The organism is Sphingomonas sp. BK580, assembly GCF_014194975.1.
In the GTDB taxonomy this organism is placed as follows: Bacteria; Pseudomonadota; Alphaproteobacteria; order Sphingomonadales; family Sphingomonadaceae; genus Sphingomonas.
This window is the reverse complement of the sequence record NZ_JACIAY010000005.1, coordinates 170605-226152: the sequence shown is the minus strand read 5'-3', so window position 1 is coordinate 226152 and position 55548 is coordinate 170605. Positions and strand designations below refer to the sequence as shown.

Below are 55548 nucleotides of genomic sequence, written 5' to 3'. Positions count from 1 at the left end.
GCTGCGCCGGATGGAGCTGTAGCGGAAGGGCCCATCCTCCAGGCTCCCGCGCCGACCGAGCCGACGCGCGTCGTCGCTCTCACCGCCTGGCTGGCGTGAACAGCGGCGTTCGCTACGTCGTCCCGGCCTTGCGCCGGGACCCATGCCGCCGCAGGAGCACCCCGCTCGGTGTGCGCGGCGCATTGGATGCCGGATCACGTCCGGCATGACGGTGGGAGAGAGGTCGCGCTCGCGACGCGCCCAGGACGAGCCAGCGGGAGCGCTCGGCCAGCCCTCGCCCCTCGCGCTGCTCCTACTTCTCGTCGCGTCGCGAGTTGGCGAACAGCACCGCCGCCGCCACCGCGGCCGAGCCGATCCCGGCCGCGAGCCACGTCTTGCCGCCCTGCCAACGGCGGTCGCGGCGCTGCTGCGCCGCCTTGCCCGCGCCGGCTTCCTCGTGCGCCTTGGCGGCGGCCACTTCGGCGAGGATCTCGTTGGGTTGGTCGCTCATCGGGTCTCTCCTTTGCCCGCGCCATAACGCGCGCGAAACGCGTTGGCGAACGTCGCCAGCACGCCCTGCGCGATCGCCGCGCGCAGGTCCGCCATCAACGCCTCATAGAAGGCGATGTTGTGCTCGGTCATCAGCATCGCGCCGAGGATCTCGCCGCTGCGCACCAGATGGTGGAGGTAGGCGCGGGTCCAGGTGGCGCACACCGCGCAGCCGCAGTCCGGGTCGAGCGGCGCCTGGTCCTCGTTGAAGCGCGCGTTGCGGATGTTGATCGGCCCGTCGCGCGTGAACGCCTGGCCGGTGCGCCCCGACCGGGTCGGCATCACGCAGTCGAACATGTCGACCCCGCGCTCCACCGCGCCGACGATATCGTCGGGCTTGCCCACCCCCATGAGGTAGCGCGGCTTGTCCGCGGGGAGCTGCGCCGGCGCATAGTCGAGGCAGCCGAACATCGCCGCCTGTCCCTCGCCGACCGCGAGCCCGCCGATCGCGTAGCCGTCGAAGCCGATGTCGACCAGCGCGTCGGCCGAGGCGCGGCGCAGCCCCTGGTCGAGCGCGCCCTGCTGGATGCCGAAGATCGCATTGTGCTCGGCGTGCGCACCGCCGCCGTCGAAGGCGTCGCGGCTGCGCCTCGCCCAGCGCATCGACCGCTCCATCGCCGCGGCCTGCACCTCGCGCGTCGAGGTGGTGGGGACGAGCTCGTCGAACGCCATCACGATGTTCGAGCCGAGTAGCCGCTGGATCTCGATCGAGCGCTCGGGCGTGATCAGGTGGCGCGTGCCGTCGAGGTGCGAGGCGAAGGCGACGCCCTCCTCCGAGCGCTTGGTCAGCTCGCTCAGGCTCATCACCTGGTAGCCGCCCGAGTCGGTCAGGATCGGCCGCTCCCAGCCCATGAAGGCGTGGAGCCCGCCGAGCCGCGCCACCCGCTCGGCGCCGGGGCGGAGCATCAGGTGGTAGGTGTTGCCGAGGATGATGTCGGCGCCGGCGCGCTCGACGTCGGCGGGCTTCATCGCCTTGACCGTCGCGGCGGTGCCGACCGGCATGAAGGCGGGAGTCCGGATGTCGCCGCGCTCCATCCGGATCGTGCCGGTGCGCGCGGCGCCGTCGGTGGCGTGGACCTGGAAGGCGAAGCGGGGGGCGGCGCTCATCGCGGCCGCCCGGTCAGGTCGTCGCGATCGGCCGGCGGCGGACCGCGGCGGCCGCCGTCCTTCGGCTTGCCATCCCTGTCCTTGCCATCCCTGTCCTTGCCGTCCTTCTTACCGGGCGGCCGCCGGCCCGCGGTCGGGCCCTGCGCGTCGACGGGCATGGTGCGATAGGTCAACAGCTCGGCGCGGCTGACGAGATGGTCGCCGTCGCGGTCGTAGCGCGCGAACAGGCGGGAGAAATGGTTCTCCAGCTCGTCGAGCGTGATCGCGTCGTCGTCGTCGCGGTCGACCTCGTACGGGCTCGGTAGCGCGTGCTGGTCGCCGAGGAAGCGCAGCGCCCAGTCGGAGAAGGCGATGTAGCGCAGCTTGCCGGTCTTGGCGGTGTCGATCGCCTCGAACGAGCGGCGCACACCCTCCTCCAGCTCGGCGCGGTCGACCATCGCGTCGCCGTTCGAGTCGAAGGTGGCGATCATCATCGCCACCGGCTCGGCGACGAGCGTGGCGGGGGTCTGCGGCGCGGCGGGCAGCGGCGCGCGCACCGTCACGGTCTCGCCCTCCTGCTGCGGGAGCGGCGCGGGCGCGGCGGCGAGGAGCAGGGCGAACGCGAACATGCTCCCGTCCGTGACAGAAGCGGGGGCGCGGGCCAAGGGGCGCCGTGTGGCGCGTGCCGGTCGATGACGAGCGTGGACCATCCGGCCAAGTGGCGGCGGTGGCGGGCTTTCGCCCTCTCAGGTCGGCGTGGCGGCGGGCGCGAATGTTGCGAATGTTGAGTCGCCGGCGCGGTTCGCGCGAACCTTGAGTCTGGCGCCGGCGGCGGGGTGGTGCTGGTTGACGGACGTCGGCGGACGGGGGGCGGCCGGCGACGATGAGACAGAGCTGGGGGTGGGTGTGGCACGTGGGCGCGGTGTAGGACAGCGGGGGCGTTGAGGTATGACCTTCGCCGCCCGCGAGATCCTCCCTGGCACCGGGGGGGGGCCGCGCGTTAGCGCGTCGGCGGAGGGGGCTGTCCCCGCAGCGCAGCGCCTGCGGCCCCCCCTTTCCACCGCCGGCTTCGCCGGCGGGTCCCCCCTCCCCTCGAGCGGGGGGATCTGAGGAGTCGCGCCGGTGACCGTCAGTCGCTCACCTGCGCATTCACCGGTCCCGCCGTAAACCGCGCGCTTGCCCCGGCGAAGGCCGAGCCCAGCTGGGGCCGATCGTGAGTCTGATCGCGCCCGTCCCACCCGGGCCCCTTCACCGGGACATGGCGCGGCTATCCACCGCCCCCTTGTTCGCCCCGCGCGCGCTCGGCTAAGCGCCGCGCGCCACGGGGGCGCGGAGGTGACATGGGGGTCAGATCGACGCGCATCGCGCTGCCGCTCGCGTGCCTGACGCTGATCGCGGCCCCCGCGCGCGCGCAGGACGAGCGCCCGACCGGCTACCCCCGCTCCGCCAACGAGCGCCGTGATGGCGCGGTGACGCTCTCCGCGGTCTACACCGCCGAGCTGGCCGCCGATGTCGCCGGGGGACGCGCGCGCGGCGCGCGCTACCTCGACAATCTCGACCTGCAGGCGGCGCTCGACCTGGAGCGGCTGGTCGGCTGGCGGGGCGCGCGCGCCTTCGGCTATGTCATTCGCGACACCGGGGCGAGTCTCTCCGCGCTGAGCGGCGACGCGCAGGGCGTGTCGAACATCGAGACCGCGGTGCCCGCCACCCGTCTGTTCGAGGCCTGGATCGAGCAGGACATCGGGCGCCGCGCCTCGATCAAGGCGGGGCTGTACAACCTCAACGCCGAGTTCGACACGACCGTGAGCGGCGGGCTCTTCCGCCTGTCGTCGCACGGCATCGGCCCCGAGCTGGCGCAGTCGGGCCGGCGCGGGCCGTCGATCTTCCCGGTGACGTCGCTCGCGCTGCGCGGCGAGGTCGGCTTCGGCACCCACTGGCTGCTCCACGCGGCGGCGCTCGACGGTGTGCCGGGCGACCCCGACCACCCGGCGCGGACCGCGATCCGACTGCGTCGCGCCGACGGCGCGCTGCTGGTCGCCGAGCTCGGCTGGCTCGACCGCGCCACCAAGGTGGCGATCGGCGGCTGGCGCTACACCGCCCCGTTCGCGCCGATCGGTGACCCCGCGGCACGCGGTCGCGGCAACGCCGGCGGCTATGTGCTGGCCGAGCGCCAGCTCGTCGGCGACGCCCGCGGCGGCGCGGGGGTGAGCGGCTGGCTGCGCTTCGGCGTCGCCGATGCGCGCTACAATGCGATCACGCGCTACCTCGGCGGCGGGCTGGTGCGCTCGGGCACGTGGCGCGGGCGCGACGACGACCAGTTCGGCGTGTCGTTCGCCTGCGCCTGGTTCGGCGAGCGCCACCGCGCGCTGGCCGACACCGGCGCGCGCGAGCTGGTCGTCGAGGGCGCGTATCGCTGGGTCGCGGCACGCTGGCTCAGCCTCGAGCCCGACGCGCAGTGGGTGATCGACCCGAGCGGTCGGCGCGGCACGCCCGACGCGCTGGTGCTCGCGCTCCGCGTCAAGGTCGGACGCTGACGCAAAGTCGTTGCGTTCGGGCGAGTGCGCCCATAATGTCTGAGTAATCGTGATTTGGGTGAGCCGCGTCGGGGAACGCGCCGCCGACCAACGGGAGGATGGGATGAAGGCACGTCTGTTCGCGCTCACCGGCGCGCTGATGCTGGCGGCGCTCGCGCCGGTGCAAGGCATCGCGCAGGGGCCCGCCGCGCCGACCGCGACCGCGACGGTCCACGGCGACCGCCAGGGGCCGACCTACGACAGGCGCATCTTCACCCAGTTCGCCGAGCATCTCGGCGACGGCATCTACGGCGGCCTCTTCGTCGGCAACGACCGCAAGATCCCCAACACGCGCGGCTTCCGCAACGACGTGGTGGGCGCGCTGAAGGAGCTGGGCGTCCCGGTGATCCGCTGGCCGGGCGGCTGCTTCGCCGACGAATATCACTGGCGCGAGGGCGTCGGGCCGAAGAACAAGCGCCCGGTCAAGATCAACACCCACTGGGGCGGCGTGACCGAGCCCAACAGCGTCGGCACGCACGAGTTCATGGAGCTGGTCGAGCAGGTCGGCGCCGAGCCCTATATCTCGGGCAACGTCGGCAACGGCACGCCGCAGGAGATGGCGGAGTGGGTCGAGTATATCACCTCGCCCGCCGGCACGCTCGCCGACGAGCGCGCCGAGAACGGCCACAAGGCGCCGTGGAAGCTGCCCTATTTCGGCATCGGCAACGAGCTGTGGGGCTGCGGCGGCAACATGCGCCCGGAATATGCCGCCGACGTGACGCGCCGCTACGCCACCTTCGTCAAGGCGCCCGCCAACACCAAGATCCTCAAGATCGCCTCGGGCGCGAACAACGACGATTACAACTGGACCGAGGTGATGATGCGCGAGGCGCGCGGCCAGGTCGACGGCCTGTCGCTGCATTACTACACCGTGCCGGGCGGCTGGCCGCCGCGCGCCTCGGCGAGCCAGTTCGACGAGGCGGGCTGGGCCGAGACGCTCGCCGGCGCGTGGAAGATGGACACGCTGATCACCGGCCATTCCGCGGCGATGGACAAGTACGACCCCGAGAAGAAGATCTTCCTCGCGGTCGACGAGTGGGGCACCTGGTACGCGCAGGATCCCGGCACGCACCCGGGCTTCCTGCGCCAGCAGAACAGCCTGCGCGACGCTCTGGTCGCGGCGATCCACCTCAACATTTTCGCCAAGCACGCCGATCGCGTGAAGATGAGCGCGATCGCGCAGATGGTGAACGTGCTGCAGGCGATGATCCTCACCGACGGCAGCAAGATGGTGCTGACGCCGACCTACCACGTCTTCCACATGTACAAGCCGTACATGGACGGCACGGTGCTGCCGATCGAGCTCAAGTCGCCGTGGTACAACAAGGACCAGTGGGTGATGCCCGCGGTCAGCGCCTCGGCGGTGCGCGACAAGGCCGGCGTAGTGCACGTCGCGCTCGCCAACGCCGACCCGAACCGCGCGATCACGGTGCAGGCCGCGCTCGCCGGGCTCAACGCCAGCGGCGCGACCGGCCAGATCCTGACCGCGCCGGCGATCAACGCGATCAACACCTTCGACCAGCCCAACGCGGTCGTCCCCGCCGCCTTCACCGGCGCGCAGGTGGCGGGCGGGCAGCTCAACGTGACGCTGCCGGCCAAGTCGGTCGTCATGCTGACGCTGCAGTCAGCGCGGACGGCATGACGCTGCTGTCGCGCCGTCTCGTCCTCGCAGGCGGCGCCAGCCTGGCGGCGCTGCCTGCGCTGGCGCAGCGCCGGCGCGGCGCGGTGGGGGCGGCGGGCACGATCGTCAACCCGCTGGTGCGCCAGCGCGCCGACGCGCAGGTGTTCCGCCACACCGACGGCTGGTATTACATGACCGGCTCGGTGCCGGAATACGACCGGCTGGTGCTGCGCCGCGCGCGCACGCTCGCGGGGCTCTCGACCGCCGCCGAGCGCGTGCTGTGGCGGCACGAGAAAAGCGGGCCGATGTCGGGCTTCCTGTGGGCGCCCGAGCTCCACCTGATCGACGGCAAGTGGATCATGTATTTCGCCGCCGGTCCGAGCGGCGGCGGCGAGGACGTGTTCCGCATCCGCACCTATGCCGTGGTGTGCGACGGCGCCGACCCGATGACGGGCGGGTGGTCAGTGCTGGGCCAGCTCGAGACGCCGTGGGACAGCTTCAACCTCGACTCGACCAGCTTCGTCCATCGCGGCACGCGCTATCTCGCCTGGGCGCAGCGCGAGCCGGGGATCGAGACCAACTCGAACCTGTACCTGGCACCGCTCAAGACGCCGCTGACGCTCGCGGCCAGGCCGGCGCGGCTGTCGGTGCCCGAGCTCGACTGGGAGATCCGCGGCTTCAAGGTCAACGAGGCGCCAGCGCTGCTGGCGCGCAACGGCCGGCTGTTCCTGACCTATTCGGCGAGCGCGACCGACGCGCGCTACTGCATGGGGATGCTCACCGCGCGCGACGACGCCGATATCATGGACCCGCACAGCTGGGCCAAGTCGCCCGCGCCGGTGCTCAAGACCTCGCGCGCGCACCGCATCTTCGGCCCTGGCCACAACAGCTTCACCGTGGACGAGCGCGGGCGCGACATGCTGGTGTTCCACGCGCGCGACTATGAGACGATCAAGGGCGATCCGCTGTTCGACCCCAATCGCCACACGCGCGTCCAGCCGATCCGCTATGCCGCGGACGGCACCCCGTTGTTCGACCCGCCGGTCGCGAACGGGCCGCTGCCGCGCGGCTGACATCGGCGGCGGCGCGGGAGCGCGCCGCCGCCTGCTGTTTCGTCGCGGCGACCCGGGCGTCAGCTCCCCGCGCGCGGGCTACGTGACCCTCCAGCTATCCGGCCGGCGGTCTCTACCTCCCATCGCCGCGCTCGCCCAAGGCGGTGGCGCGGCTTCCATCCCGGGCGGATCCACCGCCTCGACGGACCTGCCTCGCGGCAGACGCGTGGCCGCGGCGCGTCCGACCGAGCACGCCCGACGTGAATCGCCCCCCGACCGCTCCCCCCCTGTGTAGCGCGCCCGGACGACGCATCACCGCCGACCTGTCCGACTAATGCACGTCAGTCGTCCGCGCGGATGCTCGCCGTTACGGGCGGCGGCGTCGCCGGCAGAAGTAGCTTGGTCGACTGGCATTTCTACTGACGTCATCCACAATCACCCTTGCCACCTTCTACGAACAGGCATATGTCGGAGTATTAGAAGGTGCGGTACGTGCCCGGTGTCAGCGTGAGGGAGGGGATGATGGCGATGAAGGCCGCTTTCTTGGTTTCGGTCTCGGCGGGGTCGCTGCTGCTCGCGGGTGCCGCAGCGGCGCAGGACGCGCCGCTCGCGCCTGGCACCGTCGCGCAGCAGTCCCAGCCCGCGCCCGGCGGTTCCCCGTCGGAAGACGCGGCCGGCGGCGACGACATCGTCGTCACCGGCGTACGCGCCTCGATCATCGGCGCGCTCAACGTCAAGCGCGACTCGGTCCAGATCGTCGACTCGATCGTGGCCGAGGATGTCGGGAAATTGCCCGACAATAACGTCGTCGAGGCGCTCCAGCGCGTCACCGGCGTCCAGGTCACTGACCGCGGCAACGCCGAGGCGGGCGCACTGTCGATCCGCGGTCTCACCGATCCGCTCACCACGCTCAACGGCCGGATCATCTTCACCACGACGGGCCAGTCGTTCGCGCTGCAGGACATCCCCGCCAACCTTGTCAAGCGGGTCGACGTCTACAAGACCCGCGCCGCCGACCAGATCGAGACCGGTCTCGCCGGCCAGATCGACGTGTTCACGCGGCGCCCGTTCGACTTCGACGGGTTCGCCATCTCGGCGGTGGCGCGCGGGATCTACAACGAGCAGGCCGACACGTTCAATCCGAACGTCTCGGCGCTGATCAGCGACCGCTGGGAGACCGGCATCGGCGACGTCGGCGTGCTCGTCAACGCGAGCTACGCGCGCACCAAGTTCCGCACCATGTCGGTCGCCGCCGGCGCGCAGGTGCCCTTCGCCACCGAGAACCCGCCCGCCGGGTCGGGGCTGACCCCGCTCCAGCGCATCTTCCCGCTCGCCCCCGACGCGAACAGCGCGACCGGCTTCGCTCCCGCCGCGCCCGCGCTCGGCGCCTGGTCACCTGGCACGCGCGAGGGCCTACCCTATGCGCCGGGCTCGACCATGCTCGTCAACGGCGTCGACACGCCTTACTATCTCTCGCGCGACGCGGTGTTCAGCGGCGACCTCTACGGCAAGCGGGAGCGCCCGGCGGTCAACGCCGCGCTGCAATGGTCTCCCAACGCCAGCTCGACCTACACCGCCGAGTTCTTCTGGAGCGGCTTCCGGCAGACCACGTACAACAGCCTGATGTTTTCGTTCGTCGACTGGTGGGGCAGCCTGGGCGCCAACCCCGGCTCGACGATCTCGCTCTATCCCGAGACCAACATCATCAAGACGCGCAGCGTCGGCGACGTGTTCGGCTTCAACAGCGGCGACCTGACGCGCGCGACCACCGACAGCTTCGTCTACGCGCTCAACGGCAAGTGGGACGTCGGCAACGGCAAGATCGTCGCCGACGCGGCCTATCAGACCAGCCGCAACGACACGACCTTCACCGCGATGCGGATCAACCGCGTCGCCAGCCGGATCGACGTCGACTTCAACGCGCGCGACGGCGTCCCCTCGTACAATTTCAGCGACAACGCGCTGCTGCTCGACCCCGGCCAGTGGACCGCGGGCGAGTTCTACGACAACGCCAACCGCGACACCGGCTCGGCCTTCACCGCCACGGTCGACGCCGACCAGTCGTGGGACTCGGGCTTCTTCCGCAAGATCAAGGCCGGGCTGCGCTACGACGCGCGCAAGGCGGCGAGCGAGGTACGCACCCAGGCCGCCGACGCGAACGGCGGCCTCGGCGTCAACTTCGCCACGCTCTCGGACAGCCTGCGCTACGTCAACAAGGGCTTCTTCGACGGCGAGGCCGACGTGCCGACCTCCTGGGTCAACGCCAACGGCTATTATCTCGCGAACAACACCGACGAGATCCGCCGGCTGTACCAGACCAAGTTCCCCAACATCCTCACCGCGGACCAGCTCTCGCTGACGCGCGTGTTCGACATCAGCGAGAAGACGATGTCGGCCTACATCCAGGCCGACGCCGAGCTCTCGATCTTCGGCCGGCCGCTGAGCATCGAGGCGGGCGCCCGCTACGTCGACGTCGATACCAACTTCACCTTCGTCGACCGCTACAGCGCGGGGGCGCAGCTGCGCGGCTCGCAGACCACCAGCAAGCTGCTGCCCTCGGCGACGCTGCGCTACGACATCACCGACAAGCTCCGCGCCCGCTTCAACTACGGCAAGACGCTGCGCCGCCCGGCCTTCGGCGACCTCAACCCCAATTACAATCTGACCGGCGACCTCACCAGCGTCGGCTATGGCACGGGCAGCAGCGGCAACATCAGCCTGCGCCCGACCCAGTCGACCAACTACGACCTCGGACTGGAGTGGTATTTCGACCGCGACAGCGCGCTGTACGGCACGCTGTTCCGGCGCGAGATCGACGGGCTGGTGGTCGGCGCGCGCTCGCGCGTCACGGTGCTCAACACCGGGCTCAACACCAGCAGCTTCGTCGTCAACCGGCCCGAGAACGCGTCGGACGGCGTGCTCAAGGGCGCCGAGCTCGGCTTCGTGTACTTCCCGCACTATCTGCCGAGCTTCCTCGACGGCCTGGGCGCGCAGGGCAGCGTGACGATCCTCGATTCGTCGCAGAACGTTCCCGAGTTCGACGAGGCCGGCGCGGTGGTGGGGCAGCTGCGCTCGTCCTTCTTCGGCGTCTCCGACCTCTCGTACAACGCGACGTTGGCCTATGATCACGGCCCGATCGGCGCGCGCCTCTCCTACGTGTGGCGCAAGGAGTTCCTGCAGCGCAACGAGGCGGCGCTGTTCGCCAATCCGATCGGCGTGTGGCGCCGGCCCGACAAGAGCCTCGACTTCCAGCTCACCGCCAAGCTCACCGACGACCTTGGCCTGACCTTCGATGCCACCAACCTGACCAAGGCGAAGCAGCAGGAATATTACCGCTTCGACTCGGCCGGCAACCAGGACCAGTTCAACCTGGGCACGCTGCTGATCCCGCGCACCTTCGCGATCGGCGTGCGCTACACCTTCGACTGAGCGCGCCGTCCGGCGGGCAGGGGCGACACGCCCCGCCCGCGCCACTCCAAGCGGGAGAGAGACGATGGCGAGCAGAACGAGGCGTGCCGCCACGGCACTCGCCGCCGTGACCGCGCTGCTGGCCGGTTGCGGCGGCACCAGCGGCAGCGGCGCGGCGGCGAGCGCGCCGGTGGCCGCGGCGTCGACACCGGCGGCGAGCCCGCTTCCGACACCCACGCCGATTCCGGCCCCCGCGACCGGTTCGATCGCGCTGAGCGGCGCGACCAGTCCGGTGCACGATCCCGCGATCCTCGCCGACGGTGCCCGCTATTATCTCTTCACGACCGGCAACGCCGGCGACGCCGCCGGACTGCTCGGCCTGCGCACCTCGGACGACCTGAAGGATTGGACGCTGCGCGGCGCTTCCTACACCGCGCTGCCCGGTTGGGTCGCCGCCGCCGTCCCAGGCGCATCCGGTATGTGGGCGCCCGACATCTCCAAGGCGGGCAGCGAGTACCGGCTCTATTATTCGGTCAGTACTTTCGGCAGCAATCGCTCGGCGATCGGCCTCGCCACCGCCACGGTGATCGACCCGGCCGCCCCGGCCGCGCACTGGGTGGACCAGGGGCCGGTGATCCGCTCGGACGCGACCGACGATTACAACGCGATCGACCCGAACGCCTTCACCGACGCGGACGGGCGATCGTGGCTGGTGTTCGGCAGCTTCTGGAGCGGGATCAAGCTGATCGAGCTCGATCCCGCCACCGGCAGGCGGCGCGACGGCGACACGCTGCGCAGCCTCGCCGCGCGGCCGTCTCCCGGCGCGATCGAGGCGCCGTTCGTGATCCGGCACGGCGGCTTCTACTACCTCTTCGCCTCGTTCGACTTCTGCTGCCGCGGCGCCTCGAGCACCTACAACACCGTGGTAGGGCGATCCGCGGCGCCGACCGGTCCCTATGTCGACCGCGCCGGGACCGCGATGCTCCTGGGCGGGGGCACGCCGGTGCTCGCCTCCGGGCAGGGGACGGGCGACCGCTATGTCGGCCGCGGCCATGCCGCGATCCTGCAGCGTCCCGACGGCGACTATATCGTCTACCATGCCTATGACACGCAGCGGAACGGCACGCCGACGCTGCAGATCCAGCCGCTCGCCTGGGATGTGGAGGGCTGGCCGGTGGCGCGCTAGCGTCTGATCCGCGTCATCCAAGTCGTCAGCGTGCTCCGGCGAACGCCGGAGCCCAGGGCTGCAGAAGTGACGCTCGTGGCTCTGGGCTCCTGCGTGCGCAGGAGCACCCCGCTGGCGCCCACCAGATCGATCACGCGCCGGTCGTCGCGCCGCCGCTCAGCGCAGCAGCGTGACCTTCGCGGTGACCGGGAAATGATCGGACGGGTAGACTCCGCCGGGCCGGTCGGTCACCACCTTGGTGCCGCTCGCGCGCGCGCCGTCGAGGAAAATATAGTCGATCCGCCGGTCCGCCACGCCGGTGAAGTCGTGGAAGCTCAGGCCGCCGGCGCGCTTGCCCCAGGCGTCGGTCATCTTCGCGGCGAGGCGGCGATAGGCGGCGCTGTCGGGCGTGGCGTTGAAATCGCCGGTCAGCACCACCGGCAGCCCGGGTGCGATCGTCGGGACGCGCTCGAGCAGCAGCGCGGCGGCGCGGTCGCGCGCGTCGTCGTCCCGGTCGCGGTGCGCGAGATGCGTGTCGACCAGCAGGAAGCGGCGCCTGGGATCGTCCTTCAGTGCGAACTCGCCCCAATTGGCCATGCGCGGCAGGTCGGTGCCCCAGCTCTGGCTACCCACCACCTCGGGCGTGTCGGAGAGCCAGAAGTCGCCCTGACGCAGCAGCGTCAGCCGGTCGGTGCGGTAGAGGATACCCATATGCTCGTCGGCGTGGCCGCCGCGGCGGTCGCGCCCGAACCAGCGATATTCGGGGAGCGCGGCGACCATGTCGTCGCCCTGGCGCTGGAGCAGCTCCTGCGTGCCGATCACGTCGGGATGAACGCGGCGCAGCATCGCCACCGCGGCGGCGCGGCGCGACGGCCACGGCTGTGGCCCGTCGTCCGAGGCGTAGCGGACATTGTAGGTCATCACCTTGAGCGACGGTGCGCAGCCGCCCACGAGCGCGACCAGCGCGAGCGCTGCAGCCCGGGGGGCGAGATGGTGGCGTTTGGTCATGGTAGGGCTCCCTCGCCGCCGCGATGCGCGAGCGAGCTGCCGAGGGCAAGCGCCGCGAGCGACCCGCCGCACGAACGAGAACGGCCCGCCCGGCGAGGCCGGGCGGGCCGCTTCTGTCAGCCGAAGGCCGAGCCGATCAGCTCGACGAGGCCAGGTTCACCGCGGCGTACTTGCCGCGACGATCGACCTCGATCTCGAAGCTGAGCCGGTCGCCCTCGTTGAGCGTCGGCATGCCGGCGCGCTCGACCGCCGAGATGTGGACGAACGCGTCGGGCTGGCCGTCGTCACGCTGGATGAAGCCGAAGCCCTTCATGGCGTTGAAGAACTTGACCGTACCCGTGGCCTTCTCGCCGGTCAGCTGGCGCTGCGGAGCACCGCCGCCGCGTGCGCCGCCCGGCGCGCCGCCGAAGCCGCCCTCGCGCGGCGGGGCGCGGTCGGTCACCGGCATCGGCTCGCCCTCGATCTTCAGGTCGGTCGCCGAGATGCGGCCGCCGCGATCCACCAGGGTGAAGCCGAGCGGCTGACCCTCGGCCAGGCCGGAGAGACCGGCCTGCTCGACCGCGGAGATGTGGACGAACACGTCCTCGCCGCCGTCATCGCGCACGACGAAGCCGAAACCCTTCTGCGCGTTGAAGAACTTGACGACACCCGTGCCCTCGCCGACGACCTGGGGGGGCATGCCGCGGCCGCCGCCGAAGCCGCCACCACCGCCGCCGCCGCCGAACCCGCCGCCGCCGCCGCCGAAGCCGCGACCACCGCCGCCGCCACCGAAGCCACCGCCGCCGAAGCCGCGGTTGCCGCCGCCACCGCCGAAGCCGCCGCGGTCCTCGTAGCCGAAGCCGCCGCCGCCGAAGCCGCCGCCGCCGAAGTCGTCACCGCCGCCGCCGAAACCGTCGCGCTTGTCGCGCCCACGTCCGCCGCGATTGCCGCGGCCGCCCTTGTCGTAACCCATAACCCTGTTCGTCTTCCCGGTCCGCCCGAACATTCTCAACGAGACCACGCGCAGGACGGCGAACGCGGTTCCCCGGGCGCAGATCCTAATGCGCCGCATCGCCTGTCATAGCCGAACAATCCAGCGCCGTCGAATCGTTGTGCGAGTCTTTTCTTTGCAGATGCGCCAATCACTTGCCTCTTAACCCGCGAGCGGCACCGTCTGTCGCAGACGCAACCCAACGAACGCGTTGAGCCCGCGCCGCCGCCCCGCTACAGCCGCGCGCATGGCTGTCCATTTTCACGAGGAAGATCTGCCCGGCGACGTGTTCGCCCCGGGCACCGCGATCGCGGTCGACACCGAGACGATGGGGCTGATCACCCCGCGCGACCGGCTCTGCCTGGTGCAATTGTCCGACGGTACCGGTGACGAGCATCTCGTTCGCTTCAACCCGGGCAGCGACTATGCCGCGCCGGTGCTGCGCGCCGTGCTCGCCGATCCGTCGCGCGTGAAGCTGTACCATTTCGCGCGCTTCGACATCGCCGCGATCCGCCACTATCTCGGCGTCGTGGCGGCGCCGGTCTATTGCACCAAGACCGCGTCGCGGCTGGTGCGCACCTACACCGATCGCCACGGCCTCAAGGAGCTGGTGCGCGAGCTGCTCGGCCAGGACATCTCGAAGCAGCAGCAGTCGTCCGACTGGGGCGGCCCCGAGCTGAGCGAGGCGCAGCGCGACTATGCCGCCTCCGACGTGCGCTTCCTCCACCGGCTGCGCGACGAGCTCGACCGGCGGCTGGCGCGCGAGGGGCGCACCGCGCTGGCGCAGGCGTGCTTCGACTTCCTTCCCGCCCGCGCCGAGCTCGACCTCGCCGGCTGGCCCGAGGTGGACATCTTCGCGCATGTCTGAGGTGGCGATCCGCACGCGTTCGGAGCGCCAGCGCTGGGCGCAGCCCGGCGGGCGCCACGATCGCCTGATCGCCGCCGCCAACCGCCTGCTGCCGCTCTCGATCGGCGTGCTCTTCGCCTTCCTGGTGATGGCGCCGCTGACGATGGGGGGCGACGCCTCCTTCGTGCTCGACAAGAACAAGGTCGAGGTCGCGCGCGAGCGGCTCAAGATCCAGCGCGCGCGCTATCGCGGCACCGACGCCAAGGGCCAGCCCTTCGCGCTCACCGCGGGTTCGGCGCTGCAGAAGAGCTCGGCCGAACCGGTCGTCAACATCCGCGACCTCGCCGCCGCGATCCGCCTGTCCGACGGCCCGGCCGAGATGACCGCGCCGACCGGCCGCTACGACATGGACAGCGAGCAGGTCGACGTCGCCGGGCCGATCAAGGTGCGTGGTCCCAACAATTACGCGCTCGACACGACCGACGCGGTGGTCGACCTGAAGACGCGCCGGCTGCGCTCCACCGCCGCGGTCAGCGGCACCGTTCGCCAGGGCACGTTCAGCGGGGACAGCATGCGCGCCGACCTCGAGGCGCGCACCGTCACGCTCGACGGCAATGCGCGCTTGCGGATCGACCCGAGAAAATAGAAAGAGCGCTGGATGTTGCGCCCTCTCGCCCCGGTCGCCTGTCGAGTCCCGCTGCTGGCGCTGCTGCTCGCCGGCGGCGCGGTCGCGCAGACGCGTCATAACAGCGCCGCGCCGATCGACTTCGGCGCCGATCATATCGAGCTGCAGGATCGCGCCAACCGCGCCGTGCTGGCGGGGAACGTCAAGGTGCGTCAGGCCGAGATGACGCTCGACGCGGCGCGGATGACGGTCGCCTACACCGGCCAGGTCGAGGACGGGAACCCGCAGGTGTCGCGCCTCGACGCCTCGGGCGGGGTGACGGTGACCCGGCCCGACCAGACCGCGCGCAGCACCTACGCGGTATACGACCTCAACCGCCGCGTCATCACGATGCTGGGCGGGGTGCGGCTGACCCAGGCGGGCAACACCGTCAGCGGTGGGCGGCTGACGATCAACCTCGACACCGGGCGCGCGGTGATCGACGGCTCAGCTGTGGCGGGCGGCGCCGGCGGCGCGGGCAACGTGACGCAGGCGCCGAGCGGGCGCGTGACGGGGACGTTCTCGGTACCCAAGCGGGACTGAGGTTGATGATCCTCCCCGGCGAGGGGAGGACCCAGGGTCGCCCCTCACCCCCGCCCGCGCACCGCTCGTCACGTCCCCCCTTCAAACGCCGACGCCGATCGGGCATGCACGTTCCCTGCCAACCGGCGCGTCGTTAGCGGACCGGTAACCCTGTTATGCGAGGCCTGACGGCGATGGACAGCGTCACCACCCAGCTCGACCGCGAGTCGCTCGACCAGGTCGCGCCGATCCACGAGGCGCCGGTACAGAGCGGGCTCCAGGTCGTCTCGATCGCGAAGAGCTATGACAAGCGCGTCGTGCTCACCGACGTCTCGGTCTCGGTCGGGCGCGGCGAGGTGATCGGGCTGCTCGGCCCCAACGGCGCCGGCAAGACCACCTGCTTCTACTCGGTGATGGGGCTGGTGAAGCCCGACTCGGGCCGGATCATGCTCGACGGCGACGATATCACCGGCCTGCCGATGTACCGCCGCGCGATCCTCGGCCTCGGCTATCTGCCGCAGGAGACCTCGATCTTCCGCGGCCTGACGATCGAGAAGAACATCCTGACGGTGCTCGAGCTGTCCGAGCCCGACGCCGCCGCGCGCGCCGAGAAGCTGGAGACGCTGCTCGGCGACTTCGGGCTCACCCGGCTGCGCGACGCGCCCGCGATGGCGCTCTCGGGCGGCGAGCGCCGCCGGGCCGAGATCGCGCGCGCGCTCGCGGCAGACCCGTCGATCATGCTGCTCGACGAGCCGTTCGCGGGCATCGACCCGATCTCGATCGCCGACATCCGCGACCTCGTCTGCCAGCTCAAGGAGCGCGGCATCGGCGTGCTGATCACCGACCACAACGTGCGCGAGACGCTCGACATCGTCGACCGCGGCTACATCATCTACGACGGCAAGGTGCTGTTCACCGGCAGCCCCGAGGAGCTGGTGCGCGACGAGAACGTGCGGCGCCTCTACCTGGGCGAGAGCTTCACCCTGTAATGTCGACGCGCCGCGGACCCGTGATCCCGTGAGCCTCGCCCCGCGCCTCGACCTGCGCCAGTCGCAGTCGCTGGTCATGACGCCGCAGCTCCAGCAGGCGATCAAGTTGCTGGCGCTGAGCAACCTCGAGATCGAGGGCGTGATCGCCGAGGAGATCGAGCGCAACCCGCTGCTCGAGTCGACCGCGCCCGCGGACGACAGCGTCTCCGCGGCACCCGAGACTGTCGAGGCGCCGCGCGACGAGCCCGCCGGCGCCGACGAGCTGGTGATGGCGGGCGAGGGGGCGGGCGAGTCGCTCGACGTCGACATCGCCGCCGAGCGGTTCGACGACGGCCCGAGCGAGTCGGCCGCCGAGCGGATCGGCGACCTCGGCCCGGGCAGCGGCAGCGGCGAGGCGATCGACTTCGACTCCTTCGCCGACACCAGCGAGAGCCTCGCCGACGTGCTGCTCGCCCAGGCGGGCGCGACCTTCGACGCGACCGATCTCTTCGTCGCGCGCGCGCTGATCGACCAGATCGACGAGGCCGGTTATCTCCGCGCCGACCTGCACGACGTCGCGCAGCGGCTCGGCGTGCCGCTCGCGCGGGTCGAGGCGGTGCTCGCCGAAATCCAGCGCTTCGAGCCGACCGGCGTCGGCGCGCGCGATCTCGCCGAGTGTCTCGCGATCCAGGCGCGCGACGCCGACCGCTACGACCCGATGATGGCGCGGCTGCTCGACCATCTCGACCTGCTCGCGCGCGGCGAGCTGGCGCGGCTCAAGAAGATCTGCCGCGCCGACGACGAGGACATGGCGGACATGATCCGCGAGCTGCGCGGCTATGATCCCAAGCCCGGCTTCCGCTACGGCGGCGACCCGCCCGCGCCGGTGATCCCCGACCTCACCGTGACTCGCGCGCGCGGCGGCTGGGCGATCGAGCTCAACGCCGCGACGCTGCCGCGCGTGCTGGTCAACAAGAGCTATTACAGCGAGCTGGCCGGCGGCGCGCAGGATCGCGCGGGCAAGACCTGGCTGGCGGAGAAGCTCGCCAGCGCCAACTGGCTGGTGAAGGCGCTCGACCAGCGCCAGCGCACCATCATCCGCGTCGCCACGGAGATCGTCCGCCAGCAGGAGGCCTTCTTCCTCCACGGCGTCGCACACCTGCGCCCGCTGACGCTGCGCCAGGTGGCGGACGCGATCGAGCTGCACGAGTCGACGGTCAGCCGGGTCACCAGCAACAAATATCTCAGCTGCGCGCGCGGCCTGTTCGAGCTGAAGTATTTCTTCACCTCGGCGATCGCCGCGGCGGACGGCGGCGACGCGGTCTCGGCCGAGGCGGTGAAGAGCGCGATCCGCGCGCTGATCGCGGGCGAGGGCGACACGATCCTGTCCGACGACACGTTGGTGGAGCTGCTCAACGCCAAGGGCTTCGGGATCGCACGCCGCACGGTCGCGAAATATCGCGAGGCGATGGGGATCGGCAGCTCGGTGCAGCGCCGCCGCGCGCGCGCGTTGCAGCGCGCCTGACCGATGCGGCGCGCGCGAACCTCCTCGCCGCGCAAGAAAAGCTTGGATCACCTACTTGCGTGGTGGAGTATGAGTCGCGGCTCGGACGAGTTGGCGAGAGGCGAGGCATGAGCGACGGGGCGGCGAACGGGGCGGGTGAGGGCTCGGCGATCGCCGCCGCGGTGCTCGCGCTGCGCGCCGCGCGCGACGACTGGCGCGCCGGTCACCCGGCGGAGGAGGCGCGCACCTTCCCCTCGCGCGCGGCGCTGGAGCGCGTGGTCGAGACGCTCGCCGCCGCGCTCTTCCCGCGCCGGCTCGGCCAGTATCGCGGCGCCGCGGGCGAGGAGGACGGCTTCGTCGCCGCCAAACTGCTCGCCGCCGCGGCCGAGCTGGAGCGCGAGGTCGCGGCCGAGCTCGGCTATTGGCAGGCCGAGGCGCGCAGCGGCGCGTTCGACCCCGAGCAGGCGGCGACGATCGTGCGGCTGTTCCTCGCCGCGCTCGGCGAGGTGCGCCGGCTGATCGACAGCGACGTCGCCGCCGCCTTCCTCGGCGACCCGGCGGCGCGCAGCGCGGACGAGATCCTGGTCTGCTACCCCGGCGCGATCGCCAGCCTGCACCACCGCATCGCGCACCCGCTCTACCAGCTCGGCGCGCCGATCACCGCGCGGCTGATCTCCGAGATCGCCAACGAGCGCACCGGGGTCGACATCCATCCCGGGGCGACGATCGGTGCGCACTTCTTCATCGATCACGGCACCGGCGTGGTGATCGGCGAGACCGCGATCATTGGCGAGCGGGTGCGGCTCTACCAGCATGTCACGCTCGGCGCGCGCACCCCGCTGGCGGATGCCTCGGACCACCCGCGCGAGCGCTACGCGCGCCACCCGATCGTCGAGGACGACGTGGTGATCTACGCCGGCGCGACCATCCTCGGCCGCGTCACGATCGGGCGCGGCGCGATGATCGGCGGCAACGTCTGGTTGCTCGAGGACGTGCCGCCGGGACGTACCGTCGCGCAGCCCGTCGCGCGCGTGCTGGCGCCCGCCGACGGCGAGCGCTGGCGCGACGGACTGGCGGGAGACTGAGCATGGCGTCGCGGCGGCCGCTGATCGGTGTGTTGTGCTGCAACGAGGTGGCGCATCGCCCCGTGCAGGCGGTGGCGAGCCGCTTCGTCCGCCCGCTCGCCGCGGTCTCGGGCGCGACCGTGCTGCTGGTGCCCGCGCTCACCGGCGCCAACGACGCGGCCGCGCTCGCCGCGCCGCTCGACGGGCTGCTGCTGACGGGCTCGCGCTCGCACGTCGCGCCCGAGCGCTACGGCGGCACGCTCGACCTGCCGCCCGAGGCGCTCGACCGCGAGCGCGACGAGGTGGCGCTGTCGCTCGCGGACGCGATGATCGCCGCGGGCAAGCCGGTGTTCGGCATCTGCCGCGGGTTGCAGGAGATCAACGTGCTGTTCGGCGGCTCGCTCTCGGCCGACCCGTGCTGCGGCCGCCATCTCCGCGGCGGCAGCTGGACGCAGCGCGACTATGCCGAGCTGTTCGCGCTGCGCCACGACGTCAGCCTCGCGCCCGAGGGTCGGCTGGCGCGGGCGACCGGCGAGCGGCAGCTGACCGTCCACTCGGTCCACGAGCAGGCGATCGATCGGCTCGGCGGCGGGTTGCGGGTGGAGGCGCGGTCGAGCGACGACGGCGTGATCGAGGCGGTCGCGGCGCCGGGCTGCGGCGCGGAGGTGCTGGCGGTGCAGTGGCATCCGGAGTGGGACGTCGACTCGAGCGCGGGCAGCCGCGCCTTCTTCGCGCTGATCGGCGCGGCGCTGCGCGGCGAGCGCGTACACTGACCAGAAATCCTTCCCGCGAGCGGGGAGGATCCGAGAGGTAACGAGGAGAGAGCAGCTCCGACGGTGCTTCATCCGTATACGATTCTGTTGCACCCATCACCGCTCCGTGACACACTCCCCTCACGCCGCCTGACCAGTCGACGAGGAGAGACCATGCCGAGCACGACCCGTCGCGACCTGATGGCGGGCGCCGCGACGCTGGCGCCGCTCGCACTCCTGCCGGTTACGGCCTCCGCCACGCCCGAGCAGCGCGTCGTCCGCGCGCGGCCGCTGCCGCTCGCCGACGTTCGCCTGGCGCCGTCCGACTTTCACACCGCCGTGGAGGTCAACCGCGCCTATCTCCACCGGCTCGAGCCCGATCGGCTGCTGCACAACTTTCGCACCTATGCCGGCCTGCCCGCCAAGGCCGAGATCTACGGCGGCTGGGAGAGCGACACGATCGCGGGCCACACGCTCGGCCATTACCTCAGCGCGCTCGCGCTCACCTGGGAGCAGACGGGCGACCCCGAGCTGCGCCGCCGCGCCGACTACATCGTGGCCGAATTGGCGACGGTGCAGGCCAGGCGCGGCACCGGCTATGTCGGCGCGCTCGGGCGCAAGCGGAAGGACGGTACGATCGTCGACGGCGAGGAGATCTTCCCCGAGATCGTGCGCGGCGAGATCCGGTCGGGCGGGTTCGACCTCAACGGTTCCTGGTCGCCGATGTACACCGTCCACAAGCTCTTCGCCGGGCTGCTCGACGTCCATGCCGCCTGGGGCAACGCCGTCGCGCTGCTCGTCGCCACCGGGCTCGCCGGCTATTTCGAACGCGTCTTCACCGCGCTCGACGCCGCGCGGCTGGAGGAGGTGCTCGGCTGCGAATATGGCGGGATGAACGACAGCTACGCCGAGCTCCACGCGCGCACCGGCGACCAGCGCTGGCTGCGCATGGCAAGGCTGTTCTACGACCATCGCGTGCTCGACCCGCTCGCCGCGGGCGAGGACAAGCTCGCCAACCTTCATGCCAACACGCAGGTGCCCAAGCTGGTCGGCCTCGCGCGGATCCACGAGGTGAGCGGCGGTGATCCCGCCAAGGCCGAGGCCGCGCGATTCTTCTTCGAGCGGGTCACGCGGCACCACAGCTACGCCATCGGCGGCAACGCCGACCGCGAGTATTTCTTCCAGCCCGACGCGGTCGCGCAGCACGTCACCGAGCAGACCTGCGAGCATTGCAACACCTACAACATGCTCAAGCTGGCGCGGCACCTCTGGTCGTGGCAGCCCGACGGCGCGCTGTTCGACTTCTACGAGCGCGCGCACCTCAACCACGTGATGAGCGCGCAGGACCCGGCGACCGGCGGCTTCACCTACATGACCCCGCTGCTGAGCGGCGCGGCGCGCGATTACTCGACCACCAGGGACGACGTGTTCTGGTGCTGCGTCGGCTCGGGGATGGAGAGCCACGCCAAGCACGGCGAATCGATCTTCTGGGAGGGCGACGACGGCACCTTCTACGTCAACCTCTACATCCCCGCCGAGGCGCGCTGGGCGACCCGGCGCGGGAGGGTGACGCTCGCGACGCGCTACCCGTACGAGGGCGAGGCGGTGCTGCGCTTCGCCGAGCTGCGCGGCGGTACCTTCCCGGTGGCGCTGCGCGTGCCCGGCTGGGCCGGCGACGGCGCGCGCGTGACCGTCAACGGCGCGGCGGTCACGCCGACGCGGGCGCGCGGCTACGCGATCGTGGAGCGCCGCTGGAGAGCGGGCGACACGATCGCGCTGACGTTGCCGCTCGCGCTGCGGACCGAGAGCGCGCCGGGCGATCCCGACACGATCGCGGTGTTGCGCGGGCCGCTGGTGCTCGCCGCCGACCTCGGCCCCGCCGAGGGCACGTGGGACGGCGCCGATCCCGCTCTGGTCGGCGCCGACGTACTCGCCGGCTTCGCGGCCCGCGACGCCGCCGCGGCGCGCTACGCCACGCGCGGCGTGGTGCGGCCCGGCGACACCGACTTCGTCCCCTTCTACCGTCAGTATCGGCGGCGCAGCGCGGTCTATTTCAAGCGCTTCACCGACGCGGGCTGGGCCGAGGCGGAGGCCGCCTACACCGCCGAGCAGGCGCGGCTGCGCGACCTGGCGGCGCGCTCGGTCGACGTCATGTTCCTCGGCGAGATGCAGCCCGAGCGCGACCACCAGCTGGCGAGCGAGCTGAGCTACCCCGTCACCTATCGCGGGCGGCAGGGCCGCGACGCGCGCTCGGGCGGCTATATCGAGTTCACGATGAAGGTGCGGCCCGGCCCCCTGGTGCTCCAGGCGAGCTACTGGGGCGGCGAGCGCGCGCGCGATTTCGACATTCTGGTCGACAACGTCAGGGTCGCCACCCAGCACCTCGACAACGACCAGCCCGGCGCCTTCATCGAGCGCGACTATGCGCTGCCGCCGGGGCTCACCGCGGGCAAGAGCAGCGTCCGCGTCAAGTTCCTGCCGCACGACCGCAGCAGTGCCGGGCCGGTGTTCGGCGTCCGCCTCTACACCGCGCGCGCGGGCACGGCGGCGTGAGCGACACGGTCCGACTGTCGCTCGACGAGGTGCGCGCGCTCGCGCGCGCGACGCTGCGTACGGTCGGGCTCGCGCCCGCGCACGCCGAGGCGGTGGCCGAGACGATGGTCGCGGGCGAGCGCGACGGCTGCGCGAGCCACGGCCTCTATCGGCTGCTCGTCGCCGCGCACAGCCTGCGCAGCGGCGCGGTCGCGCGCGACGCGGTGCCGCGGGTGAGCGAGCCCGCCGCCGCGCTGGTGCGGGTCGACGGTGGGGGCGGCTTCGCGCAGCTCGCCTTCGCCGCGGGGCGCCCGCTGCTCGAGGCCAAGGCGCGCGCGGGCGGGATCGCGGCGCTGGCGCTGACCGAGGTGGTGCATTTCGCCGCGCTCTGGCCCGAGGTCGAGACGCTGGCCGAGGCGGGGCTGGTCGCGCTGGCGATGACGCCGAGCCACGCCTGGGTCGCGCCGGCGGGCGGGACGCGCCCTGTGTTCGGTACCAACCCGATCGCCTTCGGCTGGCCGCGCCCGGGCGCGCACCCCTTCGTCTTCGACTTCGCCACCAGCGCGGTGGCGCGCGGCGAGATCGAGCTGCACCGCCGCGCCGGCCGCGCCATCCCCGACGATTGGGGCTATGACGCGGAAGGGCGGCCCAGCACCGATCCGGCCGCGGTGCTGGCGGGGGCGATGCGTACCTTCGGCGAGCACAAGGGATCGGCGCTGGCGGCGATGGTCGAGCTGCTCGCTGGCCCGCTGATCGGCGAGATGACCAGCGCCGAGTCGCTCGCCGCCGACGCGGGCCGGGGCGCCTCGCCGCGCGGGGGCGAGCTGATCGTCGCGCTCGATCCGGCGGGCTTCCTCGGTGCCGCCGCGGCCGAGCATCTCGCGCGCGCCGAGGCGCTGTTCGCCGCGATACAAGGGCAGGGCGCGCGGCTCCCGTCGGCACGCCGCCATGCGGCGCGCGCGCGGGCCGAGAAAGAGGGTGTGCTGGTGCCGGCCGCGCTCTACGCCGACATCATCGCGATCGGGGAGGTTGAGTGAGGCAGATGTGGGCGGCGCTGCTGGGCGCGACGATGATGGCGGCGGCGACGGCGACGGCGGCGCCGCGGGCGGGGAGCGCCGACGCGACGCTGCGCCAGCTCTACACCGACGAGTACAGCTGGCGGCAGCAGCAGATGGCCGCCGACGAGGACAGCCGCCGCGAGGCGCGCGCGCACCTGCCCGACGTCGGTCCGGCGGCGCAGGCGGCGCGGCTCAAGCGCTGGGCGGACACCGCGGCGCGGCTGCGCGCGATCCATCCCGCCGATCTCTCGCCCGCCGAGCGGGTCAATTACGCGGTCTATCGCCAGCAGATCGACGCGCTCCTCAACGAGCAGCGCTTCCGCGACTATGAGAAGCCGCTCACCGCCGACACCAGCTTCTGGGGCGACGTCGCCGCCGCGGCGCGCGACCCGCTCGCGAACGAGAAGGAGTATCGCGCCTATCTGTCGATGCTCGGCGAGTTGCCGCGCTATTTCGACCAGCAGATCGCCAACATGCGCGCCGGGCTCCAGCGCGGCTTCACCCCGCCCAAGGTGACGCTGGCAGGGCGCGACATCGGCGTCGCGCAGGTCGTCGAGGCGAAGTCGACCGCGGACAATCCCTTCTACGCGCCTTTCGCCACGATGCCGCGGCAGATCCCGGCGGCGACCCAGGCCGAGCTGCGCCGCGCCGGCGAGGCGGCGATCCGCGACTCGGTGCTGCCGGCGCACCGCAGGCTGCTCGCCTTCCTGCGCGAGGAGTATATCCCTGGCGCGCGCACCGCGCTGGCAGCCTATGACCTGCCCGACGGCAAGGCCTATTATCAGTCGAAGGTGGCGGAATATACGACGCTGCCGCAGAGCCCCGAGCAGGTGCACGCGATCGGGCTGGCCGAGGTCGCCAAGATCCGCGCGCGGATGCTGGAGGTGATGGCGCAGGTGAAGTTCCAGGGCGGCCTGCCGGCCTTCCTCACCTTCCTGCGCACCGACCCGCGCTTCTATGCGACCACGCCGCAGCAGCTGCTCGACCGCGCCGCGTGGATCGCCAAGACCTTCGACGGCAAGGCCGCACGCTATTTCGGGCGGCTGCCGCGCAGCCGTTTCGCGATCAAGCCGGTGCCCGCCGATGTCGCGCCCTTCTACACCGCGGGGCGCGGCGGGCCGGGCGTGTATCTCGTCAACACCTACGACCTGCCCGCGCGCTCGCTCTACGCCATGCCCGCGCTGACGCTGCACGAGAGCGCGCCCGGCCACGCCTTCCAGATGCCGCTCGCCGCCGAGAACAAGGACCTGCCGCCGTTCCGCCGCGACACCTATCTCTCGGTCTACGGCGAGGGCTGGGCGCTCTATTGCGAGACGCTGGGCGAGGAGATGGGGATGTATGAGACGCCCTATGACCTCTTCGGCATGCTGAGCTATCAGGCGTGGCGCGCGTCCCGCCTGGTGGTCGACACCGGCATCCATGCGATGGGCTGGAGCCGCGAGCGCGCGCAGGCCTACCTCCGCGACAACACCGCGCTGTCCGACCACGAGGTCACCACCGAGGTCGACCGCTACATCGCCTGGCCGGGGCAGGCGCTCAGCTACTACACCGGCCAGCTCGCGATCCAGCGCGCCCGCGCCCGCGCCGAGCAGGCGCTCGGCCCCAAGTTCAACGTCAAAGCCTTCCACGATGCGGTGCTCGCGCTCGGCTCGGTGCCGGTGAGCGAGATCGACCGCCGCGTCGACCAGCTGATCCGCGACGGCGGACGCGGCCCGTACCCCGACGAGGAGTAGTCTGACAGGTTGCGCTCACGCGATCTACTTAGTATACGATCTACGTCTGAGAGAGAATAAGAGGGCGGTGTCGGCGATGGCGATCGGTTGGAAGGGCGTGTTCCCGGCGGTGACGACCCAGGTACGCGAGGACCTCGCGCTCGACCTGTCGGACACGCAGCGCGTGGTCGACGAGCTGATCCGCGACGGCGTCACCGGGATCATCGCACTGGGCACCGTGGGCGAGAACAACTCGCTCGACTACGACGAGAAGGTGTCGGTTCTGTCGGCCATCGTCGAGGTGGTGAAGGGACGCGTGCCGGTGATCACCGGCGTCTCCGAGTACGACACACGCCGCGCGGTGCGCTACGCGCAGGCGGCGGAGAAGGCCGGGGCGGACGGCCTCATGCTGCTGCCGCCGATGGTCTATGTGCCCAAGCCGGACGAGCTGGTGGCGCACTTCCGCGGCGTGGCGGAGCGCACCGCGCTGCCGATCATGCTGTACAACAACCCGCCGGCCTATCGCACCGTGATCGACCGCTACGTGCTCGAGCAGCTCGTGCCGGTGGAAAATATCGTCGCGGTCAAGGAATCGGCGCCCGACACGCGGCGCTTCACCGACTTCCGCAACGATCTCGGCGACCGCTACGTGCTGTTCGCCGGCCTGGACGACGTCGCGCTGGAGGGGCTGTACCTCGGCGCGCAGGGTTGGGTCTCGGGCCTGACCAACGCCTTTCCCAAGGAGTCGGTCGAGCTGGTCGCGGCGTTCGAGCGCGGCGATCACGCCAAGGCGCTCGAGATCTACCGCTGGTTCATGCCCTTGCTCCACCTCGACGCCGAGCACGACCTCGTCCAGTCGATCAAGCTCGCCGAGCAGGTGATGGGGCGCGGCTCGGAGCGCGTGCTGCCGCCGCGCTACGTGCTCACCGGCGAGCGCCGCGCCGAGGTGATCGCGATGGTCGAGCGCGCCGCCGCGACGCGCCCGACGCTGTCGCTGCCTGCCGCGGCCTGATAGCGTCGGCGGCATGCGCCACACCTTCTTCTGCATCGACGGCCATACCGCGGGCAACCCGGTGCGGCTCGTCGCCGGCGGTGCGCCGCTGCTGCGCGGCGCCTCGATGTCGGAGCGCCGGCAGGACTTCCTCGCCCGCTACGACTGGATCCGCACCGGGCTCTGCTTCGAGCCGCGCGGGCACGACATGATGTCGGGCGGCTTCCTTTACCCGCCCACCACCGCCGACGCCGACGTCGGCATCCTGTTCATCGAGACGAGCGGCTGCCTGCCGATGTGCGGCCACGGCACGATCGGGATGATCACCTTCGGGCTGGAGCACGGGCTGATCCAGCCCGCGGCGCCGGGGCGGCTCAAGGTCGAGGTGCCCGCGGGCGTGATCGACATCGCCTACACGGCCGCGGGCGAGAAGGTGACCTCGGTCCGCATCACCAACGTGCCCAGCTATGTCGCGGCGCGCGGCGTGGAGGTCGACGTCGCCGATCTCGGCCGGCTCAGCGTCGACGTCGCCTATGGCGGGAATTACTACGCGATCGTCGAGCCGCAGGGAGGCTATGCGGGGCTCGACGCGATGGGGGCCGACCGGCTGATCGCGGCCTCGCGACTGGTGCGGGCGGCGGTGCGCGAGAAGGTCGAGCCGGTCCACCCGCTCGACCCGACGATCCGCGGGGTCAGCCACGTGCTCTGGGCCGACCGCCCGCGCGGCAACGACGCCGACGGGCGCAACGCGGTGTTCTACGGCGACAAGGCGATCGACCGCTCGCCGTGCGGCACCGGCACGTCGGCGCGGCTCGCGCATCTCGCCGACCGCGGCGACCTAAGGGTCGGCGACCGCTTCGTCCACGAGAGCTATATCGGCAGCCGCTTCACCGGGCGGGTCGAGGCGGCGACGACGCTGGGCGACATGCCGGCGATCGTCCCCTCGATCGAGGGCTCGGCGGTGGCGACCGGCTTCAACACGATCTGGATCGACCGCGAGGACCCGTTCTGGGCTGGGTTCCAGGTGACGTGAAGAGGGCGGACTCGCTTCCGTCACGCCGGGCGAGACACGGTTCGGTGTTCGCTGCGTCGCCACTGCGACGGCGCATCGAGCGCTACACGGATCGGACGCGACTTGGGTCGAAGCGCCGCGATCCCGCGAGCGCGGGAACCCAGGGCCAGGCAGAACGACGACCGGCGACCTCTTCGCCTCCTACGCTTCCGCGTGCGCGCGAGACCATGAGTGGGGCGCGGGCGTCGACCGAGCTCGTGCCGACGAGAAGGCGCGTCCCGACCCGCCCCCCGCCGCACCCACCCGCGTAGGAGAACGAGCCGCATGCTGGGCCAGCGCAAGTCACTCGCCGACGTGACCCGGCATGAGGAAGGCCGCGCGCTCGCCAAGACGCTGTCCTGGCCGCACCTGATCGCGCTCGGCGTCGGCGCGATCGTCGGCACCGGCATCTACACGCTCACGGGCGTCGGCGCCGAGCGTGCCGGCCCGGCGGTGATCCTCGCCTTCGCCATCGCCGGTGCGGTCTGCGCCTGCGCCGCGCTGGCCTATGCCGAGCTGGCGACGATGATCCCGGCCGCGGGCGGCGCCTACACGTTCAGCTACGCGGCGTTGGGCGAGACCGCCGCGTGGGTGGTCGGCTGGAGCCTGATCCTCGAATATTCGCTCGCCTGCTCGACCGTGGCGGTGGGATGGTCGGGCTATCTCGTCGGCTGGATCCAGTCCGCCGGCGTCACACTGCCGCCGGCGCTGCTCGCCGGGCCGCACGGCGGCGGGCTCGTCAACCTGCCCGCGGTGGCGGTGGCGCTCGCCGTCATGGGGCTGCTCGTCGCGGGCACGCGCGAGAGTGCGACGCTCAACATCGTCCTCGTCGTGGTCAAGCTCGCCGCGCTGGCGGTGTTCATCGTCTTCGCGCTGCCCGCGTTCGATCCCACCAACCTGCATCCCTTCATGCCTTACGGTTTCGCCGCGGCGGAGAGCGGCGGGCACAAGCGCGGCGTGATGGCGGCGGCGGCGATCGTCTTCTTCGCCTTCTACGGCTTCGACGCGGTGGCGACCTCGGCCGAGGAGGCCAAGCGGCCCGGGCGCGACCTGACGATCGGGATCGTCGGCTCGATGCTGGTCTGCACCGCGATCTACATGGCCGTGGCGGTGGCGGCGATCGGCGCGCTGCCGTTCACTCGGCTGGCGAACTCGCCCGAGCCGCTCGCGCTGGTGCTGCGCTCGCTCGGCCAGCCGCTCGCCGGCCATCTGATCGCGCTCGCCGCGGTGATCGCTCTTCCCTCGGTGATCCTGGTGATGATGTACGGGCAGAGCCGCATCTTCTTCGTGATGGCGCGCGACGGACTGCTGCCGCGCGGGCTCGCCACGGTGAGCGTGCGCAGCGGTGCGCCGACGCGGATCACGCTGCTGACCGGGGTGGCGATCGCGGTGGTGGCGGGGCTGTTCCGGCTCGACGAGATCGCCGAGCTGGCCAATGCGGGGACGCTGCTCGCCTTCATCGCCGCGGGCGCGTGCCTGATGGTGCTGCGCCGCACCGCACCCGACGCGCCGCGGCTGTTCCGCTGCCCGCTGCCCAACGTCGTGGGATCGCTCGCCATCCTCGGCTGCCTCTACCTGCTGTGGAGCCTGCCGAGCGCGACGATCGCGCGCTTCCTGCTGTGGAATGCCGCGGGGTTGCTGTTCTACCTGGCCTACGGGCGGACGCGCGGCCTTCGGCGCACGGCCGCGGCGCGCCGGCCCTAACCCACGTAGAGAAACGACGCGTTAAGGAACGTAGCCTAGACGGTCGGCATGACCCGCCGTGCGTCGCTCCCGCTGCTGCTGCAGGCCGCCCTGTTCGCGGCGGCGCTGCTGGTGTTGGCGGTGCGGCCTCCCGCCGAGGGAACGCTGCTGCTGGTGCCGATCGGCGCCGCACCGAGCGCGCTCGCCTCGGCCGCGCTGGCCGCCGGCGCCCGGCTGGTCGGGCGCGGGCCGGGAACCAGCCTGGTGGTGCGCGGCGCGCGAGACCGGATCCAGGCGCGGCTGCGTCTCGGCGACGCGCTGCTGCTCGCCGCGCCCTCGCCGCTGTGCGGCGACGAGATCGGAGCGACGGCATGACCGCGATCGGCTGGCGCGCGCTCGACACGCTGACGCTCGAGCAGATGCGCCTTCTCGGCATGCGGCTGATCGCGGCGCTCGGCTGGGGCGCGCTGGCCGCGGTGGCGGTGATCCAGCTCGCGCTCACCGGCGCGATCGATCCGGTCGTGCTCGGCGCGGGGATCTTCCTCACCGCGGCGCCGACCTGGCTCGCGATCAGGGGTCGCACCGACGCCCAGGCGCGCACCATCGCGGGGACGCTCGCCGCCACCGCGCCCGCGCTGCTGGTCTATGTGCTCGAGGGCCATCCCTGGCAGATGGACGGGCATATGTTCTTCTTCGTCGCGCTCGCCGCGCTGGTGGTGCTGTGCGACTGGCGGCCGATCGTCTTCGCCGCGGGGCTGATCGCGCTCCATCACCTGCTGCTGGAGTGGTTCGCGCCGGCCTGGGTGTTCGCGGGTGAGGGGCGGCTCGGCCGCGTGCTGGTCCACGCGCTGGCGGTGGTGATGCAGGCAGGCGTGCTGTGGCTGGTGACGGGCGTGATCGAGCGGCTGCTCGAGCGGCAGCGGCTCTCGCTCGAGCGCAGCCGCGTGCTGGTCGCCGAGGCGGACGAGGCGCGCACCGCCGCCGAGCAGGCGCGCGCCACCGCCACCGAGGCGTTGCGCCAGGCGCGCGCGGCGGAGAATCTCGCCGCCGCCGAGCGCGCGCGGCTGCGCGGCGCCGAGCAGGACGCGGCGGCGCGGCGCCGAGACGAGCTGCTCACCGTCGCCGAGGCGTTCGAGGGCTCGGTGGCGCAGGTGGTACGCGCGATCGGCAGCGCGGCCGGGCAGCTCGAGCGCTCGTCGATCGCGCTCGACGATCTCGCCGCGGGGGCGGGCGTGCAGGCCGCGGCGGTGGCGAGCGAGGCGGTCGAGGCGACCGCGCAGATCCGCCACGTCGCCGACTCGATCCGCGACCTCGGCGGCTCGATTCGTGCCATCGCCGACTCGGCCGATCAGCAGAGTGCGCTCACCGCGGTGGCGCAGGCGGCGGCGGGCAGCGGCGTCGGCCGCATCGGCGAGCTCGAGGAGCACGGCCAGCGCATCGGCCAGCTCGTCGGCGACATCCGCGACATCGCCGAGAAGACCAACCTGCTCGCGCTCAACGCGACGATCGAGGCGGCGCGCGCGGGCGAGGCGGGGCGCGGCTTCGCCGTGGTCGCGGGCGAGGTCCGCTCGCTCGCCGCCGATTCGACCCGCGCGAGCGACCGCATCAGCGCGCTGCTCGGCGCGATCTTCGCTGGCGTGGGCGATGCCGCCGCGGCGCTGACCCGCGCCGACTCGGCGGTGGCGCAGGTGTCGAGCGCGGCAGGGGGGATCGCGGCCTCGGTGTCGGACCAGCGCCAGCTCGCCGCCGGGATCGAGGCGGGCGCGACTCGCACGGCCAGCGGCGCCGAGCTGATCGAGCGCCGCATCGACGAGGTCGCCGCCGCGGTGCGCACCACCGCGGCGCTGTCGCAGACCGTGCGCGGCAGCGCGGGCGAGCTCGCCGCCAGCGCGCGTGCGCTCGACGGCGCGACCGAGCGCTTCGTCGGTTTCCTCAAGGGCGAGGCGCCGCGCCGAGGGGCGTGACTCAGCCCTCGTCGATCCCCCAGTTGAGCCCGCGCGAGATCGCCGGATCGGCTACCGCGGTGAGCAGATAGGCGACGAACTGCTTGCCGCGCTGCCACCAGCCGGTCGCGGCGCGATAGGCCTCGGGCGTCACCTCGTTCGACTGCCCAATCTCGCCCTCGACATAGGCGCGCGCGTGCGCGGCGAACGCGGGGTCGTCGATCCGCAGCATCAGCTCGAGGTTGATGAACAGGCTGCGCATGTCGAGGTTGGCGCTGCCGATCCAGGTGGCGTCGTCGACGACGTACAATTTGGTGTGCAGCTTGGTGGCGGCATATTCGAACACGCGCACCCCGCGGCGCAGCAGCCCCGCGTAGGTGAAGCGCGCCGCCGCGATCGTCACGTTGTTGTCCGACGTGGACGCGGTGACGACCCGCACCGCGGCGGCGCGGCGACCGGCGCGGTCGAGCGCGCGCAGCAGCGTCGGGCTCGGCGTGAAATAGCCCGCGATCACGTCGATCCGGGTCGCGCGCCGCATGTCGTCGCGGATCGCGCGCGCCCAGGGTGACAGTTCGCGCGTCGGACCGCCGATCAGCCAGCGCAGCTTGCCGTCGTTCTCGCTCCATCGCGCCAGCGCCCGGTTGAGCCGGCGCACTCGCCCGCCGCCGTGGATGCCCCGCTCCAGCGCGTCGAAATAGCCCGCCATCCGTGCCGCGGCGGGGCCCTCGAGCAGCAGCCCGAGATCGCGCCACGCCTGCTCGCGCGGCGTGCCGAAATAATCGTCCTCGATGTTGAAGCCGCCGATGATGATCCGCGGCTCATCGGTCTCGGCGTCGGCGAGCGCGAGCTTCTGGTGGTTGCGCAGCAGGTAGCGCCGCCCCAGCCGCGGCGAGAAGCGGCACACCGACACGCCCGCCCGGTCCAGCTCGGCGAAGAAGTCGGCATCGGCGTCGTCGCTGCCGAAGCCGTCGACGATCAGCGCGACGCGCACGCCGCGCGCCGCCGCGGCGGCGAGCGCGGCGTTGACGCGGCGACCCGACTCATCGTCGGCGTAGATGTAATAGAGCACGCGCAGTGAGTGGCGCGCGCCGTCAATCAGCGCGATCAGCCCTTCCAGCCGGCGCGGGCCGGTGTCGAGCAGCGTCAGGCGGTTTCCCTCCACGGTGAACGTCGGCTGGGCGGGGGCGTCATCCATCGTTCTCAGATGGCGGGTCGCGCCGCGGCGGGCAAGCGCGCCGCTGCCCCGGCGCGGGGCGCGGCTTCCTTGACGGCTGGCCGGTGCTCGACTAGATGCCAACGCTTCCCTGAAGTTTACGACAAGAGGATACGCGATGGCGCGCGTCACCGTCGAGGATTGCGTCGACAAGATCCCGAACCGCTTCGACCTCGTCCTGCTCGCCGCCCAGCGCGCGCGGCAGGTGTCGGGCGGCGCCGAGCTGACGATCGACCGCGATCGCGACAAGAACCCGGTGGTCGCGCTGCGCGAGATCGCCGAGGAGACGGTCAAGCCCGACGAGCTGCACGAGTCGGTGGTGCAGAGCCTCCAGCGCGTCCAGATCGACGACGAGGAAGAGGCCGACGCGATCGGCAGCCTCGCCGCCTCGGCCGAGGCGCTGCGCCTCACCGCGGTCGCCCCGCCGCGCAACCAGAACCTCGGCGCCGACTACGACGGCTGAGGCTGTCCGTCGTCCTCCTCGTTGCTCCTGCGCTGGCGGGGGCGCGGGACAACGGGCGCCGCGTCCCGTGCTCCGGGCGCCGGCGTGTGTCGGAGCACGGAATGACGTGGGTGAGATAAGCCGCTGAGTGGCGCCCACGGTAAGAAGGTCGCGGCACTTCCCGCTGGCAGAGGGCGGGGCGCCTCTCGCTATTTGACCAGCGCCACGCCCATCGTGATGCGCTTCTCGCTCCCGGGCGCCACCTCGAACACGCCCGGCTTGTCGCGATACTCGCCGATGTAGCCCTCGGGGTCGGCGATGCCGTGCCACGGCTCGACGCACACGAACGCCGCGCCCGGCTTGGTCCAGATCCCCAGCTTGGGCGTGTCGGGGAAGGTGATCTCTAGCTGCGGGCCCGCGTCCGCGCCGTAGCGCACCGACTGCGACACCACCGCATCCCACACCAGCGCGTCATGCGCGAACAGCGCGTCGTCGAGCCGCAGCACGCGCCCGTCGAGCGGGGAGGGCACCGTCGCCGCCGCGATCGTGCCGTCGGCGGCGATGCTGCGCAGCCGCCCCGGCTCGTCCGCGGCGAAGACGATGCGGTGGTCGGCGCGCGCGTGGCCATAAGGGAGCGGCCAGGCGAAGGCGGGATGGAAGCCGAAGCTCGCCGGCAGCGGCACGTCCGCGGGGTTGGCGACGGTCGCCTCGATCGCCAGCGTGGCGCCGGCGAGCGTGTAGGCGAGCTCGAGCCGAAACGCAAAGGGGTAGTGCGCGCGCGTCGCAGGGTCGTCAGTCAGCGCGAACACCGCGCGGGTCGGCGTCGCCTCGATCACCGCGAAGTCGCTTCTCCGCGCGAACCCGTGCTTGCGCATCGGATAGTCGACGCCGTCGACGCGGATCGTCTCGCCCGACGGCGCGCCCACCACGGGGAAGAGGATCGGCGCGCGCCCGTTCCAGAAACGCGGGTCGGCGTCGGTCATCAGCTCGCGCCCGTCGGCGTCGGTCAGCGAGGAGAGCTGCGCGCCGTGCGGGTCGATCGCCGCGCTCAGCACCCCGTTCGAGATTCGGATCCACTCAGCCACGCAAGCTCGCTCCCAGTTTGCCCGCCGCGGCGACCACCTTGTCGGCGATCGCCTTGAGCTCGGCGTCGGTGAAACTCTTCTCGCCGGGCTGGAGCACCACTTCCAGCGCGACCGACTTCTGCCCCTCTGGCACGCCCGTGCCGGTGAACACGTCGAACACGCGCGCGCGCACGATCGCGGCCTTCTCGGCACCCTTGGCCGCGCGCGTCAGCGCCTCGGCGGTGAGCGCGACGGGGGCGAGGAAGGCGAAGTCGCGCCGCACCGGCTGGAGCGCGGGCGGCGCATAGGCGGGGCGCATGAAGCCGGTGCCGCGCTTGGCCGGCAGCGAGTCGAGGTACAGCTCGACCGCGGCGACCGGGCCGGACAAGTCGAAGGCGCGTAGCACCGCGGGATGGACCGCGCCGAACGCCGCCAGCACCGTCTTGGGGCCGAGCCGCAGCGTCCCGGAGCGACCGGGGTGGAAGGCCTCGCCCGCCTCGCCCATCACCTGGAGATTGTCGACCGGCGCCCCCGCCGCGGCGAGCAGCGCGAGCGCCTCGGCCTTGGCGTCATAGGCGTCGTGGCCGGCGGCCTTGCCCTCGCGCCAGCCGCGTGGGCGCCGGTCGCCCGCGAGCACGATACCGAGCGTGGCGCGCTCGTGCGGCGCGCCGTCCTTCGCCAGATAGCGCCGACCCAGCTCGAACAGCCGCACGCCCTCCGCGCCCTGGCGCAGGTTGCGCTCGGCGGCGGCGAGCAGCCCGGAGAGCAGCGACGGCCGCATGACCTTGAGCTCCTCGCTGATCGGGTTGGCGAGCGTCCAGTCGCCACCGCCGAACACCGCGGCATGGCGTTCCGCGATGAAGCTCCACGTCACCGCCTCGTCGAGCCCGCGCACCGCGGCGGCGCGGCGAACGCGGCGCTCGACCTTCTGCTCGGGCGTGGCGGTGGGGCGCGCGACGCCGGCGACCCGCGGCAGCGGCACCGCCGCGACGCGGTCGAGCCCCTCGATCCGGATCACTTCCTCGACCAGGTCGGCGGTGCCGTCCACGTCGGGGCGCCAGGTCGGCGAGGTGACCTGCCACTCGGGTGAGACGGTGAAGCCGAGCGACTCGAGGATCGCGCGCTGGCGATCGGCCGGCACGTCGAGGCCGCCGAGCGTCGCGGCGCGCGCCGGGTCGTAGGCATAGGTCGGCATCGTCACCGGCGGCGCGCCCACGCGCGTGACCGTGCTAGCGGTGCCGCCGCAATATTCCTGGACGAGGAAGGTGGCGATCGCGAGCCCGTCGTCGAGGAACGCCGGGTCGACGCCGCGCTCGAAGCGCTGGCGCGCGTCGCTGGTCAGCGCCAGCTTCTGCCCGGTGCGCGCGATCGCGTCGGGCGCGAAATAGGCGCATTCGATGATCACGTCGGTGGTGGCCGCGGAGACGCCGGAGTGCGCGCCGCCCATGATGCCGCCGATGTCGTGCACCGCGACGTCGTCGGCGATCACGGTCATCCCCGCGGCGAGCGTGTAGGTCCGGCCGTTAAGCGCCGCGACGCCCTCGCCCTCGCGCGCCTGGCGCGCCACCAGGCCGCCGGAGAGACGCGCGCGGTCGTAGACGTGCAGCGGGCGGCCGAGGTCGACGGTGAGATAGTTGGTGATGTCGACCAGGGTCGAGATCGGCTTCTGCCCAATCGCGCGGAGGCGACGGCGCATCCACTCGGGCGACTCGCCGTTGCTGAGGCCCGCGACCGCCTGCGCGTAGAAGGCCGGGCAGCCCGCGGGATCCTCGATCCGCACGTCGGGGCCGGAGCCTTCGCCGGGAACCTGTGGCACGGTCAATGGCACGAGCGTGCCGAGCCCCGCCGCGGCGAGGTCGCGCGCGATGCCGCGCACGCCCATGCAGTCGGGGCGGTTGGGCGTGACCGACACGTCGATCACCGCGTCATCGAGCCCGGCATAGTCGGCGAACGTCGCGCCGACCGGCGCATCCGAGGCCAGCTCGATGATGCCGTCATGGTCGTCGCCCAGCTCGAGCTCGCGCGACGAGCACATCATGCCGTTCGACTCGACCCCGCGGATCGCGGCGACGCGCAGCACCATGCCGTTGGCGGGGACGGTCGCGCCAGCGGTGCCGAACACGCCGACCAGACCGGCACGCGCGTTGGGCGCGCCGCACACCACCTGGAGCGGCGCGCCGCCGTTGACCTCGGGGCCGGCCTCGACCGTGAGCACCTGGAGCTTGTCGGCCTGCGGGTGCGGCGCGGCGGTGAGCACGCGCGCGACGCGGAAGCCGCCGAGCCGCGCGGCGGGGTTCTCGACTCCCTCCACCTCGAGCCCGACGCGGGTGAGCGCGGCGAGGATCGAGTCGAGCGACTCGCTCGTGTCGAGATGGTCCTTGAGCCAGGAGAGCGTGAATTTCATCGGTTCGTCCGGAGCTGAAGGAAGGTCAGGCGGGGGTGCCGACGCCGCCCGACAGGGTCGGGACGTCGAGCGCGGCGAAGCCGTAGTGGTGCAGCCAGCGCGTGTCGGCCTCGAACATCGGGCGCAGGTCGTCGATGCCGTATTTCAGCATCGCCAGCCGGTCGATCCCGCAGCCGAAGGCGAAGCCCTGCCACTCCGCGGGATCGAGCCCGCAGTTGGCGATCACGCGCGGGTGGACCATGCCGCTGCCGAGCACCTCCATCCAGCCCGCATCGCCGCCGATGACCCGCTTGCCTTTCTCGACCGAGAAGCCGACGTCGACCTCGGCGGAGGGTTCGGTGAACGGAAAATAGCTCGGGCGCAGCCGCAGCACGACGTCGTCGCGCTCGAAGAAGGCCTTGAGGAAGGTCTCGAGCGTCCACTTCAGGTGGCCGAGCGTGATGCCCTTGTCGATCACCAGCCCCTCGACCTGGTGGAACATCGGCGTGTGCGTCGCGTCCCAGTCGGAGCGATAGACGCGGCCCGGCGCGATGATGCGGATCGGCGCGCCCGCGCCGTTCTGGCGGCGCGCGACCTCGACCATGGTGCGGATCTGCACCGGCGAGGTATGCGTGCGCAGCACCAGGGGCGCGGCCCCGGCGCCCTCGGCTTGCGCCACGTAGAAGGTGTCCTGCATCGCGCGCGCCGGGTGCGTGTCCGGGATGTTGAGCGCGCCGAAATTGTGCCAGTCGTCCTCGATCTCGGGCCCGGTGGCGACCGCGAAGCCGAGGTCGGCGAAGATCTCGGCCAGCTCGTCCATCACCTGGCTGACCGGGTGGACCGTGCCGCTCGCAGGCAGGTCGACCGGCAGCGTCATGTCGAGCGCCTCGCTGGCGAGCTGCGCGTCGAGCGCGACCTGCTCCAGCACCGCCTTGCGCGCGGCGATCGCCGCGGTGACCGCCTCGCGCAATTGGTGGATCGCGGGGCCGCGCGCCTGGCGCTCCTCGGGCGACAGCGCGCCGAGTGTCTTGAGCAGCGCGGTGACGCGCCCCTGCTTGCCGAGCGCCTCGACCCGCACCGCCTCGAGCGCGTCGAGCCCCGCGGCCGCGGCGATCGCGGCGAGCAGGTGGGTCTGAAGCTCGTCGGTATCGGTCATTGCTCTCTTCCGTTCGGCGCTGGAGCCAAGCCGAGATCGATCGCGAGGTCCTGCCAATGCGGGTTAGCCTCTTCGATCAGGCGCAGCTTCCAGTCACGCTTCCACTTTTTCATCTGCTTCTCGCGCCGGATCGCCGCTTCCATGGTGTCCGCCGTCTCGAACCAGACGAGCCGCATCAAGCGATAGCGGCTGGTGAAACCCGGGATCAATCCTTCGCGGTGCTGAATCACCCGCGCGGCGAGATGGGAGGTGACGCCGATGTGGAGCGTGCCGTGCTGCCCGCTCGCCATGATGTACACGCAGGGGATCCGCATCGGCCACGTCCGGTCGTCGGCCCCAATCGATCGACGCCGAGCCGGCCATGCCCTCGCCGATCTTATCGTATCTGGATCCCCGCCTGCGCGGGGATGACGGTTGGGGCCGTTGGCTCGCTATGGCGCTGGAACGTCCTCGCGGTCCTCTCCTCTTCTCCGTCATCCCCGCGTAGGCGGGGATCCAGAGCCGATGTCCTCGGCGATGTAGCACGACGCGACCAACACCAGCACGCCCCCAACGAGAAAGGGGCGCCGGTGTCGCCACCAGCGCCCCCTGTATCATCGCGGAGGAAGCCTCACGCCGCCTGCGGCAGCGCGGCCTTCGCCTGGGCGATGATCGCGGTGAAGGCGGCGCCCTCGTTCATCGCGATATCCGCCAGCACCTTGCGGTCCAGCTCGACGCCCGCGAGCTTCAGCCCGTGCATGAACTGGCTGTAGGTCAGGCCCTCGGCGCGGACGCCGGCGTTGATGCGCTGGATCCACAGGCCGCGGAAGGTCCGCTTCTTCACCTTGCGGTCGCGATAGGCATACTGGCCGGCCTTCTCGACCGCCTGCCGCGCGACGCGGATGGTGTTCTTGCGACGGCCGCGATAGCCCTTCGCCTGCTCCAGGATGTTCTTGTGCTTGGCGCGAGTGGTGACGCCCCGCTTGACGCGTGCCATAAGCTATTCCTCCTCGTCGCTCAGTTCAGGCCGTACGGCGCCCAGGCCTTCACCGTCGCGGTGTCGGCCTTCGACAGCACCGTGGTGCCGCGATTCTGGCGGATGTACTTGGCGTTGTGGCTGATGAGGCGGTGGCGCTTGCCGGCGACGCCGTGCTTGATCTTGCCGGTCGCGGTGAGCTTGAAGCGCTTCTTGACGCCGCTCTTGGTCTTGAGCTTGGGCATTTTCGTCCTTTCTGCTGGAGCGTTCGGCTGAAACGGCCGCGGCAGCCCTGGATGGCCGGGCCGTTCGTCACCGCCGATCGCTCGGAGAAGCGCGCGCCTTAGCCGCGCTCCCCGCGAAAAGCAACCGCCCGCATCTGGCACGGTGGCGCGCGATGTACCGGGAACCGCGCCGCCGCGTCGCGCGATTGGACCGCCATGGCAACGATCCCGCCCGACACGGTCGCCGCGCCCGGTCCCTCCGCGGCGTCGACCGGCGCGGCGGGTGCATCACCGCCGCCCGCGCCGCCGGAAGACGCCGGCCGATCGCGCGGCCGCGGCTGGCGGATCGCGCGCAACGTCGCGCTGGGGCTGCTCGCGCTCCTCGCCGCGATGTGGCTGGTGCTCTTCGTCACCAAGGGCCGCTTCCTCAAGCGCCCGTTCGAGAGCGTCGTCGGCAAGCTGACGCATCGCCAGGTGCGCGTGGGCGGCGACTTCCAGCTCTATCTCGCGCCGCTCAAGATCAAATTCTACGCCGAGCGACTCGCCATCGCCAATCCCGCCTGGGCGACCCGGCCCAACCTCTTCGCGGCGGAGCGGATCGACTCGCGCATCGCGCCGCTGTCGCTGCTGTTCGGCAAGCGCCGGCTCTACTGGCTCGATCTCACGAACGGCGCGGTCGATCTCGAGTGGGATCCCGCGCACACGCGCAACACCTGGACCTTCAGCGAGGACAAGGGCTCGGGCAAGCCGCTCGACCTGCCGCGGATCGATCGCGCCACCGTCACGGGCACGCAGGTGCGCTACCGCGACCCGCGCATGAGGCTGCTCGCCGACCTGACGCTCGACACGATCCGCTCGACCGACGCGCGCATCGGGCAGGCGGTCGGGCTCAGCGGCACCGGCCAGCTGCGCGACACGCCCTTCACGCTGGCGGCACGCCTGCTCTCGCCCGACGCGACGGTGGCACGCGGGCGCAACGAGCTGGTCGCGCGCGCGCGGGCGGCCGGCAACACGATCGACGTGGCGGGGACGCTGCCCAGCCTCGCCGAGTTCGAGAACGTGCCCTTGGCGGTGCGCGCGACCGGGCGCAACCTGTCGACGCTGCTCGACGTGATCGGCGTGGTGATCCCCAACACGCGCACCTACCGCCTGCGCGCGCAGCTGGTGCAGAGCGGCAACGAGTATCGCTTCACGCGGATGAGCGGCACGTTCGGCGACAGCGACGTCGCCGGGCGGCTGACGATCACCAACGGGGCGCGGCTCCACCTCGACTCGGAGCTGACGACGCGCCGGCTCGACATCGTCGATGCCGCGCCCTTCATCGGCTACAATCCCGACATCGTCGCGGAGAAAGGCGCGGTCGCCGCCGCCGCCGCGACCGGCGCGGCGCCCGCGCGGATCCTGCCCGACGCCGCGCTGCCGGTGGCGACGATGCAGCGCTTCGACGCCGACCTGAAGTGGCACGTCGGCGTGGTGCGCTCCCGCCGCGTGCCGATCTCCGACATCGACATGGTGCTCGATCTCGAGCGCGGCCGGCTGGCGCTGTCGCCGCTCACCTTCGCGATGGCGCGCGGCAACGTCGCCGCCGACGCGATCTTCGACACGCGCGAGCGGCCGAGCGCGGTCAGCTACGACATTCGCCTCGCGCCCACACCGATGGGGCGGCTGCTCGCCGGCTACGGCGTCGCCGAGTCGGGCACGTCGGGGACGATCCGCGGCCGGATCCAGCTGACGGGGCGCGGCGACACGATCCACGACTCGCTCGCCAGCGCGCGCGGCCGTATCGCCTTCGTGATGCCCGCCGGGACGATGTGGACGCGCAACGTCGAGCTCGCCGAGATCGACCTCGGCACCTTCGTCCAGAAGATGTTCCAGCAGGAGCTCAAGGAGCCGGTGCAGATCAACTGCGGGCTGATCGCCTTCACCGTGCGCGACGGCGTCGCGGCGACCGACCCGATCCTGATCGACACCAAGAACAACGTGATCCTCGCGCGCGGCGGGTTCAGCTTCAAGACCGAGGCGCTGGACCTCGCCTTCCGCGCCGACTCGAAGAAGTTCAGCCTCTTCTCGGGCCAGTCGCCGGTGGGGCTGGGCGGCTATTTCGCGCAGCCGCAGCTCGACGTGATCTCGCCGCAACTGGTGGCGCGCGCCGGCGTCGGGCTCGGCCTGGCGGTGGTGGCGACGCCGGTCGCGGCGCTGCTGGCATTCGTCGACCCGGGCGACGCCAAGGCGGCGCAATGCGGCCCGATCCTCGCGGGCAAGACCGCGGCGGCGCAGCGCGACGAGAAGGGCGAGCCGCGTACCGACGTGGGCAACGGCACGCCCAGCAAGGCGCCCGCGCCGAAGCGGAAGAAGTTCCTGGGGATCTTCTAGCGTCTCTCTCACCGACGCCGACGTGCTCCCGCGCACGCGGGAGCCCAGAGCGGCGAGCATCACATTGGTGGCCCTGGGCTCCGGCGTTCGCCGGAGCACGCTGACGGTTCGACGAGCGAGATCAGACTTCAGGCCGCACTCACCGCCACGATCCCTCGGGAAGGTCGACGTCGCGCTCGGCGGCGTCGAGCGCGGCGACCAGCCCGGCGCGGTCGAGCGGCACGCAATAGGCCGGCTTGGCGCGCTCGAACCGCCATCCCTCGGCCAGCGGTCCGGCGTCGACCGCGCCGTAGCCGAGCGAGCCGTGCAGCGCCGCCACCTGCGCGCACGCGCCCTCGTCATCGCCCGCGATCGGGAGTGCGCGGCGGGCACCGCCCGGCAGCACCGGCGGCGCGCGCAGGTCACGCGCGAGGATGGCGTTGAACGCCTTCACCACGGTCGCCGCGGGGAAGTGGCGCGCCACCATCTCGCTGGTCGTGGTGGAGCGCGAGTCGAGCGCGGCGATCCGGCCGTCGCGGTCGGGATAGTAATTGTTGGCGTCGGCGACGATCCGCCCGGCGAGCAGCCCCGGCGCGAGCGCGAACACCGCGGCGAAGGGGATCGCGAGCACCACCAAGTCGCTCAGCGCGGGCACGTCGTCGGCGCGCGCGGCGGCGCAGCCGATCGTCGCGGCGAGGTCGTAGATCGTCTCGGGCGCGCGCGCGTTGGCGAGCGTCACCGCGTGGCCCGCCACCACCGCGCGCCGCGCCAGCGCCTGGCCGACCTGCCCCGCCCCGATGATCCCGACCCGCACCGCTCACCCCACGCTGACCTCAGCGCTTTATAGCGGCGTGGCGCGGCATGACGGTCGCCGTGGCCGGAAGTCTCGCGCGGTCACGCCGAGGCGGGCGGCGGCACGGCCGCCGGGTCCTCGGGCGCGGCGAGCGGGCGCACCCGCACCAGCAGCAGACCGCCGAGCAACGCTAGTCCCCCGAGCGCGGCGCAGAAGAGGACGACGCCCGGCCAGCCGTGACGCGTCCACGCGAGGCCGCCGGCCGACCCGAGCACGCTCGACCCGAGATAGTAGAAGAACAGGTACCAGGCCGCCGCCTGCCCGCGCGCGGCGCCCCCGCGCCGGCCGACCCAGGCGCTCGCGATCGAGTGGGCGCCGAAGAAGCCGATCGTGAGCACCGCGATGCCGAGGATCACCAGCCACAAGGGCCGCGCCGCGGTGAGCGCCACGCCCGCGATCAGCAGCACGACCGGGACCCAGAAGACGCGCCGCCGCCCGAGCCGGCCTGCCAGGCCGCCGAACAGCCGCGAGCTGAGCGAGCCGAGCACGTAGAGCAGGAACACCGCCCCGATCGTCGCCTGCCCCAGCCCGTACGGCGGCGCGAGCAGGTGGAAGCCGGCGTAATTGTAGATGGTCACGAACGCGCCCATCAGCAGGAAGCTCTCGAGGTAGAGCAGGCGCAGCCCGGGGTCGCGGAACAGCGCGGCGGCGCCGCGCGGCAGCGCCAGCCAGCCGGCGTCGCTCGGCGCGAACCGGCGCGACGGCGGCGCGAGCCGGCGGAACGCCTCGGCCAGCGCGAGCCCGATCAGGCCGACGCTCGCCAGCGCCCAGCGCCAGTCCGCCACCGCGGCGACGAGGCTGGCGACCAGCCGCCCGCCCATGCCGCCGAGCGCGCTGCCGGCGATGTAGAGCCCCATCGCCGCGCCGATCGAGGCCGAGTCGACCTCCTCGGCGACATAGGCCATCGCCACCGCCGGCACCCCCGCGAGCGCCAGCCCGGCGAGCAGCCGCAGCGCGAGCAGCCCGTACCAGCCCGGCACCACCGCGGCGGCCACCGTCAGCACCGCCGCGGCGATCATCGCCGCCACCATCAGCGGACGGCGCCCGACCCGATCCGACACCGCGCCCGCGACGAGGATACCGAGCGCGAGCGGCCCCGTCGCCAGCGACACCGCCAGCGACGCCGCCTCCGCGCTCAGCCGGAAGTGCGTCGCCAGCAGCGGCAGCAGCGGCTGCACCGCGTACAGCGTCGAGAAGGTCGCGAAGCCGGCGAACAGCATCGCCAGCGTGAGACGGCGGTAGGCCGGTGAGCCCGCCGCCAGCGCCGGCGGCACGGATCTCAGCCCGTGCCCTGCGTGCGTGCGCCGGCGATCATGCGGCGGGCGATCTCGCGCACAGCCTCGTCGTCCTTGCTGTCGTCGCGTCCCGGGTCGCCCAGGTGCGACAGGCTTCCCTCGAGGAAGTCGAGCAGCCCCGGGTCGCGCGACTCGACATATTCGATGAGCTTGAAGAGCAGATGCTCGGCGGCGATCTCGCGCTGGCGGGTCTGGCTGATCTCGTCTGTCACGGGCGCTCCTTTCGTGCTGGTCCAACCCGCCGCGCCGGGCTTCGGCTCCGCGATCGGGGCGGTCGATCGAGAGGTGGCTCGCCGTTTCCCGGTCGGCCGCGTCGCCGCGGCGCCCGACGAAGAAACACGCTGCTGTCCGCGCGTGATGTCACGTCGGCCTCACGATGCCGCCGGCGCTCGGGAGCGGGTGTGCGATGGGCACCGTGGCGGGCGTCCTCGCGGTGGCGTTGACCGGCCCGCGGCCGTTCAGGGAAGATCGCCGTCCGCGTCGTATTTCAGCTCGAGGAAGCGGCCCTGCACCGCGATGCAGTCGAGCGCGCCGCGGCCGAGCTGCGAGTCGACCCGGGCGAGCTCGCCGTCGAGCAGCCGCAGCCCGTTCTCGAGCAGCTGGTCGGGCGCGGGAGCATCGTCGCGCGCGCTGCCGCGCAGCGAGATCGGCACCGCGCGCCAGCCCTCCACCAGGTCGGGCAACTCGACCGCGATCAGCGCGCGGACCTGCGCCGCGGCCGGGCTCCGCGGGTCGAGCTGGGCGAGCCGCGGCGCGAGCGTCTCGAGGCGCTGCGCCATCGCCTCGCTCAGCCGCAGCGCCGGGGGCGGCAGCCCGCGACGCTGCGCGGCGAGCCACAGCGCCGCCTCGGCGGCGAGATCGGGCAGCGCCGCGCCGGCGAGCGCCTCGCGCCCCGGCGCGCGGGGTGCCGCGCGGATCAGCACCAGCGTCGTCAGCAGCAGCATCAGCGCCGCGGCGACCGCGAGCGCCACCGGCGGCGCGACCGCGAGCGCGAGCAGCGCCCACACCAGCAGCGACGCCGCCGCGGCGAGCACCAGCCGCACGAGCAGCCGGCGCTGCCGCCGCGCCCGCGCCTCGCGCTCGCGCCGCGCCTGTGCGCGCCCCTCGGGCGAGACGCGGCGCAGCAGCTCCTCGGCCTGGGTGAGGCCGACGTCGGCGAAGCCCGCGGCGACGCTGCGCGCGCGCTCGATCATCGGCGCGCCTTGGCGGGAATCGGGTTCCATCCCCGGAGGTTGCCGCTGTTCGGCGGCGCGGTCCAGTGTGTCGCCGCGATGCGCTCAGATCTGCGCCAGGCCGCCGTCGGCGAAGACCTCGCTGCCGGTCATGAAGCTGCTGTCGGACGAGGCGAGGAAGGCCGCCACCGCGGCGATCTCGTCGGGCTGGCCGACGCGGCCGATCGGCGTGCCCGCCCCCAGCTCCACCATCGCGTCGCGGCCGACCACCTCCTGCGCCAACTCGGTCAGCGTCGGCCCGGGCGAGAGCACGTTGACGCGGATGCCGGTGCCGCGCAGGTCCTGCGCCCAGCTGCGCGCGAAGTTGCGCACCGCCGCCTTGGTCGCGCTGTAGACGCTGAACGCGGGCGTGCCCATCGACCCGGTGGTCGAGCCGGTGAGGATGATCGAGCCGCCCGCGCGCATCAGCGGCAGCGCCGCCTGCACCGTGAACAGCACGCCCTTCACGTTGATGTCGAAGGTGCGCTGATACTGTTCCTCGGTGATCTCGCCGAGCGGGACGAGATCGCCGTGGCCGGCGTTGGCGAACAGCACGTCGAGCGTGCCGCGCTCCGCCTTCACCTGATCGAACAGCCGCGCGAGGTCGGCGAGGTCGGACACCGATCCCTGGACCGCGCGCGCGTTGCCGCCGAGCGCCTCCACCGCGCGGTCGAGCGGCGCCTGCCGGCGCCCGGTGACGTAGACGAACGCGCCCTCGTCGACGAACCGCTGGGCGGTCGCGAAGCCGATCCCGGTCCCGCCGCCGGTCACCACCGCGGTCTTGCCTTCCAGTCTCTTCATGGTCGTCTGCTCCGTTCTTCGAACTGGCGCAGAGCTGATGCCATGCCTACCTGTCGACAAGTATGCACCTTTTGGTAAGTACCATAAAATGACAGACGCGATCGACCTTCCGTCGCCCGGCTTCAGCTGCGGGCTCGACGCCACGCTCCGCGTCATCGCGGGCAAGTGGAAGCCGTTGATCATCTACTTCCTCGTGAAGGGCCCGAACCGATACGGCGCGCTCAAGCGCGCGGTCCGGGGGGTCAGCGACAAGGTGCTGATCCAGCAGCTCAAGGAGCTCGAGGCTGATGGCATCGTCACCCGCCATGACTATCGGGAGGTGCCGCCGCGGGTGGATTACACGCTGACGCCGCTCGGCCGCGGTCTCGCCGCCGCGCTGGCGCCTCTGTGCGAGTGGGGCAGCGCGAATATGGCCGCGGTCACGCGCCTGCTCGAGGAGCGCGCGCGCTGGCAGGCGGTCCCGCCCGCGCCGCAGTCTGACCCCGCCCCGGCCGCCGACGGGTGATCGCCGGGGGGAAGATCGTTACTCCCCTAGTAACTTTTTCCCCTGCGCCCGCGTTGGCGCCGGCGTATAGTTCGCGGAAAAAGAGGGGATTTCGAGATGATGCACCGCCGCGCCGCCGCGCTCGTGATGGCCCTGCCGCTCGCCGCCTGCGGGGTGAACAGCGTCCCCACCGCCGAGGAGAACGCCAAGGCGCGCTGGGCCGACGTGCAGAACGAGTATCAGCGCCGCGCCGACCTCATCCCCAACCTGGTGGCAACGGTGAAGGGCTATGCCAAGCAGGAGTCGGAGGTGCTCACCCGGGTCACCGAGGCGCGCGCCTCGGCCAACCGCGTGCAGGTGAGCGGCAACCAGCTCAGCGATCCCGCCGCGGTGCAGCGCTACGCCGCCGCGCAGAACGCGGTGACGCTGTCGCTGCAGCGGCTGCAGGAGGCCTATCCCGACCTTAAGTCGAACCAGAACTTCCTCTCGCTCCAGTCGCAGCTGGAGGGCACCGAGAACCGCATCACCATCGCGCGGCGCGACTACAACCAGGCGGTTCAGGACTATAACACGCGGATCCGCACCTTCCCCGACGCGGTCGGCGCCAAGATCTTCTACGGTGCCAAGCCGCTCGTGCCGTACCAGGCGACGAGTCCCGGTGCCGAGCAGGCGCCGACGGTCAACTTCGGCAGCTGAGCCGCGACGATGGTCGCGCGTGGATCGGGGCCTCAGCCGCCGAAGTGGAAGCGTGCTCCGGCGAGCGCCGGAGCCCAGGGCTTCGGGATCAACGTTCGTGAGTCTGGGCTCCTGCAGGCGCAGGAGCCCGATTGCGCTTCAAGCGGGCCGGACCGAGTCTCGGCGCGGGTGCAGCGCTGGTGCGCGCTGCTGCTCGCGGCGCTGTGGCTGATCAGCGCGACGGCCGCGGCCGCGCAGCGGTTCCCGGCCCTGACCGGCCGCGTCGTCGACGCCGCCAAGCTGCTCGACGCCGACCAGGTGCGCCAGCTCGAGCAGCTCTCCGCGACGGTCGAGCAGGCCTCGTCGCGCCAGCTCGTCGTGGCCACGGTGCCGAGCCTGCAGGGTTATACGATCGAGGACTATGGCTATCGGCTCGGCCGGGCCTGGGGCATCGGCCAGAAAGGCGCGAACAACGGCGTGATCCTGCTCGTCGCGCCGAGCGAGCGCAAGGTACGCGTCGAGGTCGGCTACGGGCTCGAGCCGATCGTCACCGACGCCTATGCCAGCATCGTCGTCAACCAGACCATCCTGCCGCGCTTCCGCGACGGCGACATGGCGGGCGGGATCGTCGCCGGCGCGCAGCAGCTCGCCGACCAGCTCAAGCTGCCGCTCGAGGCCGCCGAGCGCCGCGCCGGGCGGGCCAGCGCGAGTCCGGCGCGCGCGGACGACGGCGGCGACTGGATGGTCGCCGCGTTCTGGATCGCGGTCGTGCTCGTCTTCGTGCTGCTGCCGCTGCTGCGCCGCTCCGCCGGCGGCAGCCGCTACCGCGGCGGCGTGGCGCCGGTGGTGATCTGGGGCGGCGGCTCGGGCTGGGGCGGCGGTGGCGCATCCGGGGGCGGCTTCTCCGGAGGGGGCTTCTCCGGCGGCGGCGGCTCGTTCGGCGGCGGCGGCGCGAGCGGCAGCTGGTGATGGCGCGGCTGGTGCTCACCCCTGAGGAGCGCGCCGCGGTGACCCGGGCGGTCACCGCCGCCGAGCGCACCACCGACGGCGAGATCGTCACCGTGGTGAGCGAGCGGTCCGACGCCTATCACGACGTCGCGCTCCACTACGCGCTGCTCGCCACGCTGGCGGTGCCCGCGGCGGCGGCGCTGTGGCCGGCGTCGCTCGCGCCCGGCAACGGCTGGGGCGAGTCGCGCGCGACCGCGCTCGCGCTGCTGCTGGTCGTGCAGGCGGCCACCTTCCTCGTCGCGCGGCTGCTGCTCGCCTGGATGCCGCTGCGACTCGCTTTGACCCCGCGCGCGACCAGGCGGCGGCGCGTGCGGCGGCGCGCGCTGCTCTATTTCCGCCTCGCCGCCGAGCGCCGCACCGCGGGGCGCGAGGCGGTGCTGCTCTACCTCTCCGCCGACGAGCGCGCCGCCGAGATCGTCGCCGATCGCACGGTCCACGCCGCGGTGCCGCCGGAGCGCTGGGGCGCGGCGATGGCGGCCTTGGTCGACTCGGTGCGGGCGGGGCAGGCGGGCGAGGGCATGGTCGCGGCGGTGGGCGCGATCGGCGCGATCCTGGCCGAGCAGCTGCCCAAGAGCGCGAGCGACGTCAACGAGCTGCCCGATCGCGTGATCGAGCTGTGAGGCAGGCGCCGCACCGCCGGTTGACCCGGCGCGACGGCACCGTCACAGCGCGCGGCCTATGACCCGCCCCGGCTTCGCCTTCTCCACCCGCTTCCGCGTGCGCTACGCCGAGATCGACGGCCAACGCGTCGTCTTCAACTCGCGCTACCTCGAATACGCCGACGTCGCCGCGACCGAGTTCTGGCGCGCCAGCGGCATCGCCGACGCGCTCGGGCCGGTGTGGGAGGAAAGCGAGTTCCACATCCGCCGCGCCGAGCTCGACTATCTCGCACCCTTTACCTGGGGCGACGAAGTCGAGGCCCATGTGCGGGTCGAGAAGCTCGGCACGACCAGCATGACGCTGCGCTTCGAACTGACCAACCCGGCCACCGGCGCGTTATGCAGCGTCATCACGATGGTGAGCGTCAACGTTCATCTGCCGACCGGGCGGCCGGCGCCGATCGCCGACGCGGTGCGCGCCTATGTCGAGGCGCTGCCGCGCGGGTAGCAAACGAGGCGATCGCGGGATGGCCGCGAAAGCGCCGCGCCGCCCGCTACGATCCGGGCCCGCGCGCAAGCGGGAGCCCAGGGCGGCGCGCGTTGGTCGACGGCCGTGGGCTCCGGCGTTCGCCGGAGTGCACCGACGCCGCAGGCGAGGTGAACCATGCGCCGAGGAGGGCAACGGCTCGCCCCGCCTAGGTCTCCAAGCCTCCCGCCTGCGCGGGAGCATAGCAACGCGTGTTCGGCGGTCGCGCTATTGCCCGTCGCTCTCCCCGCGGCCGGCGCCGACCGCGCTGTCCTCGCCGGTGGCGCGGCCGCCGTCCTTCTTCGGATAGGCCTCCGGCGTGGTGCCGCCCTGGTTCTTGACCGCCTGCTCGTCGCCCGCGTCGCGGACCTTGCCGTCCTGGCGGAAGTCGCCGCCCGGCTTGTTCGGCTGCTCGCTCATGTCGCTCTCCTTCGCTGCGGCCCTAACGACCCGGGGGCGCCAGGAGTTCAGCCGTCGCGGCGGCGCTCGATCAGCCAGGGGCGCGGGCGGCCGGTCGGCTTGGCGGTGCCGTCGAGCCGCGTCGCCTTGTTGACGCGGACCGGCTGCAGCATCAGCGTGCCCTTCATCCCGCCACCTGTGGGCTCGGCGAGGATGCGCTTTACCGTCGCCTGCCCCGCCACGACCCGCCCGAAGGCGGCATAGCCCGGGTTGGTCGGTGTCCAGTCCATCGAGGGGATCGCGCCGACGGTGATGAACCAATTGCCGTTGGCCGCGCCGGGCGGGCCCAGCCGCGCCATCGAGATCGTCATGTCGAGATGCTTGATCCCGGTCTGCCTGGTCGATTCGTGCGGGATCGTGTCCAGGAAGCGGCGCGCGTCGGTGCGGATGCCCGACTGGATGAAGCCGTAGCGCGGGTCGCGCTTGTTGCGCGCGGTGCGATAGAAGCTCACGCCGTCGAACCGCCCGTCGTCGACGTAGCGCATGAAATTGGCGGTGGTCACCGGCGCGTGGCGCGCGTCGAGCGCGAGCACGATCGGGCCGTCTGCGGTCTCGAGCCGGACCCGCACCCAGCCGGGCGTGGCACGGTCGGCGCGCTGCGCCGCGACGGGCGGGGAGAGCAGCGCGGCGAGCGCGACGAGCGGGAGCAGGGGACGCATGCGCCTGGCGCTAGGTCGCGCGGCGCGCGCGTGCAAGCCGCGAGCGGCCCTCACCTTCCAATAGGCGATCAGCGCGGGGCCGAGCGCGCGAGCAGCGCGACCAGGTCGTCCTTCCACAGCCGCGCCCAGGTGTGACTGCCATGGCCGCGCGTCTCGACGCTCTCGGGGATCAGCCGGAAGCGCGCGTCGCGCATCCGCTTCACCGCGCCGTCGGGATAGTCGAGCGCGCGCGGGTTGATGAAATCGTCCGCCGAGTTGATCCACGTCAGCGGTGCGGTGATCGCCTCCAGGCGCGGCCAGGGATCGTAGCTGCGCGACGAGTCGAGCGCCCAGATCAGGTCGTTGGCGTCGAGCCCCTGGAGCGAGGCCGCGACACGCTGGCGCGCGTAGGCGGCCGCGGCGTCGCGTGTCGGATAAGCGTCCTGCAAATAGATCGGCGCGCCGCCCGCGACGAACAGCAGCGAGGCCGCGCCGCGCAGCCCGGCGAGCGGCTGCGCCCGATAGCGACCGCCGGCATAGGCCGGGTCGGCGGTGATCGACTCGATCGCGAGCTGGCGCCACATCCGGTTGAGCCCGGCGATCGGGACGGCCTCGCAGCCGAGCGGCATCAGCGCGCGCGCCGCGTCGGGCCAGCGCTCGCCCCACATCAGCGCGTGCATGCAGCCCATCGAGGTGCCCATCAGCAGACGCAGCCGCCTGATCCCGAGCGTCTCGGTCACCAGCCGGTGCTGGAGTGCGACCATGTCGTCATAGTCGTAGCGCGGGAAGTCGGGGCCGCTGCCGTCGGACGGCTTGGACGAGCCGCCGTGCCCGATATTGTCGGGCAGGATGACGTAGTAGCGGGTGATGTCGAGCGGCTGGCCGGGGCCGTAGAGCTGGTCGGCGAACTGCGGCTGGAGGAACTGCTTGCCGGTCCCGCCGGTGCCGTGGAGCACCATCACCGCATTGTCGATATCGCCGCGCGAGTCGCGGTGCGGGGTGCCGAGCGTGGTGTAGTGGAGCCGCACGCGCGCCATCGTCCCGCCCGCGGCGAAGGTCACGTCGCGCAGCTCGGCGTCGGCCTCGCGCGTCGGCCAGGTGCGCGCGGCGGCTGGTTGCGGCGCGGCGGCGGTGATCGGCGGGCGCTGGCCCTGCTGCTGGGCGAGCGCGGGCGAGGCGGCGAGCCCGATCAGGGCGAGGAGGGAGCGGATCATGCCCCCTTGTCGGCGAGCCGCCGCGGGGGTGCAAGCCGCGCTCAGCCCACGGTGCGCGCGCGCAGCAGCCGCACGAACTCGCCGAGCGGGCAGCTTCGCTCCGGACCACCGGCGCAGCCGGGGATCGGGAGCCGGGTCACGGCGCCGCCGCGCGCGAGGCGGCGCAGCTGGGTCGGCGACTGGGTGCGATAGGTCGCGCGGACGAAGCGCGCCCCGGCGCGGCCGCGCAGCAGCTCGAGCACCAGCGCGCCGCCGGGCGCGACATCGCCCGCGGCATAGCCCGGCGCGGTCAGCGTGACCCCCAGCACCGCGGCGAGCGCGGTGACGTTGGTGTCGTGCCCCACCAGCAGCTCGATGGCGGGGCCGTCGCGCGCGGTGAGCCGCTCCTCGATGCGGCGCGCGAGCGGCCCGGCCTGACGCGCCGCCATATAGGGCGGTCGCGAGAAGACGTCGAACAGCGCGGCGTGGAGCGCGCCGAGCCGGCGTAGCGCCGCGGGGTCGACCCGCGCCCAGGGCGTGTGCGCGGTCAGCCCCTCGGCATATTGCAGCAGCAGCACCTGTGCGGTGCCCGAGACGTCGCGGATCGGGCCTGTCAGCTCGATCGCGCGCCCGTCGGCGCTGGGGCGCAAGGTCGCGGGCGCGTCGGGGCTGCAACCCGCCGCGTCGCCGCAGCCGAGCGCGCGGTCGAGTTCGGCACGCTGCGGCCGATAGCGATCCGCCATGCGCTCGACCCCGCCGGTATAGGCCTGGATCGACTCGATCGCGGCACGCGGGTCGAACGGCGCCGCTTCCGCGCGCAGCGGCTCGAACAGCGGGTCGACGTCGCCCGCGCCGCGGTGTCCGACCGGCACCGCGCAGCCGGGGGCGAACCCCTCCACCAGCGCGGCGCCGCTGGCGATGGTCCGCTCCGCGGTGTTGGCCCAGACGCTCAGCTGCCCGGCCGCGGGGCAGCGCCCGCGCGCGGTGACGCCGAGCGAGTCGAGCCAGCGTCGCGCCGTCGCGCCCTCGATCCGCAGGGCGCGCGCGCCGTGCGGGGTGAGCCGCTCGGGTGCCACCGGCCAGCGCAGCCACGGCGCGTCGGTGCGCGTGCCCGCGGGCACCTCGCCGGTGATCGGCGCGCGCACGCCGTGCCGCACCAGCGCGACCACCCGCTCGACGCGGAGCTCGTGCGGCCGCACCACATCGCGAGGCGCGGCGTCGAGCGGTGCGGCGAGCGGGAGCGCGAGCGGTGCCAGCGATCGTGTCCAGCGTGTGATCCGTCCCGTCATGTCCGCCTCCGCCACCGCCCGCGGCTAGCATTATAGCCGCGCGGTGCTGGCCAGCGTTGCATCGGCGTGACGACGATCGCGTGACAGCGCATGACGGCCGTCGCCCGAGCACGCGTTGGAGCGCGGCGACGAGCCGTCGGATCGCTCGGCTAGACGACCGCGTCGAGCAGCAGCACGAACACCAGCCCGAAGCTGCCGACCAAGGTCTCCATCAGCGACCAGGAGCGGAACGTGTCGCGCAGGCTCAGCCCGAAATATTCCTTGAACATCCAGAAGCCCGAGTCATTCACGTGGCTGCACATCAGGCTGCCCGCGCCGATCGCGAGCACCATCAGGTTCGGGTTGGCGCCGCTGGTGGCGAGCAGCGGCGCGACCAGCCCGCCCGCGGTGAGCCCCGCCACGGTCGCCGAGCCGAGCGCGACCCGGATCACGCAGGCGAGCAGCCAGCCCAGCACCAGCGGCGGGATCGGCAGCGTCGCCAGCTCGGCGGCGAGCACGCGGTCGGCGCCGCTCTCCACCAGCACCTGCTTGAGCGCGCCGGCGCCGGCGATGATGAGCAGGATCGGCGCGATGTCGCGCGTCGCGCCGGCGAAGCTCTCCATCATGCGCGGCAGCGGCAGGCCACCGCCCGCGCCCAGCGCGAGCATCGCGATGGCGATCGCCACCAGCAGCACGACCGTCGGGTTGCCGACGAAGCGCACCGCGGCGGCGAGGTCGGGCGACGGAGCGAGATAGCTTAGCGCGGTGGTGCCCGCGATCAGCCCGACGGGTAGCAGCGCGCACAGGAAGCTTACCGCGGTGCCGGGCAGCCGGCGCTCGGCGGTGTCGTCGCTGCCGAACAGCGCCGAGGGTGGCGACTGGATGTTCCTCAGCGTCAGCGCGAACAGCGGGCCCGCGATCAGCAGCGTCGGCACGCCGACGATCAGGCCGTAGATCAGCGTCTGGCCCAGGTCGGCGCCGAGCTGGGTCACCAGCGCGGTCGGCGAGGGGTGCGGCGGCAGGAAGCCGTGCGCGATCGACAGACCCGCGAGCAGCGGCATGCCGACATGCACCGGCGGCAGCTTGGCGCGCGCCGTGATCGAGAAGATCAGCGGCACCATCAGCACGAAGCCGACGTTGTAGAAGAGCGGGATGCCGACCAGGAAGCCGGTCGCCGCCATCGCCAGCGGCAGCCGCCGCGGGCCGAACACGGCGATCAGCGCGTCGGCGATCCGCCGCGCCGCACCGCTGTCGGCGATCAGCTTGCCCGCCATCGCGCCGAGCACCACGATGACGACGAGCGGGCCGATCGTGTCGCCGATGCCCTTCTCGATCGCCTTGGGGATGGTCTCGAGCGGCACGCCGAGCAGCACGCCGCCCAGCAGCGCGGCGATGACGAAGGCGACCAGCGGCGGCGCCTTGGCGAGCGCCACCAGCAGGATCAGCAGCACGATGACGAGAGCGATGGCGAGCAACGTCATGCCGGCCGGGCGACCATATCTATCCTCTCCCGCGGGGACGGTTCACCCGCGACCATGGCGGCGGCGTCGTCGCACCGCAACCGCGGCTTTGGTCGCGGGGCGGGACGCGCTAGAGCGGCGCGCGTGACCGAGATCGTCCCCGACAGCCAGCACCGCGGCCTCGTCGCCGCGCTCCCGCCGCTCCCGCGCGCGCTCGCGCTGCTCGCCCGGCTCGATCGGCCGATCGGCTGGTGGCTGCTGTTCTGGCCCGGCGCCTGGGCGGTCGCGCTCGCCGGCGGCGCGGTGGAGCGCTGGCCGCTGCTGCTATGGCTGCTGCTCGGCAGCGTGGCGATGCGCGGCGCGGGCTGCGTCTACAACGATATCGTCGACCGCGAGCTCGACGCCAGTGTCGCGCGCACGCGCCACCGCCCGCTGGCCAGCGGGCAGGTGTCGCTCGGCGCCGCCTGGGCGTGGCTGGTGGCCTTGTGCCTGATCGGGCTGGTGGTGCTGCTCCAGCTGCACCTCTACGCCGCGATCGTGTCGCTCGCCGCGCTCGCGCCGGTCGCGGCCTATCCCTTCATGAAGCGGATCACCTGGTGGCCGCAGGTCTGGCTCGGGCTGGTCTTCTCCTGGGCGGCGCTGGTCGGCTGGAGCGAGGTGTGGGGCGGGCTGACCGCGCCCGGCCTGCTGCTCTACGCCGGCGCGATCTGCTGGGTGGTCGGCTATGACACGGTCTACGCGCTGCAGGACCGCGAGGACGACGCGCTGATCGGGATCGGCTCGTCGGCGCTGGCAATGGGCCGGCACGTCCGCGCCGGGGTAGCGCTCTGCTACGCGCTCGCGCTGGCGCTATGGGCGGCGGCCTTCTGGCAGGTTCGCGCCGACGTCCTGGTGCTCGCCGCCTTGGCGCCGATGGCGCTCCACCTCGGCTGGCAGGCGGCGACGCTGGTGCCCGACGACGGCGCCGGCGCGCTCGCGCGCTTCCGCAGCAACCGCTTCGCCGGGCTGCTGATGTTCCTCGCCTGCGCGGCGGTGGGGACGCGCCTGTAGCGCGTGCCGCGCGCTCAGCTGGCCAGGCGCGGGAAGCCCGCGCGGAACGCGGCCACCTTGGGCTTGTCCCAGCGCACGATATAGGGGTGGTACGGGTTGCGCTGGAAGAAGTTCTGGTGCTCCGCCTCGGCCGGGTAGAAGGCGCCGCTCTCCACCTTGGTCGCGATCGGGCGCTGGAAGGCGTGTGCGGCGCCGAGCTGCGCGATATAGGCGCTGGCCACCGCGCGCTGCTCGGGCGTCTGCGCGAAGATCGCGGAGCGATAGCTGGTACCGACGTCGGGGGTCTGGCGATTCACCTGGGTAGGGTCGTGCGCCACCGAGAAATAGACGCGCAGCAGCGTCGCGTAGCTCACGACGCGCGGGTCATAGCGGACGCGGATCGCCTCCGCGTGCCGCGTCGTCTCGCTGCTGACGTCGCGATAGTTGGCGGTCGCGGCGGTGCCGCCCGCGTAGCCCGCGGTGACGTCGCGCACGCCGCGGACTTGCTGGAACACCGCTTCCATGCCCCAGAAGCAGCCGCCCGCGAGCACCGCGGTCTGCGAGCCCGGCGTCGGCGCGACGTCGCGCGCGGCGGCGGGGATCGGCACTGCTCGCTCCGCCTGCGCGGCGCCGCAGCTGGCCAGCGAGAGGGCGCCGAGCGCGAGGGCTGCGCGGCGACGAGGGAAGAGCCTGGTCATGCCGCGGAAGATGGGGAGCGCGCGGCGCGCCGGCAACATGGATCAGCGGCTTTCATCGCGCGCGCGGATCGCGAGCCGCGATAAGGCGCTCAGCGCGCGACGTGGGTCGCGGCGTAGGCGTTCGCGGGCGTCTCGGCCTGGCTGGCATGGATCCCGAGCATCGCCGCCGCGCCGATCAGGAAGCCGCCGGCGAACTGGCGCGCGAAGCTGGACTTGATGAAGCGGTTCATGGCGTTACTCTCTTCTCTCCGGCCGCGCGCGCGACCGCTCCGGTTCGACGAGCGCCGCGAGCGCCCTAGGGCTGGAGGAATACGGATCGGGCGATGAACGCACTCCGATCGGGCCGTTCACCTGGCGCCCATATAGGCGCGGCTCTCCTGCGTCGATATGTCAACGTTCGAACAGAAACGTTTCCGTTCGTGACCGTTACGCTACTCAGCGCAGCGCGGCGCAGGCCTGCTGGATGCGGTGGCAGGCCTCAGTCAGCAGCGCCTCGGAGGTGGCGTAGCTGATCCGCATCGCCGGCGAGACGCCGAAGGCGACGCCCTGCACCGCGGCGACCTTGGCATCGTCGAGCAGATAGCCGACGAAGTCGCTGTCGGTCTCGATCTTGCGCCCCGCCGGGGTCGCCTTGCCGATCACGCCACTGACGTCGGGGTAGACGTAGAAGGCGCCCTCCGGCGTGGGGCAGGTGATGCCCGCGGCCTCGTTGAGCATGCCGACGACCAGGTCGCGGCGCTTCTGGAAGGCGGCGGCGCGCTCCTTGAGGAACGACTGGTCGCCGGTCAGCGCCGCCACCGCGGCGGCCTGGGCGATCGAGCAGGGGTTGCTGGTCGACTGCGACTGGAGCTTGCTCATGG

Annotated in this window: 53 protein-coding genes and 1 pseudogene (2 of these 54 cut by a window edge); 29 read left to right on the top strand and 25 right to left on the bottom strand. The window is 72.3% G+C overall.

Going from position 1 to position 55548, the window contains the following annotated elements:
• Positions 1–22: the end of a GDSL-type esterase/lipase family protein gene (locus FHY05_RS11560; protein ID WP_311732455.1), read on the top strand. It extends 698 nt beyond the left edge of the window; only the last 22 of its 720 coding nucleotides appear in the window; its start codon lies off the left edge, out of view; its stop codon occupies positions 20–22.
• 270 nt (positions 23–292) lie between these two features.
• Here FHY05_RS11560 and FHY05_RS11555 read toward each other — a convergent pair whose 3' ends face one another.
• The 3 genes from FHY05_RS11555 to FHY05_RS11545 are packed head-to-tail and all read right to left on the bottom strand — an operon-like array spanning position 293 to position 2243.
• Entirely contained in the window at positions 293–490 is a 198-nt protein-coding gene (locus tag FHY05_RS11555) for a hypothetical protein (protein WP_183922385.1), read from the bottom strand.
• Positions 487–1635: a tRNA guanosine(34) transglycosylase Tgt gene (gene tgt, locus FHY05_RS11550; protein ID WP_183944536.1), complete on the bottom strand. Its 1149-nt coding sequence runs from the start codon at positions 1633–1635 to the stop codon at positions 487–489. Before tgt ends, FHY05_RS11555 begins: the two co-directional genes overlap by 4 nt.
• Positions 1632–2243 carry an EF-hand domain-containing protein gene (locus FHY05_RS11545; RefSeq protein ID WP_260181497.1) on the bottom strand — a complete coding sequence of 204 codons (612 nt, stop codon included), beginning with the start codon at positions 2241–2243 and terminating at the stop codon, positions 1632–1634. The genes tgt and FHY05_RS11545 overlap by 4 nt, the downstream gene beginning before the upstream one ends.
• A gap of 711 nt (positions 2244–2954) precedes the next feature.
• On the opposite strand from FHY05_RS11545, the gene FHY05_RS11540 reads away from it, so the two are divergent.
• The 5 genes and pseudogenes from FHY05_RS11540 (at position 2955) to FHY05_RS11520 (ending at position 11454) form a co-directional block, all read left to right on the top strand.
• The gene (locus tag FHY05_RS11540) at positions 2955–4148 is read left to right on the top strand and encodes a carbohydrate porin (RefSeq protein ID WP_183944535.1); all 1194 of its coding nucleotides are present in this window, start codon (positions 2955–2957) and stop codon (positions 4146–4148) included.
• Positions 4149–4251: 103 nt separating this feature from the next.
• Positions 4252–5829 carry an alpha-N-arabinofuranosidase gene (locus FHY05_RS11535; RefSeq protein WP_183944534.1) on the top strand — a complete coding sequence of 526 codons (1578 nt, stop codon included), beginning with the start codon at positions 4252–4254 and terminating at the stop codon, positions 5827–5829.
• Positions 5826–6872: pseudogene (locus tag FHY05_RS11530) on the top strand (family 43 glycosylhydrolase); the annotation flags it as partial. The gene FHY05_RS11535 and the pseudogene FHY05_RS11530, both read left to right, overlap by 4 nt.
• A gap of 510 nt (positions 6873–7382) precedes the next feature.
• On the top strand, positions 7383–10289 hold the full coding sequence (locus FHY05_RS11525; RefSeq protein WP_183944532.1) for a TonB-dependent receptor: 2907 nt from the start codon (positions 7383–7385) through the stop codon (positions 10287–10289).
• 64 nt (positions 10290–10353) lie between these two features.
• Positions 10354–11454 (top strand): arabinan endo-1,5-alpha-L-arabinosidase, encoded by a 1101-nt coding sequence (locus tag FHY05_RS11520; protein WP_183944531.1) that lies wholly within the window; start codon positions 10354–10356, stop codon positions 11452–11454.
• A gap of 156 nt (positions 11455–11610) precedes the next feature.
• On the opposite strand, the gene FHY05_RS11515 is transcribed toward FHY05_RS11520, so the two are convergent.
• Both FHY05_RS11515 and FHY05_RS22795 read right to left on the bottom strand, forming a co-directional pair.
• Positions 11611–12441: an endonuclease/exonuclease/phosphatase family protein gene (locus tag FHY05_RS11515; RefSeq protein ID WP_183944530.1), complete on the bottom strand. Its 831-nt coding sequence runs from the start codon at positions 12439–12441 to the stop codon at positions 11611–11613.
• Positions 12442–12577: 136 nt separating this feature from the next.
• Positions 12578–13393 (bottom strand): cold-shock protein, encoded by an 816-nt coding sequence (locus tag FHY05_RS22795; RefSeq protein WP_183944529.1) that lies wholly within the window; start codon positions 13391–13393, stop codon positions 12578–12580.
• Positions 13394–13658: 265 nt separating this feature from the next.
• Here FHY05_RS22795 and FHY05_RS11505 point away from each other — a divergent pair, with 265 nt between their 5' ends.
• From FHY05_RS11505 to FHY05_RS11435, 15 genes are all read left to right on the top strand, one after another.
• Entirely contained in the window at positions 13659–14279 is a 621-nt protein-coding gene (locus FHY05_RS11505) for a ribonuclease D (RefSeq protein WP_183944528.1), read from the top strand.
• The gene (gene lptC, locus FHY05_RS11500; RefSeq protein WP_183944527.1) at positions 14272–14904 is read left to right on the top strand and encodes an LPS export ABC transporter periplasmic protein LptC; all 633 of its coding nucleotides are present in this window, start codon (positions 14272–14274) and stop codon (positions 14902–14904) included. Before FHY05_RS11505 ends, lptC begins: the two co-directional genes overlap by 8 nt.
• Before the next feature lie 12 nt (positions 14905–14916).
• A complete protein-coding gene (locus FHY05_RS11495; RefSeq protein ID WP_183944526.1) occupies positions 14917–15465 on the top strand; it encodes an LptA/OstA family protein in 549 nt (182 codons plus the stop codon).
• A gap of 173 nt (positions 15466–15638) precedes the next feature.
• The gene (gene lptB, locus FHY05_RS11490; RefSeq protein WP_221191141.1) at positions 15639–16433 is read left to right on the top strand and encodes an LPS export ABC transporter ATP-binding protein; all 795 of its coding nucleotides are present in this window, start codon (positions 15639–15641) and stop codon (positions 16431–16433) included.
• Between the two features lie 28 nt (positions 16434–16461).
• Entirely contained in the window at positions 16462–17937 is a 1476-nt protein-coding gene (rpoN, locus tag FHY05_RS11485) for an RNA polymerase factor sigma-54 (RefSeq protein ID WP_183944525.1), read from the top strand.
• A gap of 107 nt (positions 17938–18044) precedes the next feature.
• Positions 18045–19001, top strand: a complete 957-nt coding sequence (epsC, locus tag FHY05_RS11480; RefSeq protein ID WP_183944524.1) for a serine O-acetyltransferase EpsC — start codon at positions 18045–18047, stop codon at positions 18999–19001.
• A gap of 2 nt (positions 19002–19003) precedes the next feature.
• Positions 19004–19753 (top strand): gamma-glutamyl-gamma-aminobutyrate hydrolase family protein, encoded by a 750-nt coding sequence (locus tag FHY05_RS11475; RefSeq protein WP_183944523.1) that lies wholly within the window; start codon positions 19004–19006, stop codon positions 19751–19753.
• A gap of 153 nt (positions 19754–19906) precedes the next feature.
• A complete protein-coding gene (locus FHY05_RS11470; RefSeq protein WP_260181496.1) occupies positions 19907–22285 on the top strand; it encodes a glycoside hydrolase family 127 protein in 2379 nt (792 codons plus the stop codon).
• Positions 22282–23301, top strand: a complete 1020-nt coding sequence (locus tag FHY05_RS11465) for an Ldh family oxidoreductase (protein ID WP_183944522.1) — start codon at positions 22282–22284, stop codon at positions 23299–23301. The genes FHY05_RS11470 and FHY05_RS11465 overlap by 4 nt, the downstream gene beginning before the upstream one ends.
• A 5-nt stretch (positions 23302–23306) precedes the next feature.
• Positions 23307–25055, top strand: coding sequence for a DUF885 family protein (locus tag FHY05_RS11460; RefSeq protein WP_183944607.1), 1749 nt, complete (start codon positions 23307–23309; stop codon positions 25053–25055).
• Between the two features lie 76 nt (positions 25056–25131).
• On the top strand, positions 25132–26046 hold the full coding sequence (locus FHY05_RS11455; protein ID WP_183944521.1) for a dihydrodipicolinate synthase family protein: 915 nt from the start codon (positions 25132–25134) through the stop codon (positions 26044–26046).
• 13 nt (positions 26047–26059) lie between these two features.
• Positions 26060–27058, top strand: coding sequence for a 4-hydroxyproline epimerase (locus tag FHY05_RS11450; RefSeq protein WP_183944520.1), 999 nt, complete (start codon positions 26060–26062; stop codon positions 27056–27058).
• Positions 27059–27361: 303 nt separating this feature from the next.
• Positions 27362–28780, top strand: a complete 1419-nt coding sequence (locus FHY05_RS11445) for an amino acid permease (RefSeq protein ID WP_183944519.1) — start codon at positions 27362–27364, stop codon at positions 28778–28780.
• A 48-nt stretch (positions 28781–28828) separates the two neighbouring features.
• Complete coding sequence (locus tag FHY05_RS11440) at positions 28829–29134, top strand: hypothetical protein (protein ID WP_260181495.1); 306 nt, start codon at positions 28829–28831, stop codon at positions 29132–29134.
• Complete coding sequence (locus FHY05_RS11435; protein ID WP_183944518.1) at positions 29131–30723, top strand: methyl-accepting chemotaxis protein; 1593 nt, start codon at positions 29131–29133, stop codon at positions 30721–30723. The genes FHY05_RS11440 and FHY05_RS11435 overlap by 4 nt, the downstream gene beginning before the upstream one ends.
• A gap of 1 nt (position 30724) precedes the next feature.
• Here FHY05_RS11435 and FHY05_RS11430 read toward each other — a convergent pair whose 3' ends face one another.
• A complete protein-coding gene (locus FHY05_RS11430; RefSeq protein ID WP_183944517.1) occupies positions 30725–31897 on the bottom strand; it encodes a phosphatidylserine/phosphatidylglycerophosphate/cardiolipin synthase family protein in 1173 nt (390 codons plus the stop codon).
• A 136-nt stretch (positions 31898–32033) separates the two neighbouring features.
• On the opposite strand from FHY05_RS11430, the gene rpoZ reads away from it, so the two are divergent.
• A complete protein-coding gene (gene rpoZ / locus FHY05_RS11425; RefSeq protein WP_183922344.1) occupies positions 32034–32378 on the top strand; it encodes a DNA-directed RNA polymerase subunit omega in 345 nt (114 codons plus the stop codon).
• Between the two features lie 188 nt (positions 32379–32566).
• Here the strand turns inward: rpoZ and FHY05_RS11420 are convergent, their stop codons facing one another.
• The 6 genes from FHY05_RS11420 to rpmI form a co-directional block, all read right to left on the bottom strand.
• A complete protein-coding gene (locus tag FHY05_RS11420) occupies positions 32567–33442 on the bottom strand; it encodes an aldose 1-epimerase family protein (protein ID WP_183944516.1) in 876 nt (291 codons plus the stop codon).
• Positions 33435–35825: a phenylalanine--tRNA ligase subunit beta gene (gene pheT, locus FHY05_RS11415; protein ID WP_183944515.1), complete on the bottom strand. Its 2391-nt coding sequence runs from the start codon at positions 35823–35825 to the stop codon at positions 33435–33437. Before pheT ends, FHY05_RS11420 begins: the two co-directional genes overlap by 8 nt.
• A gap of 25 nt (positions 35826–35850) precedes the next feature.
• Positions 35851–36960 carry a phenylalanine--tRNA ligase subunit alpha gene (pheS, locus tag FHY05_RS11410; RefSeq protein ID WP_183944514.1) on the bottom strand — a complete coding sequence of 370 codons (1110 nt, stop codon included), beginning with the start codon at positions 36958–36960 and terminating at the stop codon, positions 35851–35853.
• A complete protein-coding gene (locus FHY05_RS11405) occupies positions 36957–37250 on the bottom strand; it encodes a GIY-YIG nuclease family protein (protein WP_409321730.1) in 294 nt (97 codons plus the stop codon). The genes pheS and FHY05_RS11405 overlap by 4 nt, the downstream gene beginning before the upstream one ends.
• A 320-nt stretch (positions 37251–37570) precedes the next feature.
• Positions 37571–37936, bottom strand: a complete 366-nt coding sequence (gene rplT / locus FHY05_RS11400) for a 50S ribosomal protein L20 (protein WP_183922336.1) — start codon at positions 37934–37936, stop codon at positions 37571–37573.
• A 20-nt stretch (positions 37937–37956) separates the two neighbouring features.
• Positions 37957–38160 carry a 50S ribosomal protein L35 gene (gene rpmI, locus FHY05_RS11395; RefSeq protein ID WP_058755056.1) on the bottom strand — a complete coding sequence of 68 codons (204 nt, stop codon included), beginning with the start codon at positions 38158–38160 and terminating at the stop codon, positions 37957–37959.
• Between the two features lie 195 nt (positions 38161–38355).
• On the opposite strand from rpmI, the gene FHY05_RS11390 reads away from it, so the two are divergent.
• Positions 38356–40512, top strand: coding sequence for an AsmA family protein (locus FHY05_RS11390; protein ID WP_183944512.1), 2157 nt, complete (start codon positions 38356–38358; stop codon positions 40510–40512).
• 139 nt (positions 40513–40651) lie between these two features.
• On the opposite strand, the gene FHY05_RS11385 is transcribed toward FHY05_RS11390, so the two are convergent.
• The 5 genes from FHY05_RS11385 to FHY05_RS11365 all read right to left on the bottom strand — a co-directional run bounded on the left by FHY05_RS11385 (position 40652) and on the right by FHY05_RS11365 (position 44651).
• On the bottom strand, positions 40652–41305 hold the full coding sequence (locus FHY05_RS11385; protein ID WP_183944511.1) for an NAD(P)-binding domain-containing protein: 654 nt from the start codon (positions 41303–41305) through the stop codon (positions 40652–40654).
• Between the two features lie 80 nt (positions 41306–41385).
• Positions 41386–42618 carry an MFS transporter gene (locus FHY05_RS11380; RefSeq protein ID WP_311732454.1) on the bottom strand — a complete coding sequence of 411 codons (1233 nt, stop codon included), beginning with the start codon at positions 42616–42618 and terminating at the stop codon, positions 41386–41388.
• A gap of 5 nt (positions 42619–42623) precedes the next feature.
• Positions 42624–42851: a hypothetical protein gene (locus FHY05_RS11375; protein WP_183944510.1), complete on the bottom strand. Its 228-nt coding sequence runs from the start codon at positions 42849–42851 to the stop codon at positions 42624–42626.
• Positions 42852–43097: 246 nt separating this feature from the next.
• Complete coding sequence (locus FHY05_RS11370) at positions 43098–43832, bottom strand: hypothetical protein (RefSeq protein WP_183944509.1); 735 nt, start codon at positions 43830–43832, stop codon at positions 43098–43100.
• A gap of 84 nt (positions 43833–43916) precedes the next feature.
• A complete protein-coding gene (locus FHY05_RS11365) occupies positions 43917–44651 on the bottom strand; it encodes an SDR family NAD(P)-dependent oxidoreductase (RefSeq protein ID WP_183944508.1) in 735 nt (244 codons plus the stop codon).
• Between the two features lie 88 nt (positions 44652–44739).
• On the opposite strand from FHY05_RS11365, the gene FHY05_RS11360 reads away from it, so the two are divergent.
• From FHY05_RS11360 to FHY05_RS11340, 5 genes are all read left to right on the top strand, one after another.
• On the top strand, positions 44740–45156 hold the full coding sequence (locus FHY05_RS11360) for a helix-turn-helix domain-containing protein (protein WP_183944507.1): 417 nt from the start codon (positions 44740–44742) through the stop codon (positions 45154–45156).
• A gap of 96 nt (positions 45157–45252) precedes the next feature.
• Positions 45253–45831 carry a LemA family protein gene (locus FHY05_RS11355; protein ID WP_183944506.1) on the top strand — a complete coding sequence of 193 codons (579 nt, stop codon included), beginning with the start codon at positions 45253–45255 and terminating at the stop codon, positions 45829–45831.
• A 168-nt stretch (positions 45832–45999) separates the two neighbouring features.
• The gene (locus FHY05_RS11350) at positions 46000–46779 is read left to right on the top strand and encodes a TPM domain-containing protein (RefSeq protein WP_311732453.1); all 780 of its coding nucleotides are present in this window, start codon (positions 46000–46002) and stop codon (positions 46777–46779) included.
• Positions 46779–47438, top strand: a complete 660-nt coding sequence (locus FHY05_RS11345) for a TPM domain-containing protein (protein ID WP_183944504.1) — start codon at positions 46779–46781, stop codon at positions 47436–47438. Before FHY05_RS11350 ends, FHY05_RS11345 begins: the two co-directional genes overlap by 1 nt.
• 58 nt (positions 47439–47496) lie before the next feature.
• Positions 47497–47925: a thioesterase family protein gene (locus FHY05_RS11340; RefSeq protein ID WP_183944503.1), complete on the top strand. Its 429-nt coding sequence runs from the start codon at positions 47497–47499 to the stop codon at positions 47923–47925.
• A gap of 246 nt (positions 47926–48171) precedes the next feature.
• On the opposite strand, the gene FHY05_RS11335 is transcribed toward FHY05_RS11340, so the two are convergent.
• The 5 genes from FHY05_RS11335 to FHY05_RS11315 form a co-directional block, all read right to left on the bottom strand.
• The gene (locus tag FHY05_RS11335; RefSeq protein WP_183944502.1) at positions 48172–48363 is read right to left on the bottom strand and encodes a hypothetical protein; all 192 of its coding nucleotides are present in this window, start codon (positions 48361–48363) and stop codon (positions 48172–48174) included.
• A gap of 47 nt (positions 48364–48410) precedes the next feature.
• Positions 48411–49061 carry a peptidylprolyl isomerase gene (locus tag FHY05_RS11330; protein WP_183944501.1) on the bottom strand — a complete coding sequence of 217 codons (651 nt, stop codon included), beginning with the start codon at positions 49059–49061 and terminating at the stop codon, positions 48411–48413.
• A 68-nt stretch (positions 49062–49129) separates the two neighbouring features.
• Entirely contained in the window at positions 49130–50254 is a 1125-nt protein-coding gene (locus FHY05_RS11325) for an alpha/beta fold hydrolase (RefSeq protein WP_183944500.1), read from the bottom strand.
• A gap of 41 nt (positions 50255–50295) precedes the next feature.
• On the bottom strand, positions 50296–51522 hold the full coding sequence (locus tag FHY05_RS11320) for a histidine-type phosphatase (protein WP_183944499.1): 1227 nt from the start codon (positions 51520–51522) through the stop codon (positions 50296–50298).
• Between the two features lie 149 nt (positions 51523–51671).
• Positions 51672–52982 (bottom strand): gluconate:H+ symporter, encoded by a 1311-nt coding sequence (locus FHY05_RS11315; RefSeq protein ID WP_183944498.1) that lies wholly within the window; start codon positions 52980–52982, stop codon positions 51672–51674.
• A gap of 123 nt (positions 52983–53105) precedes the next feature.
• Here FHY05_RS11315 and ubiA point away from each other — a divergent pair, with 123 nt between their 5' ends.
• Entirely contained in the window at positions 53106–54011 is a 906-nt protein-coding gene (gene ubiA, locus FHY05_RS11310; RefSeq protein ID WP_311732452.1) for a 4-hydroxybenzoate octaprenyltransferase, read from the top strand.
• A 14-nt stretch (positions 54012–54025) separates the two neighbouring features.
• Here ubiA and msrA read toward each other — a convergent pair whose 3' ends face one another.
• The 3 genes from msrA to FHY05_RS11295 all read right to left on the bottom strand — a co-directional run.
• Positions 54026–54688 (bottom strand): peptide-methionine (S)-S-oxide reductase MsrA, encoded by a 663-nt coding sequence (msrA, locus tag FHY05_RS11305; RefSeq protein WP_183944496.1) that lies wholly within the window; start codon positions 54686–54688, stop codon positions 54026–54028.
• An 89-nt stretch (positions 54689–54777) separates the two neighbouring features.
• Positions 54778–54918, bottom strand: a complete 141-nt coding sequence (locus tag FHY05_RS11300) for a hypothetical protein (RefSeq protein WP_183922292.1) — start codon at positions 54916–54918, stop codon at positions 54778–54780.
• Between the two features lie 205 nt (positions 54919–55123).
• Positions 55124–55548, bottom strand: the final stretch of a protein-coding gene (locus tag FHY05_RS11295; RefSeq protein WP_183944495.1) for a pyridoxal phosphate-dependent aminotransferase. It continues 775 nt past the right edge of the window; only the last 425 of its 1200 coding nucleotides appear in the window; its start codon lies beyond the right edge, outside the window — the gene reads right to left on this strand; the stop codon is at positions 55124–55126.

Excerpts from the sequence above, each read along its gene's own strand:
- FHY05_RS11555 (WP_183922385.1), bottom strand. The coding sequence starts at position 490 with ATGAGCGACCAACCCAACGAGATCCTCGCCGAAGTGGCCGCCGCCAAG.
- tgt (WP_183944536.1), bottom strand. The coding sequence starts at position 1,635 with ATGAGCGCCGCCCCCCGCTTCGCCTTCCAGGTCCACGCCACCGACGGC.
- FHY05_RS11545 (WP_260181497.1), bottom strand. The coding sequence starts at position 2,243 with ATGTTCGCGTTCGCCCTGCTCCTCGCCGCCGCGCCCGCGCCGCTCCCG.
- FHY05_RS11540 (WP_183944535.1), top strand. The coding sequence starts at position 2,955 with ATGGGGGTCAGATCGACGCGCATCGCGCTGCCGCTCGCGTGCCTGACG.
- FHY05_RS11535 (WP_183944534.1), top strand. The coding sequence starts at position 4,252 with ATGAAGGCACGTCTGTTCGCGCTCACCGGCGCGCTGATGCTGGCGGCG.
- FHY05_RS11525 (WP_183944532.1), top strand. The coding sequence starts at position 7,383 with ATGGCGATGAAGGCCGCTTTCTTGGTTTCGGTCTCGGCGGGGTCGCTG.
- FHY05_RS11520 (WP_183944531.1), top strand. The coding sequence starts at position 10,354 with ATGGCGAGCAGAACGAGGCGTGCCGCCACGGCACTCGCCGCCGTGACC.
- FHY05_RS11515 (WP_183944530.1), bottom strand. The coding sequence starts at position 12,441 with ATGACCAAACGCCACCATCTCGCCCCCCGGGCTGCAGCGCTCGCGCTG.
- FHY05_RS22795 (WP_183944529.1), bottom strand. The coding sequence starts at position 13,393 with ATGGGTTACGACAAGGGCGGCCGCGGCAATCGCGGCGGACGTGGGCGC.
- FHY05_RS11505 (WP_183944528.1), top strand. The coding sequence starts at position 13,659 with ATGGCTGTCCATTTTCACGAGGAAGATCTGCCCGGCGACGTGTTCGCC.
- lptC (WP_183944527.1), top strand. The coding sequence starts at position 14,272 with ATGTCTGAGGTGGCGATCCGCACGCGTTCGGAGCGCCAGCGCTGGGCG.
- FHY05_RS11495 (WP_183944526.1), top strand. The coding sequence starts at position 14,917 with ATGTTGCGCCCTCTCGCCCCGGTCGCCTGTCGAGTCCCGCTGCTGGCG.
- lptB (WP_221191141.1), top strand. The coding sequence starts at position 15,639 with ATGGACAGCGTCACCACCCAGCTCGACCGCGAGTCGCTCGACCAGGTC.
- epsC (WP_183944524.1), top strand. The coding sequence starts at position 18,045 with ATGAGCGACGGGGCGGCGAACGGGGCGGGTGAGGGCTCGGCGATCGCC.
- FHY05_RS11475 (WP_183944523.1), top strand. The coding sequence starts at position 19,004 with ATGGCGTCGCGGCGGCCGCTGATCGGTGTGTTGTGCTGCAACGAGGTG.
- FHY05_RS11470 (WP_260181496.1), top strand. The coding sequence starts at position 19,907 with ATGCCGAGCACGACCCGTCGCGACCTGATGGCGGGCGCCGCGACGCTG.
- FHY05_RS11460 (WP_183944607.1), top strand. The coding sequence starts at position 23,307 with ATGTGGGCGGCGCTGCTGGGCGCGACGATGATGGCGGCGGCGACGGCG.
- FHY05_RS11455 (WP_183944521.1), top strand. The coding sequence starts at position 25,132 with ATGGCGATCGGTTGGAAGGGCGTGTTCCCGGCGGTGACGACCCAGGTA.
- FHY05_RS11450 (WP_183944520.1), top strand. The coding sequence starts at position 26,060 with ATGCGCCACACCTTCTTCTGCATCGACGGCCATACCGCGGGCAACCCG.
- FHY05_RS11445 (WP_183944519.1), top strand. The coding sequence starts at position 27,362 with ATGCTGGGCCAGCGCAAGTCACTCGCCGACGTGACCCGGCATGAGGAA.
- FHY05_RS11440 (WP_260181495.1), top strand. The coding sequence starts at position 28,829 with ATGACCCGCCGTGCGTCGCTCCCGCTGCTGCTGCAGGCCGCCCTGTTC.
- FHY05_RS11435 (WP_183944518.1), top strand. The coding sequence starts at position 29,131 with ATGACCGCGATCGGCTGGCGCGCGCTCGACACGCTGACGCTCGAGCAG.
- FHY05_RS11430 (WP_183944517.1), bottom strand. The coding sequence starts at position 31,897 with ATGGATGACGCCCCCGCCCAGCCGACGTTCACCGTGGAGGGAAACCGC.
- rpoZ (WP_183922344.1), top strand. The coding sequence starts at position 32,034 with ATGGCGCGCGTCACCGTCGAGGATTGCGTCGACAAGATCCCGAACCGC.
- pheT (WP_183944515.1), bottom strand. The coding sequence starts at position 35,825 with ATGAAATTCACGCTCTCCTGGCTCAAGGACCATCTCGACACGAGCGAG.
- pheS (WP_183944514.1), bottom strand. The coding sequence starts at position 36,960 with ATGACCGATACCGACGAGCTTCAGACCCACCTGCTCGCCGCGATCGCC.
- FHY05_RS11405 (WP_409321730.1), bottom strand. The coding sequence starts at position 37,250 with ATGGCGAGCGGGCAGCACGGCACGCTCCACATCGGCGTCACCTCCCAT.
- rplT (WP_183922336.1), bottom strand. The coding sequence starts at position 37,936 with ATGGCACGCGTCAAGCGGGGCGTCACCACTCGCGCCAAGCACAAGAAC.
- rpmI (WP_058755056.1), bottom strand. The coding sequence starts at position 38,160 with ATGCCCAAGCTCAAGACCAAGAGCGGCGTCAAGAAGCGCTTCAAGCTC.
- FHY05_RS11390 (WP_183944512.1), top strand. The coding sequence starts at position 38,356 with ATGGCAACGATCCCGCCCGACACGGTCGCCGCGCCCGGTCCCTCCGCG.
- FHY05_RS11370 (WP_183944509.1), bottom strand. The coding sequence starts at position 43,832 with ATGATCGAGCGCGCGCGCAGCGTCGCCGCGGGCTTCGCCGACGTCGGC.
- FHY05_RS11365 (WP_183944508.1), bottom strand. The coding sequence starts at position 44,651 with ATGAAGAGACTGGAAGGCAAGACCGCGGTGGTGACCGGCGGCGGGACC.
- FHY05_RS11360 (WP_183944507.1), top strand. The coding sequence starts at position 44,740 with ATGACAGACGCGATCGACCTTCCGTCGCCCGGCTTCAGCTGCGGGCTC.
- FHY05_RS11355 (WP_183944506.1), top strand. The coding sequence starts at position 45,253 with ATGATGCACCGCCGCGCCGCCGCGCTCGTGATGGCCCTGCCGCTCGCC.
- FHY05_RS11345 (WP_183944504.1), top strand. The coding sequence starts at position 46,779 with ATGGCGCGGCTGGTGCTCACCCCTGAGGAGCGCGCCGCGGTGACCCGG.
- FHY05_RS11340 (WP_183944503.1), top strand. The coding sequence starts at position 47,497 with ATGACCCGCCCCGGCTTCGCCTTCTCCACCCGCTTCCGCGTGCGCTAC.
- FHY05_RS11335 (WP_183944502.1), bottom strand. The coding sequence starts at position 48,363 with ATGAGCGAGCAGCCGAACAAGCCGGGCGGCGACTTCCGCCAGGACGGC.
- FHY05_RS11330 (WP_183944501.1), bottom strand. The coding sequence starts at position 49,061 with ATGCGTCCCCTGCTCCCGCTCGTCGCGCTCGCCGCGCTGCTCTCCCCG.
- FHY05_RS11325 (WP_183944500.1), bottom strand. The coding sequence starts at position 50,254 with ATGATCCGCTCCCTCCTCGCCCTGATCGGGCTCGCCGCCTCGCCCGCG.
- FHY05_RS11320 (WP_183944499.1), bottom strand. The coding sequence starts at position 51,522 with ATGACGGGACGGATCACACGCTGGACACGATCGCTGGCACCGCTCGCG.
- FHY05_RS11315 (WP_183944498.1), bottom strand. The coding sequence starts at position 52,982 with ATGACGTTGCTCGCCATCGCTCTCGTCATCGTGCTGCTGATCCTGCTG.
- msrA (WP_183944496.1), bottom strand. The coding sequence starts at position 54,688 with ATGACCAGGCTCTTCCCTCGTCGCCGCGCAGCCCTCGCGCTCGGCGCC.
- FHY05_RS11300 (WP_183922292.1), bottom strand. The coding sequence starts at position 54,918 with ATGAACCGCTTCATCAAGTCCAGCTTCGCGCGCCAGTTCGCCGGCGGC.